Annotated in this window: 48 protein-coding genes and 5 tRNA genes; 10 read left to right on the top strand and 43 right to left on the bottom strand. The window is 65.7% G+C overall.

What is annotated here, in order from left to right:
- Nucleotides 1-368 precede the first annotated feature (368 nt).
- The 13 genes from ACOMD9_RS14050 to ACOMD9_RS13990 all read right to left on the bottom strand — a co-directional run bounded on the left by ACOMD9_RS14050 (nucleotide 369) and on the right by ACOMD9_RS13990 (nucleotide 12,953).
- On the bottom strand, nucleotides 369-1,628 hold the full coding sequence (locus ACOMD9_RS14050) for a pilus assembly protein TadG-related protein (RefSeq protein ID WP_421415995.1): 1,260 nt from the start codon (nucleotides 1,626-1,628) through the stop codon (nucleotides 369-371).
- A 2-nt stretch (nucleotides 1,629-1,630) separates the two neighbouring features.
- Entirely contained in the window at nucleotides 1,631-2,083 is a 453-nt protein-coding gene (locus ACOMD9_RS14045) for a TadE/TadG family type IV pilus assembly protein (RefSeq protein ID WP_421415992.1), read from the bottom strand.
- 46 nt (nucleotides 2,084-2,129) lie between these two features.
- A complete protein-coding gene (locus ACOMD9_RS14040) occupies nucleotides 2,130-3,074 on the bottom strand; it encodes a tetratricopeptide repeat protein (protein WP_421415990.1) in 945 nt (314 codons plus the stop codon).
- Between the two features lie 49 nt (nucleotides 3,075-3,123).
- On the bottom strand, nucleotides 3,124-4,092 hold the full coding sequence (locus ACOMD9_RS14035) for a type II secretion system F family protein (RefSeq protein ID WP_421415987.1): 969 nt from the start codon (nucleotides 4,090-4,092) through the stop codon (nucleotides 3,124-3,126).
- A 12-nt stretch (nucleotides 4,093-4,104) separates the two neighbouring features.
- Complete coding sequence (locus tag ACOMD9_RS14030; RefSeq protein WP_421415984.1) at nucleotides 4,105-5,097, bottom strand: type II secretion system F family protein; 993 nt, start codon at nucleotides 5,095-5,097, stop codon at nucleotides 4,105-4,107.
- Nucleotides 5,088-6,452, bottom strand: coding sequence for a CpaF family protein (locus tag ACOMD9_RS14025; protein ID WP_421415981.1), 1,365 nt, complete (start codon nucleotides 6,450-6,452; stop codon nucleotides 5,088-5,090). The genes ACOMD9_RS14030 and ACOMD9_RS14025 overlap by 10 nt, the downstream gene beginning before the upstream one ends.
- Nucleotides 6,453-6,552: 100 nt before the next feature.
- On the bottom strand, nucleotides 6,553-7,740 hold the full coding sequence (locus ACOMD9_RS14020; RefSeq protein WP_421415979.1) for an AAA family ATPase: 1,188 nt from the start codon (nucleotides 7,738-7,740) through the stop codon (nucleotides 6,553-6,555).
- Between the two features lie 36 nt (nucleotides 7,741-7,776).
- Nucleotides 7,777-8,052 (bottom strand): hypothetical protein, encoded by a 276-nt coding sequence (locus ACOMD9_RS14015; protein ID WP_421415976.1) that lies wholly within the window; start codon nucleotides 8,050-8,052, stop codon nucleotides 7,777-7,779.
- 34 nt (nucleotides 8,053-8,086) lie between these two features.
- A complete protein-coding gene (locus tag ACOMD9_RS14010; protein ID WP_421415973.1) occupies nucleotides 8,087-9,652 on the bottom strand; it encodes a type II and III secretion system protein family protein in 1,566 nt (521 codons plus the stop codon).
- Nucleotides 9,653-9,793: 141 nt separating this feature from the next.
- Nucleotides 9,794-10,612, bottom strand: coding sequence for a Flp pilus assembly protein CpaB (gene cpaB / locus ACOMD9_RS14005; protein WP_421415970.1), 819 nt, complete (start codon nucleotides 10,610-10,612; stop codon nucleotides 9,794-9,796).
- Nucleotides 10,609-11,973, bottom strand: coding sequence for an AAA family ATPase (locus ACOMD9_RS14000; protein WP_421415968.1), 1,365 nt, complete (start codon nucleotides 11,971-11,973; stop codon nucleotides 10,609-10,611). Before ACOMD9_RS14000 ends, cpaB begins: the two co-directional genes overlap by 4 nt.
- Before the next feature lie 156 nt (nucleotides 11,974-12,129).
- Nucleotides 12,130-12,675: an A24 family peptidase gene (locus ACOMD9_RS13995; protein ID WP_421415965.1), complete on the bottom strand. Its 546-nt coding sequence runs from the start codon at nucleotides 12,673-12,675 to the stop codon at nucleotides 12,130-12,132.
- A 71-nt stretch (nucleotides 12,676-12,746) separates the two neighbouring features.
- Entirely contained in the window at nucleotides 12,747-12,953 is a 207-nt protein-coding gene (locus ACOMD9_RS13990) for a Flp family type IVb pilin (protein WP_421415963.1), read from the bottom strand.
- Nucleotides 12,954-13,335: 382 nt separating this feature from the next.
- Between ACOMD9_RS13990 and ACOMD9_RS13985 the strand changes: the two genes are divergently transcribed.
- Nucleotides 13,336-14,445: an efflux RND transporter periplasmic adaptor subunit gene (locus ACOMD9_RS13985; protein ID WP_421415960.1), complete on the top strand. Its 1,110-nt coding sequence runs from the start codon at nucleotides 13,336-13,338 to the stop codon at nucleotides 14,443-14,445.
- A complete protein-coding gene (locus ACOMD9_RS13980) occupies nucleotides 14,445-17,558 on the top strand; it encodes an efflux RND transporter permease subunit (RefSeq protein ID WP_421415957.1) in 3,114 nt (1,037 codons plus the stop codon). Before ACOMD9_RS13985 ends, ACOMD9_RS13980 begins: the two co-directional genes overlap by 1 nt.
- Nucleotides 17,559-17,629: 71 nt before the next feature.
- On the opposite strand, the gene ACOMD9_RS13975 is transcribed toward ACOMD9_RS13980, so the two are convergent.
- The 17 genes from ACOMD9_RS13975 to ACOMD9_RS13895 all read right to left on the bottom strand — a co-directional run bounded on the left by ACOMD9_RS13975 (nucleotide 17,630) and on the right by ACOMD9_RS13895 (nucleotide 32,788).
- Nucleotides 17,630-18,055: a DUF3617 domain-containing protein gene (locus tag ACOMD9_RS13975; protein WP_421415955.1), complete on the bottom strand. Its 426-nt coding sequence runs from the start codon at nucleotides 18,053-18,055 to the stop codon at nucleotides 17,630-17,632.
- A gap of 380 nt (nucleotides 18,056-18,435) precedes the next feature.
- The gene (locus ACOMD9_RS13970) at nucleotides 18,436-19,566 is read right to left on the bottom strand and encodes an AAA family ATPase (RefSeq protein ID WP_421415953.1); all 1,131 of its coding nucleotides are present in this window, start codon (nucleotides 19,564-19,566) and stop codon (nucleotides 18,436-18,438) included.
- A gap of 64 nt (nucleotides 19,567-19,630) precedes the next feature.
- Nucleotides 19,631-20,677, bottom strand: coding sequence for an aliphatic amidase (locus ACOMD9_RS13965; RefSeq protein WP_421415950.1), 1,047 nt, complete (start codon nucleotides 20,675-20,677; stop codon nucleotides 19,631-19,633).
- A gap of 74 nt (nucleotides 20,678-20,751) precedes the next feature.
- Nucleotides 20,752-21,447 carry an urea ABC transporter ATP-binding subunit UrtE gene (gene urtE / locus ACOMD9_RS13960; protein WP_421415948.1) on the bottom strand — a complete coding sequence of 232 codons (696 nt, stop codon included), beginning with the start codon at nucleotides 21,445-21,447 and terminating at the stop codon, nucleotides 20,752-20,754.
- Nucleotides 21,440-22,186 (bottom strand): urea ABC transporter ATP-binding protein UrtD, encoded by a 747-nt coding sequence (gene urtD, locus ACOMD9_RS13955; RefSeq protein ID WP_421415945.1) that lies wholly within the window; start codon nucleotides 22,184-22,186, stop codon nucleotides 21,440-21,442. The genes urtE and urtD overlap by 8 nt, the downstream gene beginning before the upstream one ends.
- A gap of 1 nt (nucleotide 22,187) precedes the next feature.
- A complete protein-coding gene (gene urtC, locus ACOMD9_RS13950; RefSeq protein WP_421415943.1) occupies nucleotides 22,188-23,318 on the bottom strand; it encodes an urea ABC transporter permease subunit UrtC in 1,131 nt (376 codons plus the stop codon).
- Between the two features lie 11 nt (nucleotides 23,319-23,329).
- The gene (gene urtB, locus ACOMD9_RS13945; RefSeq protein WP_421415940.1) at nucleotides 23,330-24,199 is read right to left on the bottom strand and encodes an urea ABC transporter permease subunit UrtB; all 870 of its coding nucleotides are present in this window, start codon (nucleotides 24,197-24,199) and stop codon (nucleotides 23,330-23,332) included.
- 65 nt (nucleotides 24,200-24,264) lie between these two features.
- Complete coding sequence (locus tag ACOMD9_RS13940) at nucleotides 24,265-25,500, bottom strand: transporter substrate-binding protein (RefSeq protein ID WP_421415938.1); 1,236 nt, start codon at nucleotides 25,498-25,500, stop codon at nucleotides 24,265-24,267.
- Between the two features lie 478 nt (nucleotides 25,501-25,978).
- On the bottom strand, nucleotides 25,979-26,650 hold the full coding sequence (locus ACOMD9_RS13935) for an ANTAR domain-containing response regulator (protein ID WP_421415935.1): 672 nt from the start codon (nucleotides 26,648-26,650) through the stop codon (nucleotides 25,979-25,981).
- A gap of 12 nt (nucleotides 26,651-26,662) precedes the next feature.
- Nucleotides 26,663-27,835, bottom strand: coding sequence for a transporter substrate-binding domain-containing protein (locus ACOMD9_RS13930; RefSeq protein WP_421415933.1), 1,173 nt, complete (start codon nucleotides 27,833-27,835; stop codon nucleotides 26,663-26,665).
- Between the two features lie 483 nt (nucleotides 27,836-28,318).
- Nucleotides 28,319-28,406: transfer RNA gene (locus ACOMD9_RS13925), tRNA-Ser, on the bottom strand.
- Between the two features lie 118 nt (nucleotides 28,407-28,524).
- Nucleotides 28,525-29,028, bottom strand: coding sequence for a YiiD C-terminal domain-containing protein (locus tag ACOMD9_RS13920; protein WP_421415930.1), 504 nt, complete (start codon nucleotides 29,026-29,028; stop codon nucleotides 28,525-28,527).
- A gap of 14 nt (nucleotides 29,029-29,042) precedes the next feature.
- Nucleotides 29,043-29,603 (bottom strand): nitroreductase family protein, encoded by a 561-nt coding sequence (locus ACOMD9_RS13915; protein WP_421415928.1) that lies wholly within the window; start codon nucleotides 29,601-29,603, stop codon nucleotides 29,043-29,045.
- Between the two features lie 120 nt (nucleotides 29,604-29,723).
- Nucleotides 29,724-30,560 carry an NADPH-dependent 7-cyano-7-deazaguanine reductase QueF gene (queF, locus tag ACOMD9_RS13910; protein WP_421415925.1) on the bottom strand — a complete coding sequence of 279 codons (837 nt, stop codon included), beginning with the start codon at nucleotides 30,558-30,560 and terminating at the stop codon, nucleotides 29,724-29,726.
- Entirely contained in the window at nucleotides 30,557-31,330 is a 774-nt protein-coding gene (locus ACOMD9_RS13905) for an ABC transporter permease (protein WP_421415923.1), read from the bottom strand. The genes queF and ACOMD9_RS13905 overlap by 4 nt, the downstream gene beginning before the upstream one ends.
- Entirely contained in the window at nucleotides 31,327-32,289 is a 963-nt protein-coding gene (locus ACOMD9_RS13900) for an ABC transporter ATP-binding protein (RefSeq protein ID WP_421415920.1), read from the bottom strand. The genes ACOMD9_RS13905 and ACOMD9_RS13900 overlap by 4 nt, the downstream gene beginning before the upstream one ends.
- Nucleotides 32,290-32,356: 67 nt before the next feature.
- Entirely contained in the window at nucleotides 32,357-32,788 is a 432-nt protein-coding gene (locus tag ACOMD9_RS13895; RefSeq protein ID WP_421415917.1) for a MarR family winged helix-turn-helix transcriptional regulator, read from the bottom strand.
- Nucleotides 32,789-32,887: 99 nt separating this feature from the next.
- Between ACOMD9_RS13895 and ACOMD9_RS13890 the strand changes: the two genes are divergently transcribed.
- The gene (locus ACOMD9_RS13890; protein WP_421415916.1) at nucleotides 32,888-33,454 is read left to right on the top strand and encodes a YIP1 family protein; all 567 of its coding nucleotides are present in this window, start codon (nucleotides 32,888-32,890) and stop codon (nucleotides 33,452-33,454) included.
- A 34-nt stretch (nucleotides 33,455-33,488) separates the two neighbouring features.
- On the opposite strand, the gene ACOMD9_RS13885 is transcribed toward ACOMD9_RS13890, so the two are convergent.
- The 4 genes from ACOMD9_RS13885 to ACOMD9_RS13870 all read right to left on the bottom strand — a co-directional run bounded on the left by ACOMD9_RS13885 (nucleotide 33,489) and on the right by ACOMD9_RS13870 (nucleotide 34,038).
- Nucleotides 33,489-33,563 (bottom strand) — tRNA-Gly (locus ACOMD9_RS13885).
- 28 nt (nucleotides 33,564-33,591) lie between these two features.
- Nucleotides 33,592-33,667: transfer RNA gene (locus ACOMD9_RS13880), tRNA-Glu, on the bottom strand.
- A gap of 196 nt (nucleotides 33,668-33,863) precedes the next feature.
- Nucleotides 33,864-33,938, bottom strand: a tRNA-Gly gene (locus ACOMD9_RS13875).
- Between the two features lie 24 nt (nucleotides 33,939-33,962).
- Nucleotides 33,963-34,038, bottom strand: a tRNA-Glu gene (locus tag ACOMD9_RS13870).
- A 192-nt stretch (nucleotides 34,039-34,230) separates the two neighbouring features.
- Here ACOMD9_RS13870 and msrB point away from each other — a divergent pair.
- The 4 genes from msrB (at nucleotide 34,231) to htpX (ending at nucleotide 38,008) form a co-directional block, all read left to right on the top strand.
- Complete coding sequence (gene msrB, locus ACOMD9_RS13865; RefSeq protein WP_421415913.1) at nucleotides 34,231-34,632, top strand: peptide-methionine (R)-S-oxide reductase MsrB; 402 nt, start codon at nucleotides 34,231-34,233, stop codon at nucleotides 34,630-34,632.
- A gap of 79 nt (nucleotides 34,633-34,711) precedes the next feature.
- On the top strand, nucleotides 34,712-35,674 hold the full coding sequence (ylqF, locus tag ACOMD9_RS13860) for a ribosome biogenesis GTPase YlqF (RefSeq protein WP_421415911.1): 963 nt from the start codon (nucleotides 34,712-34,714) through the stop codon (nucleotides 35,672-35,674).
- A 44-nt stretch (nucleotides 35,675-35,718) separates the two neighbouring features.
- The gene (locus tag ACOMD9_RS13855) at nucleotides 35,719-36,948 is read left to right on the top strand and encodes a pyridoxal phosphate-dependent aminotransferase (protein WP_421415909.1); all 1,230 of its coding nucleotides are present in this window, start codon (nucleotides 35,719-35,721) and stop codon (nucleotides 36,946-36,948) included.
- Between the two features lie 154 nt (nucleotides 36,949-37,102).
- Nucleotides 37,103-38,008 carry a protease HtpX gene (htpX, locus tag ACOMD9_RS13850; protein ID WP_421415907.1) on the top strand — a complete coding sequence of 302 codons (906 nt, stop codon included), beginning with the start codon at nucleotides 37,103-37,105 and terminating at the stop codon, nucleotides 38,006-38,008.
- A gap of 72 nt (nucleotides 38,009-38,080) precedes the next feature.
- On the opposite strand, the gene pdxB is transcribed toward htpX, so the two are convergent.
- Entirely contained in the window at nucleotides 38,081-39,229 is a 1,149-nt protein-coding gene (gene pdxB, locus ACOMD9_RS13845) for a 4-phosphoerythronate dehydrogenase PdxB (RefSeq protein ID WP_421415904.1), read from the bottom strand.
- Nucleotides 39,230-39,320: 91 nt separating this feature from the next.
- Between pdxB and ACOMD9_RS13840 the strand changes: the two genes are divergently transcribed.
- Nucleotides 39,321-39,602, top strand: a complete 282-nt coding sequence (locus ACOMD9_RS13840; RefSeq protein WP_421415901.1) for a hypothetical protein — start codon at nucleotides 39,321-39,323, stop codon at nucleotides 39,600-39,602.
- Nucleotides 39,603-39,698: 96 nt separating this feature from the next.
- On the opposite strand, the gene ACOMD9_RS13835 is transcribed toward ACOMD9_RS13840, so the two are convergent.
- The gene (locus ACOMD9_RS13835; protein ID WP_421415899.1) at nucleotides 39,699-40,046 is read right to left on the bottom strand and encodes a glutaredoxin family protein; all 348 of its coding nucleotides are present in this window, start codon (nucleotides 40,044-40,046) and stop codon (nucleotides 39,699-39,701) included.
- Between the two features lie 187 nt (nucleotides 40,047-40,233).
- Nucleotides 40,234-42,432: a bifunctional 23S rRNA (guanine(2069)-N(7))-methyltransferase RlmK/23S rRNA (guanine(2445)-N(2))-methyltransferase RlmL gene (rlmKL, locus tag ACOMD9_RS13830; protein ID WP_421415896.1), complete on the bottom strand. Its 2,199-nt coding sequence runs from the start codon at nucleotides 42,430-42,432 to the stop codon at nucleotides 40,234-40,236.
- Nucleotides 42,433-42,709: 277 nt separating this feature from the next.
- Here rlmKL and rmf point away from each other — a divergent pair, with 277 nt between their 5' ends.
- Complete coding sequence (gene rmf, locus ACOMD9_RS13825) at nucleotides 42,710-42,916, top strand: ribosome modulation factor (RefSeq protein ID WP_110283657.1); 207 nt, start codon at nucleotides 42,710-42,712, stop codon at nucleotides 42,914-42,916.
- Between the two features lie 93 nt (nucleotides 42,917-43,009).
- Here rmf and ACOMD9_RS13820 read toward each other — a convergent pair whose 3' ends face one another.
- The 5 genes from ACOMD9_RS13820 to ACOMD9_RS13800 form a co-directional block, all read right to left on the bottom strand.
- A complete protein-coding gene (locus ACOMD9_RS13820; protein WP_421415894.1) occupies nucleotides 43,010-44,038 on the bottom strand; it encodes a quinone-dependent dihydroorotate dehydrogenase in 1,029 nt (342 codons plus the stop codon).
- A gap of 115 nt (nucleotides 44,039-44,153) precedes the next feature.
- Nucleotides 44,154-48,995, bottom strand: a complete 4,842-nt coding sequence (locus tag ACOMD9_RS13815) for an NAD-glutamate dehydrogenase (RefSeq protein ID WP_421415892.1) — start codon at nucleotides 48,993-48,995, stop codon at nucleotides 44,154-44,156.
- Between the two features lie 189 nt (nucleotides 48,996-49,184).
- Nucleotides 49,185-50,291 (bottom strand): tRNA (uridine(54)-C5)-methyltransferase TrmA, encoded by a 1,107-nt coding sequence (gene trmA / locus ACOMD9_RS13810; protein ID WP_421415890.1) that lies wholly within the window; start codon nucleotides 50,289-50,291, stop codon nucleotides 49,185-49,187.
- A gap of 46 nt (nucleotides 50,292-50,337) precedes the next feature.
- Nucleotides 50,338-51,114: a glutamate racemase gene (gene murI / locus ACOMD9_RS13805; protein WP_421415888.1), complete on the bottom strand. Its 777-nt coding sequence runs from the start codon at nucleotides 51,112-51,114 to the stop codon at nucleotides 50,338-50,340.
- A gap of 176 nt (nucleotides 51,115-51,290) precedes the next feature.
- Nucleotides 51,291-51,836, bottom strand: coding sequence for a hemerythrin domain-containing protein (locus ACOMD9_RS13800; protein WP_421416005.1), 546 nt, complete (start codon nucleotides 51,834-51,836; stop codon nucleotides 51,291-51,293).
- A 220-nt stretch (nucleotides 51,837-52,056) separates the two neighbouring features.
- Between ACOMD9_RS13800 and ACOMD9_RS13795 the strand changes: the two genes are divergently transcribed.
- On the top strand, nucleotides 52,057-53,406 hold the full coding sequence (locus ACOMD9_RS13795; protein WP_421415885.1) for a replication-associated recombination protein A: 1,350 nt from the start codon (nucleotides 52,057-52,059) through the stop codon (nucleotides 53,404-53,406).
- A gap of 281 nt (nucleotides 53,407-53,687) precedes the next feature.
- On the opposite strand, the gene lolA is transcribed toward ACOMD9_RS13795, so the two are convergent.
- Nucleotides 53,688-54,317, bottom strand: coding sequence for an outer membrane lipoprotein periplasmic chaperone LolA (gene lolA / locus ACOMD9_RS13790; RefSeq protein WP_421415882.1), 630 nt, complete (start codon nucleotides 54,315-54,317; stop codon nucleotides 53,688-53,690).
- Between the last annotated feature and the right edge of the window lie 98 nt (nucleotides 54,318-54,415).

The raw sequence follows: 54,415 nt of genomic DNA, 5'->3' as shown, positions 1-54,415 counted from the left end.
AGAGCAGTAGGATATGTCATGGAAGCGGGCGATGGGTCTGCGGTTTGTGTGTGGTTTCGCGACTTACACAATACCGCATTCCATCGTCCGTTTTCTTGTAAATCAACCGATTATCGTCGGTCAGCGTCTTAAGTAAGTGCCATTCGGGTCTGACCCCATAGGGGCGGTCTCGGCGCCTTTGTCCGGCGAACAAGCTGCCAACGTCGAGATAACATGGGGATTCCCAAGGGACGAATCCCCGCCCTTGCCTGGTCACTTCCAACAGACAAGCCGAGCTTTCTCGCGGCTCGACGCCAGTTTGCAAAGCACGGAATAAAAAGGGCGCTGGCTGCAAGGCAGTCGGCCAGCGCCAAGGGGGGCTCGGGCTGCTAGTCCACCAGGACGGGTATTCGCGCCAGGATGCCGAAGTTCTCGCCCCCCGTCTGGCCCTTGGGTTCGTGATAGTCGCAACTGGGCAGGAAGTAGATACTCATCTTGCGCCAGTCGGCGGGATCGCCGTTCTGGAACTGCAGGCCGAAATGGTCGACGAAGTCTCCCCAGCGCGCCTCGCCATCGGTACTGGTGTTCTCCCAGTCGCCCGGCCACTCCACGTCTTCGGAATCCGGCGCCAGGCTCATCCGCTCGGGAGCGAACTCGTCGATCTTGTTCTCCTGGGCATTGCTCACCATCCACACGATATGCACGGTGACCGCCCCCACCAGGGCGTTGCTGGGAGAGACACCGTCCTCGCAGTCGATCACCGGCAGGGTCAGGGTCCAGGTGATCTCGCGATCCGTCGCCTCCACCCAGCAGTCGTAGAGGTCACTGAAGGCCGACTGCACCTGGCCGTTGTTGGTGGCGATATCCTCGCCGTAGTACATCTCGTTCTCGTTGCCGTCGCCACACACCAGGTTCCTGAGCTCGTTGGCATTGGTGGCGCCGCTCTGGTCATGCTCGAAGTTGGTCCAGCCGCCGGTCTGGTCGCCCTCGGGAATGAAGCGCCCCACATCGCAGGAGTAGTTGCCGTCCGGATCCTGGAGCGCCTGCTGGCACAAGGCAATCGGTTGGTCCACGTCCTCGGGCCGCAGCGTGCCGGCGAAGCCGATATAGGCCACAGAGCGTGCAACGACGTCATAGCCCTCGAAACCCAGCACCCGGCCGAAGAAGGCCTCCACCTGGGTCTGCTCCCGGGCCGTGACCACTTCCACGGCGTTGATGAAAGGATCGAAGGGATCATATTGATCCAGCTCTTCGGTGGTCTTGGTCGTCAGGTTCACCGGCTCCAGGGAGTCGTCGGGCGTGAAGGTTCGGTTGGCGAAGCTCCAGTGGCCGCGCAGCGCACTGATCACTTCCGACGGGGTGTTCTGGCTGTCGTTGGCCTGGGCCGCATCGGTGGCGATCTGGTTGGCGCCGGGATTCACCGAGCTGCCATCCGCCGTATAGAGGAAGCGGGCACCGGCAAGGGAACCGGCATCGGCGGCGTTGTGCAGCTCGTTTCTGGCCACGAAGAGGTTGCCGCCGTCCACCGAGAGGGCGGTGAAGGCCAGCAGCATGAACAGCGCCAGGGTGACCAGCACGATGGAGACGCCGCCCTGCCGGCCGGGGGCGCCATGGCGCCAGCCGGCGCGTCGGGATGTGTGCATGTTCATGGCTATTCCGCTCGCATGGTGGTGGTGGCAGAGAGCTCCAGGATCCCGCCCAGGGTACCGATGAAGCTGGGCAGCAGCAGGAACTGGTAGGGGTAGTCGACGATGACGGTGACATCGCTGCCCGGCGGCATGGTGTCGTCGGAGCGCTGGATGTCGATCGCCATCTCCGCAGGACCACCCAACGAGATCAGGTACTGCTCGGCATAGTCGCGAATCGCCTGTTCGATGGCGGCGTTCTCGGTGGCCAGGTCCCGTGGCTGTGGCTTGAACAGAATCCCCGTCCTGGCCCCTTCCCGGCTGGCATTGGTCAACGTTGCCTTGTCGTACAGGGCGACGCTGAACTCGATGATGCCGAACAATAGAAGGAACAGCAGCGTGGCCGAGATGGCGAACTCGACGGTTTCTGTCCCCCGCTGTCTGTGCAGCGACGCTCGCTGCCGTTTCCGACCTGTCATGTTCCGTTCCTCCGCTTCTGGCCACCCTTACCGAGACTCATTGCCCTCACTCTTCGCGGCTGCCACCGCCATTGCGCCGCAACAGGCTGTCGAGGTTGCGGGCATTCTGGCTGGCGGTGAGGTAATAGGCCGGCGACAGCCGCATGGCTTCGTGGAAGAAGCCCATGGCATCCTGATAGCGGCCCTCGAGCATCGAGATATAGCCGATGTCGTTGTAGGCCTTGGCCCGGTCGCCGTTGCGGGCCACGGCCTCGATGGCCGTCTCGTGGTCGCCTTCCCGGGCATAGACCAGCCCCAGGTTGCGCCAGGCCAGCTCGTAGCTGGGGTTGGCGCTCACCGCGCGGCGCAGCGACTGGCGCGCCCCCGGCCAGTCGCCGGCCAGGTAGCGCGAGTAGCCCAGGTTGTTGAGCACCAGTGGCGTGCCGGGGGCGATCTCCAGCGCCTTCTCGAAGTGCTGCCGGGCCTGGGCATGCTCGCCGCTCATGTCGGCGATCACCCCCAGGGCGTTGTAGGCCTGCCAGGGGGCCCTGCCCCGCGCGACCAGCGGCTCGAGGTGCTGCCTGGCCGTCTCGAAGTCCCGCTGCTCGAGCAGCACGATCCCCAGGGCGGTGTTGGCCCCCAGGTGGCCGGCATCGATCTCCAGTGCCCAGCGATAGGCCTTCTCGGCCAGGTCATGGTTGCCGCGGCCATGGTGGATGATACCGACGCTGTAGAGCGGGTCGGGCTGCGGGCGCTTCTCCATGCGCAGCCCGCGCAGGTACTCGAACAACGCCCGGTCGGGATCGCCGGCCCGCATGGCGGCGTTGCCGTTGCGGTAGGCCTCCTCCGGGGAGGCGACCGGGAAGGCCGTGCTGTACTCCACCGAGGAGCCCCCTCCCCCCAGCGATGCATAGGGATCCGCGCCGCCCTGTTGCTGGGCGGTGCTGGCACAGCCGCCCAGGGTCAGGGCGAGCGCCACACAGGCGATGCGAAGGTGATGTTGGGTTGTCATGACAGCTTCCCCCGAATACTGGTTATCGTCGTTATCGCGTGGTGCCGGCTCAGCGACCGGCCAGGGCCGCCATGGCCCCCAGCAGTGGCGGCCCCAGGGCCACCACGAAGAAACTGGGAAAGACGCAGAAGATCAGCGGGAAGAGCATCTTGGTGCTGACCTTGGCGGCCTTCTCCTCGGCCTCCTGGGTGCGCTTGTCGCGCAGTTCCACGGCGTAGATACGCAGGGTCATGGCAATGCTGGTGCCGAAGCGCATGCTCTGCAGCAGGGTGGTGACCAGGCCGCGAATGTCGTCGACGCCGGTGCGCTCCTCCAGGTCGCGCAGGGCGGCCTTGTTGTCCATGCCGGCCCGGGTCTGCAGGCCGAACAGGTGCAGCTCCTCGGCCAGCTCCGGGTGGCTCACCTCCAGGTCGCGGGCGACCCGCTGGATGGCCGCCCCCAGGCCCAGCCCCGCCTCGCTGCACACCACCAGCAGGTCGAGGGCATCGGGCAGGCCGCGGCGCAGCAGCAGGCCACGGCGTTTGATGGTGCGCTCCAGCCAGAAGCGTGGCAGCAGGTAGCCAACGATGGCGGAGATCACCACCAGGATCACGCTGATCGCCGGGTCTATACGCACGAAGGGCACCACCAGGATCAGCAACAGCAGCGGCGGCACCACGGTGAACAGCAGGCGCACCCCGAAGAAGAGGTTGACCGCCCCCGGCGAGCGCTTGCCGGCGCGGCGCAGGTCCCGGGCGATACGGCTCCTGGCCTCCTCCTCGGTGGGCACCAGGCGCTCGCCCATGGGGCCCAGCCACTGCCCCAGCCCCGACTCCCCGGCGTTGCCGGTGGCGGCGCTGGCCTCCAGGTGGCGCAGGCGCCGGCGCAGGGGATCGGACATGCCCATCACCACCAGCATCACCGCAATCATCAGGGCGAAGATCGCCAGGCCGAGCATGGCGGCAAAGCCCAGCTGTATCGCCTGGGGGTCATCGAGCCGTTCACTCAACGGTTCCAGCCACATCATCACGCTTTCCATGTCATGCCCTCCTCACACCTCGATGCGCACGATCTTGCGCATCCACAGGATCCCGATGACGATCATCACGAAGGCCGCCACCACCAGCTGCCGCCCGGTCGGGTCCTGGGTCAGCATGGGCAGGAACTTCGGCGAGGTCAGGGTCAATACCCCCGCCAGCACGAAGGGCAGCAGCGAGAGGATCCAGGCCGCCATGCGCCCCTGGGCCGAGAGGGTGCGCACCTTGCGGTGGAAGCGGAAGCGGTCGCGCACCACCGCGGCCAGGCCGTCGAGCAGCTCGGCGAGGTTGCCGCCGGTCTCCTTCTGGATCAGCACCGAGGTGACGAAGATCATCACCGTCACGCTCTGCACCCGCCGCAGCAGGCCGAGCATGGCGCCGCGCACGTCGCCGCCGTAGTTGATCTCCATGAAGGTGGTGCGGAACTCGCCGGCGATGGGCTCGGCCATCTCCTCGGCCACCAGGTGCATGGCATCGCTGAAGGGGTGGCCGGCGCGCAGCGCCCGGGCCATGATGATCAGGGCGTCGGGCAGCTGCTCTTCAAAGCGGGCCAGGCGCCGGCTGCGGGCCAGGGTCAGGCGCAGGAAGGGCAAGGCGCCGGCCGCGAGCCCCAGCAGCACCGCCAGGGGCAGCGGCAGCAGGAAGAACCCCGCCACACCGGCGCCGACGCCCAGTACCAGCGCCAGCAGTACCACCCGATAGGCGGGTGTCTCGCGGCCGGCCTGCTCGACGAGCTGCTCCACCCGCTCCATGCCGGGCAGGGCCTCCAGCGCCCGCTCCAGGGGCGAGAGTTCTCGCAGGTACTTGCGCCGCACCAGCGAGATCTCGCTGCGCTCCGACTCGGCGGAGATCGCCCGCAGGCGCTTCTTGAGGCGCTTCTGCGCCTGGCGGTTCTCGCCGAAGGCGGGTACCAGGAAGCTCTGCACCAGCAGGAAGGCGGCGATGAAGACCATGCCGATGACGATCGTCCGATCGGAGAGCTGGATGTCCAGGCTGATCAGATCCATGACCGCTGCCCTCCGGTGTTCTGGAAGATCTCCAGGCCCGGATCGAGCCCGCGGCGCTTGAGGTGGTCGTGGAAGCCGGGCACCACCCCGGTGGCCAGGTAGCGGCCGGCCACCCTGCCCTCGGCGTCCATGCCCTCGCGCTCGAAGCGGAAGATCTCCGACATGGTGATGATCTCGCCCTCCTGGCCGTTGACCTCCTGCACGCTGACCAGGCGGCGCACGCCGTCCTCCTGGCGCTCGATCTGCACCACCACGTCGATGGCCGAGGCGATCTGCGAGCGCAGCGCCTGGGGCGGCAGCTGGTAGCCGCTCATGGCCACCATGTTCTCGATGCGCGTCAGGGCATCGCGGGGGGTGTTGGCGTGGATGGTGGTCAACGAGCCGTCGTGGCCGGTGTTCATGGCCTGCAGCATGTCGAAGGCCTCGCCGCCGCGCACCTCGCCGACCACGATGCGGTCGGGGCGCATGCGCAGGCTGTTGCGTACCAGGTCGCGCTGGCTCACCTCACCCTTGCCCTCGATGTTGGGCGGCCGGGTCTCCAGGCGTCCCACGTGGGGCTGCTGGAGCTGCAGCTCCGCCGAGTCCTCGATGGTGACGATGCGCTCGTCGTGGGGAATGAACCCCGAAAGCACGTTGAGCAGGGTGGTCTTGCCGGCGCCGGTGCCGCCGGAGACCAGCACGTTGAGCCGGCCCTTGACCACCTTCTCCAGCAGCCGGGCGATCTCCGGCGAAATGCTGCCGTACTCCACCAGGCTGTCGACGCCGAGGCGCTCCACCGCGAAGCGGCGGATCGACAGCATGGGGCCGTCGATGGCCAGCGGCGGGATCACCGCATTGACCCGCGAGCCATCCTTGAGGCGGGCGTCCACCATCGGCGAGGACTCGTCGATGCGTCGCCCCACGCTGGAGACGATGCGGTCGATGATGGTCATCAGGTGGGCGTCGCTGTCGAAGCGCAGCTCGGTCTGCTCCAGCTTGCCGCGGCGCTCCACGTAGATGGGCGTGGTGCTGTTGACCAGGATGTCCGATACGCTCCTGTCGGCGAGCAGCGTCTCCAGCGGCCCCAGCCCCAGTACCTCGTCCTGCAGCTCGGTGACGATGCGCTGGCGCAGGGCGGCGTTGAAGGGCAGGGTCTCCTTGCTCATCAGCGACTCGCACACCTGCTGCACCTGCGACCGGGCCTCGCGCTCCTCCAGGGTGCTGAGCAGAGTCAGGTCCATCACCTTGACCAGCTGGCGGAACAGTTTCTGCTTGTACTCCTGCTCGGCCTGGGAGAGCCGGCCGGGCCCGCGCCCTCCCCAGCTCGAACGCGGGTCGACATCCACGGCAGGGGTCATTCGATCTCGCAGGTTCATCGCCACTCTCCTTGATGTCCGCCTTGCGCTATGTCCGGATGCCACCACTCGAGGTGTGGCTTTTCGTTGGATGTTTTTCCTACCTTGCCCTGTCCGTCGCTCAATGCCGTCCCGGCAGGGCCCAACCCAGCAGCGAGCGCCTGCGGGGCTGGCCGGCGCCGGGCGGCGGCGCATCCAGGGCCTCGGCCAGCGCCTTGAACTGGCGGGTCAGGGGCGACCTGGGGGCGATATCACGCAGCGGGCTGCCCACGTTGATGCTGTGGCAGGCCCGCTTGAAGTCGTTGGGCAGGGTGTGCAGCGTCAGGCCCGGCAGGGCATCGCCGATGGCCTCGAGGTCGATGTCGCTGCGCTTGTCGTAGCGGTTGACCACCACGCTGACGCGTGACGACAGCAGGCCGAGCTCGTGGAGGAGGATGTCGCGCAGGCGCTGGGCATCGTGCAGGTGCGCCACGCCCTGCTGCATCACCACCAGCACATGGTCGGCGCGCTCCAGCACGCAGGCGGTGGCGCCGTTGATCCAGCGCGGCAGGTCCACCACCACCTCGTCGTGGGCCTGGGCGAGCACCTGCAGCAGCTGCTCGACGCGGCCTTCCGGCACCTCGCCCAGGCTCAGGCGATCCCCCGGCGAGGAGGCCAGCAGGCCCAGCCCGCTCTCGTGGCGCCGCAGGTAGGCCTCCAGCGCCAGGGAGTCCAGGCTGTCGGCCGACTCCAGGGCTCGCACCAGGCCATGGTCGGGCACCAGGTTGAAATAGAGCGGCAGCGAGCCGAACTGCACGTCGAGGTCGACCAGCACCGTACTGCGCCCCTGCCTCGCCAGGCGATGGGCCAGGTTGGCCGCCACCAGGCTGGCCCCGGAACCGCCCTTGGCGTTGATCACCGCGGTGGTGCGCGCCACCCGGCCGGTTTCCTGGCGACGGTCGCGATCCAGTTCCCGCAGGAACTGCAGGATCTCGCCATCGTCGATGGGCGGCGTGAAGAAGTCCCGCGCCCCGGCGCGCATGGCCAGGCGAATCAGCTCCACGTTCCCCCTGGGCCCCACCACCAGCAGCGGCGGACGCTCGCTCGCCGGCCGCTCGCACAGTGCGGTGAGTTCGGCCTCCCAGTGATCGCCGACCAGCAGTATCAGGGCATCGGGCAGGGGCGAGACGCCCTGCAGGGGATCGACGCTGCCATTGACCATCAGCCGGGAACTCGCCTGGATGTCCGCCTGGCTGCAGAGCAGCGTCTCCAGGGCCTGCAACTCCTCCCTGGCCCGTCCCGCCAGCAGTATCTCGAGCCGTTTACGCATTGCATCACCTGCTTGTCATCGAAGTTGTCGGCAGCCTCACTGCGCGGAGCCGGGTGCCTGACCGCCCCCGGCCGGCGCCAGGCGATAGGTGCGCATCGCCTCCGCCGCCTTGGCGCCGTGCAGTGGCGTCACCTGGTCGCCGGGCTCCCAGGTCTGTATCGACTTGGTGTGGCGTACGCTGTCGCCGAAGGGCGGCAGGTCGGCGCCGGGCTTCGGCGCCACGCAGCCGGCCAGCAAGAGGGTGACGACGATGGCCGGCAGCCAGGCGTGTCGCGGCAGGCGGGACGACAGGACGGTATGTGAACGAAACATGGTGCGTTCTCCCGAATGGTTGCAGCGACGGCGATCAGAGGTCATGGCCGAACCGGCCTTCGGTTCCGCCCTCCGGGCGGCTCGACATCAGCTCCAGGTCGAAGCTGGTGGGACGCGGAAGGGGGTTGTCGCGCTCCTCCAGCGACCGGAAGCTGCCCAGCAGGTAGAACTCCAGGTCGTTGGGAGGCACGAAGGAACCGGTGGGCAGCCGCACCTGCTCCGGCGCGAAGGAGCGGGCCAGCCGCGGGGTGACGAAGATCACCAGCTCGGTCTGCTCCTTGATGAACTCCTGGCTGCGGAACAGGGCCCCCAGCACCGGCACCTCGCCCAGGCCCGGCAGCTTGGAGACGTTCTCGCGCAGGGTCTCGTTGAGCATGCCGGCGATGGCGATGGTCTGGCCGGTGGCCAGTTCCACCGTGGAGCTGGCGCTGCGCTTGGCCAGGGCCGGCACGAAGAACTGGGCGCTTACCCCGCTACCCACGCCGACCTGCAGGCTGTTGACCGGCACCAGGTCGGAGACCGAGACGTCCACCTTGAGGTTGATGGTGCCGGAGTCCAGCACCACCGGCAGGAAGCCGAGCCCCACGCCGAACTCCTTGTGCTCGATGGCCACCTGGCCGTCGCCCTGGGGCACGGGGATGGGGAACTCGCCCCCGGCGAGGAACTGGGCCGGCTGGCCGGTCAGGGTGGTGAGGTTGGGCTCGGCGAGGATCTTGGCCACCCCCTCGCGGCTGGCCGCATCCAGCACCAGGTTGAGCAGGTAGTCGCTGCGCTGGTAGCTGGCGAAGATACCGGTGTCCTCGATGGTGGCGGTGGCCGGAGAGAACTCGGACACGGCGGGGCCAACGGGTGTCTGCCCCGGGAAAAAAGGCAATGCTGACAAGCGATCTCCACCCATTCCGGAGAATGTGGCATCCGGGAAGCTGGCCCCGCCGCTGACGCCGCCGATGCGCAGCGCCGAGGAGCCGACATTGAAGACGTTGAAGTTGGCCTCCAGGCGCTTGACCAGCGAGCGCGACACCTCCGCCACCTTGACGTCGAGCATCACCTGCTGGGCGCCGCCCACCTGCATCAGGTTGAGCACGGCCCCCTCGCCGCCACCGGCGAAGCGGTTGGCCAGGCGCAGCGCGGTCTCCAGCCGCTCGGCGCTGGAGACCTCGCCGCTGAGCACGATGCCCTCCTGGGCCGAGCGCACCTGGACGTTCTCGCCGGGCAGCAGCTCGTGCAGGTTGCTCTTCAGCGTCTCCAGGTCGTGGGTCACGGTGACGTTGAGGGTGCCCTCGACGTTCTCCGAGCGGTCCCAGAGCACCACGTTGGTGGTGCCGGTGGACTTGCCCAGCACATAGATCTGGCGGGAGCCCATCACCACGATATCGGCGATCTCGGGGTTGCCCACCGAGACCACCCCGACCGCCCGGGGAAACTGCAGCACCTGCCCCTTGTTGATCGCCACGGCCACCGATACCGCCCGCCCCTCCTGGGGCATGGCGACGCTACGCTGCTCGCCGACCTGTGCCGAGAGCTGGGATGCCCAGCTCGCCGCCAGGAGTGCCAGCAGTGCCAGTGCCAGCCATTTCAGCCATTCGCCTTGCCTGATCATGTCGATTCTCCCCGGTTGCCTGTTCTTCTTCTGCGTCTTCTGTTGTTCCTTCCCTTCTTGTTCCCTTCCCATTCCCTTCTCATGCCCGGTTTGCCGTGATCGCCCCTGCCCCGGCGGTCGACCTTCGTGTTCCCTGGCGAGTCAGTTGCGCACGTTGACCGTGCTGCTCTGGGTGCCGCGTATTACCTGCACCTGGCGCTGCACCGGTGCCGCTCGCCGCCGCGGTGGCGGCGAGGCCCGCTCCTCGGGCTCGTCGACATTGAGCACCGTGCGCTGGGCCGCCAGCAGGCCGGAGTCCTCCTCCTTCTCCAGGGGGTTGCGCAGGGTGAGCTGCACCTTGCCCTCCTGGGTGGCCTTGACCAGGGTCTCGGCCTCCTGGGTGGTTACCTCCAGGGTCACCGCGCGCACGATCACCGGGCCGTCGCGCTCCTGGCTGGCGATCTGGTCCACCGCCAGCACCTTGAGGTTGTGCAGCACGGTCTTCGACTCGACATCGCTGCGGCTACCGTTGCGCCTGGAAGAGACCACGTCGACCCGGTTGCCCGGCAGCAGGAAGCCCGCCACCCCCACCACGTCGTCGACCCGCACGCTCATGGCGCGCTTGCCGGGGTCGAGCAGCGCGGCCAGGGCGCTGCCGCCCAGGTGCTCGGAGACCCGCCCCTCGAGCACCACCTCGCCGGGGTAGATCACCTGGTTGCTGACCCGCCCCACCACGTTCTCGACATCGTTGAAGCTGTTGGGCGGCACCACGTCCTTGGGCATGGTCACCACCTTGAGGTCGGAGGCCTGCACGGTGGTGCCGAAGGGCACCTGCAGGGCCGCCACCACCACCTGGGTGGCATCGGCCAGGGCGTCGCCCTCGCCGCCCTGCTCCTGCATCCAGTTCATGGCCACCACAGCCGCCCCCAGCGCCATCATCAGCGAGAGCGCGAACATGGCGAAGATCCCCTTGCGTTTCATGATGCATCCCTCCGGTTGGCGGCGACGTCGCCGTTCGCTGAATCAGAGAAGTCGCCGAAGTAGGTCTGCCAGGCCCAGGCCAGGGTCTCGCGATCGAGTGCCTGGCCGCCCCGGTAGTCGAGCTGGTCCCCGGCGAGGCTCAGCAGGTCGCGGGGGTGGCAGGCGAGCAGCGGCACGCCGAAGCGTGCGTGGAGCTCGTCGATCACGAACTCGCCGAGCGCCGGCTCGAAGGGCAGCCCCTGGCCCTCGCACTGCTGCCGCCAGATCGCCAGGTAGGCGTCGCGGGACAGCGGCGAGAAGCGGATCTTGTAGCCGATGCGGCGCAGGAAGGCGGCATCGGCCAGGGTGAGCGGGTCCAGGTTGGTGGAGAACACCAGGGCCACGTCGAAGGGCACGCTGAAGTGGTAGCCATTGGAGAGCGCCAGGAAGTCGCGACGCTCCTCCAGCGGCACGATCCAGCGATTGAACAGCTCGGTGGGGGTCATGCGCTGGCGGCCCAGGTCGTCGATCACCAGCATGCCGTTGTTGGACAGCAGCTGGACCGGCGCCTGGTGGATATGAGTCGCCGCGTCGTACTGGATCTCGAGCCGCTCCATGGTCAGCTCGCCGCCGGTGACCACGCAGGGGCGGTGGCAGCGCACGTAGCGCGGGTCGTGCCCCTCCTCGAGATAGAGCTGGGCGGCGGACGGCGCCTCGGCCGGGTCCTCCAGCGCCTGGTGTACGGCGGGGTCGTAGCAGCGCACCGCCTTGCCCCCCACCAGGATGGCGTGGGGGATGAGCACCTCGCCCTCCAGCAGCCGCACCAGGCGCCGGGCGATATAGCTCTTGCCGGTGCCCGCCTCGCCGTGGATGAACATGGCGCGGCCGGAGTGCAGCCCCGGGCCCAGCTGGTCGAGCAGTGCCGGATCGATCACCGTGTCGGCGAAGGCGTCCATCACCGTGTCGCGGCGAATGGCCACGTCGCTGAGCGCCTGGCGGCGCACCCGGGCGTTATAGGCCTCGAGGGTGACCGGCGCCACGCCGCTGTAGCCGTCACGGTTGAGTGCCTCCAGCGCCGAGGCGCGGCCGCGGTCGGTCAGCCCGAAGCGCAGCACCCCGCCGTTGCCCTGGCCACGCACCTCAAGGCGCCCCTCGTCGCGCAGGAAACGGCAGGTCTCCTCCACCACGCTACCGGCCAGCGCCGTGCCGCGGCTCAGCTGGTGCAGGTCGAGCACGCCCTGCTCGAAGAGCTGCTTGACCAGCAGGTCGCCCAGATAGAGCACCGAGAGCCCGGTCTCCGCCACTGTGCCGGGGCGCGGCGCCTGCCGGGCCGCCGCGCGGCTGGCGGTGACGTTGTGGAAGATTGGCGCTTCCTGGCTCATGGACCACCTCACATTAGGTTACAAACTGCTTTATCGTTATCGAATGGCCTGGCAATGGCCGCTGGTAACTTCCCGGAATTCTCTGCCCTCTTCCCTCTTCCCTCTTCCCTCTTCCTCTCCCTCTTCCATCTTCCTTCTTTTTTCTTCCGTCTTCTTTTAGCCCAGCGGCCATTGCCAGATCATCCAACCCGTCGTACCAATCGCGATCGACACCGCAAAGGGAAACTTCCTGCCCATCACCTCCCCTTCCTGGGGCGCGATATAGAGCGGCTTCCCTGTCACGGTCAGTGTCTTCAGCATCAGCCCATAGCGGCGCCAGGGAGAGATCGATTGACGGGAAACCAGTGCACTGAAAGCAAACCCCAGGGCGATCACGCCGCCGACGAAGATGCTGGCCAGTGCCGCCTGCAAGACGCCCCATGGGCCAATAAAGGTGCCCACCGCGGCCATCAGCTTGGCATCTCCGGCGCCGGTAAAGCCCATCAGGTAACCGGGCATCAGGATCGCCAGCCCCACCAGCAGACCCGTGATGGCGGCCAGGACACCGCCGGGACCTGCTGTGATCACCTGCAGCAGGATGCCCAGTGCGGCCCCGGCCATAACGAGCAGGTTGGGGATACGCCGTGACCGCAGATCCCAGGCTACCGCGCTCCAGATCAGCAGCAGTATCAGGCCGAGAATCAGCAGGTGCTCATAGCGCATGATGCCCCCTTAATAATAATGTAGGTGGTATCGCCAACATCCATGTCAGCGACTTTTCCTGGGAAATCACCTTACTCCGCAGGCGTTGCTGAATCTCCACCACCTGCAACAAGAGCATCATTGATACTTGCAAGAAACTGCCTTGCGTTCTCACCAATCACTACAAATATTGCAGCACCAACGGCCACGATCAGTCCCCCTACCAGGGCCCACTCCACCACCTCGGTGCCCTCTTCCTCGCGCCAGAAGCGCTCGATACCCTGCATCAGCTTGCTCATGGTTGCTTCTCCCGTCTGTTTGTCTTTCAAGCTTGCTGTTGTCGGGAACCGGCGCCTCTGGCCCCGGCTCACGTGACTGAGCATCGCTGTTACAATACAGTTACGCTTGGAGTATCTTGCAGCGCCCTAGGAGTATCTTGCGCTGCCCTGGCGCGGGGGCCGCCGGGCGGGAGGGAGCGGCCGTATCGAATCGATTGCCCTATCATGTACAGGCCTTGTACATTGAAAGCCTCGGATAGCGGCCTTATCTTGTGCATTGTTGTCACACTCCGTAAGCGCCGGATGGCTAGGCTATTGTCATGCGCCCAGGCAGGCTCCCAGGGATGGGCGGCCCGCCCGTCGCCTCGCCACATCGCTTGCCTGCATCACACCAAGAGCCCCCATGACCCCGACATCACGCTCCGCCCCCTCCTCGCCGGCCCGCTGGCTGCCGGCACTCGCCCTGCTGCTCTGCCTGGCCCTGAGCCCGCCACTGGCCGCCCAGGAGCGAACCGCCGTGATCGCTGCCCGGGCCAGCCTCGAGCCCTGGAGCGACCCCCTGGAGGCGCTGGGCAGCCTGCGCGCCGACGAGAGCGTGACCATCTCCTCCACCGTCACCGAGATCGTCGCCGAGGTGAATTTCCGCGATGGCGAGGAGGTGGAGGCCGGCCAGCTGCTGGTACGGCTGGAGGATGGCGAGGAGCAGGCCCAGCTGCGGGTGGCCCAGGCGCTGCGCGACGAGCGCCGCAATGCCGTGGAACGCCTGACCCAGCTGCAGAGCCGCAACATGGCGCCGCGGGCCGATGTGGAGGACGCCCAGGCGCGGCTGCGCCAGGTGCAGGCCGAGATCCAGGCGCTGGAGGCACGGCTCGGCAACTACCGGCTGCGCGCTCCCTTCGACGGCGTGGTGGGCTTTCGCAACGTCAGCATCGGCGCCCTGGTCACCCCGGGCACCGAGCTGGTGACCCTGGACAAGCTGGACGTGATGAAGCTCGACTTCAGCGTGCCCGAGGTCTACCTGGCGCTGCTCGAGCCGGGCCTGCCCCTGACCGCCCATAGCGTGGCCTTCCCCGACGAGACCTTCGAGGGCAAGGTGGCCAGCGTCGGCTCGCGGGTCGACCCGGTCAGCCGCAGCGTCACCGTGCGCGCCGAGCTTGCCAACCCCGAGCTGCGCCTGCGGCCCGGCATGCTGATGGAGGTGGTGCTGCGGCGCAGCCCCCGGGAGGCGGTGGTGGTGCCGGAGTCGGTGCTGATCCCCAGCGGCGATCGCCAGTACGTGCTGGTGATCGACGAGGACGACGACAACCGGCTCGAGCGCCGCGAGGTGCGGGTGGGCGAGCGTCGCATCGGCCAGGCCGAGATCCTCGAGGGGCTCGAGGCGGGTGAACTGGTGGTGGCCCATGGCGTGCAGCGCGCCCGGGAGGGAGACAGGGTGGCATTGCTGGGCATCGCCGATGACGAGACCTCGATCCGCGAGATCCTCGAGGCCAGCCGCGGCGAGGGAGACGCCTGATGCGCCTGTCCGATCTCTCGGTACAGCGCCCGGTGCTGGCCACCGTCCTGGCGCTGCTGATCGTCGCCTTCGGCCTGCTCTCGTTGCAGCGCCTGGCACTGCAGGAGTACCCTTCGATCGACCCGCCGGTGGTCAGCATCGACACCCGTTATCCCGGTGCCTCGGCGAGTGTCGTCGAGACACGCATCACCCAGGTGCTCGAGGACCGCATCGCCGGGGTCGAGGGCATCGAGATCATCACCTCGTCCAGCGAGGATGGCCGCTCGCGGATCAACATCGAGTTCGGCCTGGACAAGGACATCGATGCCGCGGCCAACGACATCCGCGACCGCATCTCCGGTGCGCTGCGCAACCTGCCCGACGACGCCTCCCCGCCCGAGGTGCAGAAGGCCGACTCCAGCGAGGAGATCGTGGTGTGGCTGAGCCTCTCCGGCGAGGGCTACACCATCCCCGAGCTCACCGACTACGCCAACCGCTTCCTGGTCGACCGCTTCTCGGTACAGCCCGGCGTGGCCCGGGTACGGGTGGGCGGTGGCAGCGACTACGCCATGCGCGTGTGGCTCGACCGCAATGCCCTGGCGGCACGCAACCTCACCGTGAGCGACGTGGAGAGCGCCCTGCGCGCCGAGAACGTCGAGCTGCCGGGGGGCTCCATCGAGTCCCGCGACCGCCAGTTCATCGTGCGCCTGCCCCGCGGCTTCAACGAGCCGGACGACTTCGCGCGCCTGTCGCTGGCCCGCGGCGAAGACGGCTACCTGGTGCGCCTGGGGGACGTGGCCCGGGTCGAGATCGGTTCGGTGGAGGACCGCACCTTGTTCCGTGCCAACGGCACCCCCCTGGTGGGCCTGGGCATGATGAAGCAGTCCACCGCCAACGTGCTGGAGCTCTCTCGCGGGGTGCAGGCCGAGATGGAGCGCCTGCAGGGCACCCTCCCCGAGGGCATGACACTGAGCATGAACTTCGACGCCTCGGTGTTCGTCTCCGGTGCCATCCGGCAGGTGGTGATGACGCTGTTCATCGCCATGGGCCTGGTGGTGGTGGTGATCTTCATGTTCCTGGGCAACGTGCGCACCACCCTGGTGCCGGCGGTGACGGTGCCCATCGCGCTGATCGGCGCCTTCATCGCCCTGGCCGCCCTGGGCTTCTCCATCAACCTGCTGACGCTGCTGGCGCTGGTGCTGGCCATCGGCCTGATCGTCGATGACGCCATCGTGGTGCTGGAGAACATCAACCGACGCATGCACGACTACGGCGAGACGCCGCTGGTCGCCGCCTTCCGCGGCACCCGCCAGATCGCCTTCGCGGTGATCGCTACCACCCTGGTGCTGATCGCCGTGTTCGTGCCGCTGAGCTTCCTGCAGGGTACCGTGGGCCGGCTGTTCTCGGAGTTCGCCCTGACCATGGCCGCGGCCGTGGCGATCTCCAGCCTGCTGGCGCTGACGCTGACGCCGATGATGGCCTCGAAGATCCTCAGGCCGGCGATGTACGACAGCCCCGTGGCGCGTGCCGTGCAGTGGCTGCTCGAGCTCTCCCAGCGCCTCTACCGCACCCTGCTGGGCTGGGTGCTCAAGGCACGCCTGGCGGTGCTGGCGGTGTTCGTGGCGCTGGTCGCCGCGACGGCGTGGATGGCCGACCTGCTGCCCAACGAGTACACCCCCCAGGAGGACCGCGGCAACTTCTTCATCCTGGTGAACGGCCCCGAAGGCGCCACCTTCGACTACATGCTGGACTACATGGACGAGATCGAGACGCGGCTGATGCCGCTGGTCGAGTCCGGCGACGCCGAGCGCGTGGTGGTGCGTGCCCCCCGGGGCTTCGGCAACATCGAGACCTTCAACGGCGGCTTCGTCATCATGGGCCTCACCGACTGGGGCAGCCGCCGCAGCGCCTGGGAGATCATGGCCGAGGTGCGCGACCGCCTCGCCGACCTGCCCGGCGTGCAGGCCTTCCCGGTGATGCGCTCGGGATTCGGCCAGCGCACCGTGAAGCCGGTGCAGTTCGTGCTCGGTGGCGGCACCTTCGAGCAGCTCGCCGACTGGCGCGACCGGATGTTCGCGCAAATCCGCGAGCACAACCCCGACCTGATCGGTCTCGACAGCGACTACCGGGAGACCCAGCCACAGCTGCGGGTCGACATCGACTACGAGCGCGCCGCGGACCTCGGCGTCACGGTCACCGAGATCGGCCGCACCCTGGAGGTGCTGCTGGGTGGGCGCAACGTCACCCGCTACGTGAACGACGGCGAGGAGTATGACGTCATCCTGGAGGGCGACCGCGCCAGCCAGAACAGCCCCCGGGCGCTGGACAACATCCAGGTGCGCTCGTCGCGCACGGGCGAGCTGATCCCGCTGGCCAGCCTGGTGCAGCTCACCGACTTCGCCGGCCCCGGCACGCTGAACCGCTTCAACCGCATCCGCGCCATCACCCTGGAGGCCAACCTGGCCAACGGCTATCCGCTGGGCGAGGCACTGGCGTACCTGGAGCAAACCGCCGCCGAGATCCTGCCACCGGAGGCCTACACCGACGTGGCCGGCCCCTCGCGGGACTACCGCGAGGCCAGTGGCGCCACCACCTTCCTGCTGGTGCTCGGTGCCCTGGTGGTGTTCCTGGTGCTGGCCGCCCAGTTCGAGAGCTTCGTGCACCCCTTCGTGATCATGCTCACCGTGCCCCTGGCGATGAGCGGCGCCCTGCTGGGGCTGCTGGTCACCGGCCAGTCGCTCAACATCTACAGCCAGGTGGGGCTGGTGATGCTGATCGGCCTGGCCACCAAGAACGGCATCCTGATCGTGGAGTTCGCCAACCAGCTGCGCGACCAGGGCATGGCCTTCCGCGATGCCCTGGTCGACGCCTCGGTGACCCGCCTGCGGCCGATCCTGATGACCGCCGTGACCACCATGGCCGGGTCCATCCCGCTGATCGTCTCGGGCGGTGCCGGTTCCGAGGCGCGCATGGTGATCGGCACGGTGATCATGGCCGGGGTCGCCGCCGCCACCCTCTTCACCCTGTTCGTGGTACCGGTGGCCTACGACCTGCTGGCCCGCCGCACCGGGTCACCCGGCGAAGTGAAGCGCCGGCTGGAATCGGAAATGGAGGACAGCCTCGCCGAGTACTGATCCCCGGGCGGGTCATGACAACGAAGAAGGCCACCGAGCGGTGGCCTTCTTCGTCGAGGGAGAGCCGGGGATCAGCAGTCGCCGATACGCTCGCCCTGGATGTCGGTATGCATCTGCATCTCGCCCATGGGCGAATCGGTCAGGATGTCCACACCGCCCTCGACCCGCTCGCCGAGAAACGCCATGTGACCATCGATGTTGGCCTCACCACCCTCGGCGCGGCACACCATGCGGTAGTCGACACCATCGGCGCTGACGTTATGCTCGAGCAGCTCGCAACCCTCTTCCTCCTCGATGAGGTGGAACTCCGCGTCATCCAGGTCCCCCTGGACGATGCACTCCTGATGGGTCTCGGTCTGGTCGGGGATCGGCATGTCGCCCTTCACCGAGGTGGTGCTGGTGAACTGCCACTGGCCCGGCACGATGTTGGGGGTGTCGGCCACGGCGGCCAGCGGCAGGGCCAGCACGGCAGCGGCCAGCAGGGAACGTAACGGCATGGGGTGTCTCCCGGTCTGTGAATGGCATGCCTCTCCTTCGGCACGGGGGTCAGCTTACCCGAATCGGGGCGCTTGCCCAATTTTCGACGAGAAACCTGCTTCCAACGCCCTGCCGACGGATCTCCCGAACCCGGTGGCTGCGAAGAGAGCGGAGCAGTGGGGGTATCATCTGATCCCTTTCAAGGCGGCGAGGGCTGCCTTTGCCTTTAAGTCACTGCTGTACTAGCGACGTTTCTATCACGATCAGGCCTCTCGGTCAGTTCGAGCAAGGCTTAGCCCCTGGTCCGATTCTCGAGGAGCACTTCTCATAACAAGGGGAGATGACTAGGGTGAGATACGATAGTCAGTGACACCCACCCGGTTGGAAATCATACGCTACTTTATTCGCAGCCAGGTTTCCCCATGCCGCTGTGCCGAAACTTCACCGTACCCGCCTCCAGAATCGCCTCTAACAACTTACGCTCATCATCCCGCTGAAGATCGTTCAGCAGGAAGACAGCAAGTGGCGCCTCCACGTGCTGACGTATCGCACGGCGCAGCGACCGTGCACCATACTTCCGATCGAATCCGATGCTGCCGATATGGCGCTTCACGGCGTGATCCAGCTTAAGTGTGACCCCGTGCTTTGCCAGGCGGCGGTTGACCCGCTGAATTTCCATGTCGATCAGTGATTCCAGGATGTCATTGTTCAGCCAGTTGAAGACGGTGATCGTATCGATTCGGTTGACGAATTCCGGGGTGAAGCGGCGCAGCAATTCGTGCTCTGCCAGCTTCGTGAGGACCTTCTTGTCTCGCAGCGGTGATGGCGGCAGCAGCCTCCTCGGCCAACGGCTCTTGGCACGTTCATGTGCCTGGATGCGCTTGGCTCCCAGGTTGCTGGTCATGAATACAAGAGAATTTCGGAAGCTGTAGGTGCGCTCCCCTGAGGCGACCGTCAGGCGTCCATTGTCGAATACGTTTAACAGGGCCTGCACCACCTCATCCGAGGCCTTTTCCAACTCGTCGAAGAGCACGATGCCTGGCTTGCCAATGGAGCCTTCGATCAGGCTCTGGTCGAACAGGGTGGTGCCTTCCTTGCTACCCACGTAACCCGGCGGAGCGCCGGTCAGCGCGGCAGCATAGTGCTCCTGTGCCAGAGTATTCATGTCGATGCGACAGAACGCGTCGGCGTCGCCGTGCAGGGCTCGGGCCAGGGCGCGTACCATCTCGGTCTTCCCCACGCCTGTAGGCCCGAGGAACAAAGCGGTATGCAGCGGGCGCCGAGGGTCGGCAATGTCCGCCCGTACGATTCGCAGAGCACGTTCTAGTGCCATCAAGGCGTCGTCCTGTCCGAGTATCTCGCTACGCACGGCGGCCATGATGCCGTCCACGTCGAAGCGATAGCGACTTTCGATCGCCGTGGCATCCAACGGCTGCGCCGGCACGGCGACTCCCTCGTTTTCCGCCGCAAGACGCTCGAGCTCCAACCGCTTGCGGCTGCTTTCATCCAGCATTTCATTGAGAAAAGGCATATCGCTCCCCCTGCATGGGTCCGGTCCGGCCTTCTCGGCCGGACCAGGTCAGCACAACGGCAGGTCAGCCGCCGTGTTCCTCTTCCTTGGCGTCGTACGGAAGTGTTCCGACCGGAGCGCAGGCGACACCGACCTTCGAACGGGTGAAGCCCTCGACCTGTTCGCGCGTCTTTTCCGCGTCATTCACCCAGTTGCGGTAGAATTCGAACGGGCAGTCCGCGACCCCCTTGTCCCCGTCGCCCGCTGCGTGCAGGGCGGAGTAGCCGCGGTGAAGGATCTTGAACAGGTGGTTCTGCGACTGGTCGTTGGCGCGCGCATCGCGGATGCTGCTGACCGACAGCTGGGCATACTGAATCCCGTTCTCCTCGGTGCCGCACTCCCCCAGGGTGCGACCGTCGAAGCCGATGATCGAGGAGTGGCCGAAGTAGCTGTAGACGCCATCGAAGCCGCTGGCGTTGGCTACCGCCACGTAGCAATTGTTGGCCCAGGCCATGCACTTGGCCATGTTGATCTGCTGCTCCTTGGCGGGATACATGTAGCCCTGGCAGCGAACGATCAGCTCGGCACCGCGCATGGCGCAGTCGCGCCAGATCTCGGGGTAGTTGCCGTCATCGCAGATGATCAGGCTGATCTTCATGCCCTTGGGACCGTCGCTGACGAAAGTCTGGTTGCCGGGGTACCAGCCTTCGATCGGACACCAGGGAATGATCTTCCTGTAAGTCTGCACGATCTCACCCTGGTTGTTCATGAGGATCAGGGTGTTGTAGGGGTTGCGCTTGGGATGATCCTCATGGCGCTCCCCGGTGAGGGAGAACACCCCCCAGGTATTGGCCTTCCGGCAGGCGCGGGCGAGAATCTCGGTTTCCTCGCCCGGAATGGTGACCGCAGTCTCCATCATCTCGTCGGGGTCGTACATGATCCCCTGCAGGCTGTACTCCGGGAAGATCACCAGATCCAGGCCTGGCAGGCCCTGTTTCATGCCGACGATCATGTCGGCAATCTTCTGGGCGTTTTCATGGACCTCCTGGCGAGTATGCAAGCGTGGCATCTTGTAGTTGACGACGGCCACGCCTACCGTATCGCTGCTGCTCGAAATATCACCGTGTCTCATGATTCAACTCCTGTTATTTTACGTCTCAAGATCGCCGCCTCTACGCGGCAAACACTGCTGACACGAGGCCAGCCCTAGAACGCGAGAAACTCATGTGCGACTTCGTCGGTGAGATCCTCGGCACTGCCCGCCACCGCTACCCGGCCTTTGTCGAGTACGATGAACTTGTCGGAAACCCGGCGTGCGAACGGGATGTTCTGCTCCACCAGCATGACGGTTATTCCCATCTTCTTGTTGAGATGGAGGATCACCTCCTCGATCTGCTGAACGATATTGGGCTGGATGCCTTCGGTGGGCTCGTCCAGCAACAGCACCTCAGGGCCAAGCGCCAGGGCGCGAGCAATGGCGAGCTGCTGCTGCTGGCCGCCGGACAGATCGCCACCGCGACGGTTCATGAATTCCTTGAGGATGGGGAAGAGCTCCAGAACCCCTTCTGGCATCTCGCGCCGACCGTCTTCACGGCCGAAGGCACCCATGAGGATATTCTCCTTAACAGTGAAGCGGGGGATAATGGCTCGGCCCTGGGGGATGTAGCCGATCCGACGACGGGCACGTTCCGGGGTCGGCAGCTGTCCGATGTCCTCTTCCTTGAACCGCAGTGAGCCCTTGATGCCGTCCGTCAGCCCCATGATGCTCTTCAAGAGCGTGGTCTTCCCGACGCCGTTGCGGCCCAGAATGCTGAACAGCTCGCCTTTTCCCGCCTGGAAGTTGACACCCTGGAGTACCGGGCTCTTGCCGTAGAAAGAATAAAGGTCGAGTGCTTCAAGCATGATTGGCCACCTCGTTGCCCAGATAGGCCGCCCGGACCTTCGGGTCGCTCTCTATTTCCTCGATCGAGCCTTGTGCCAGCAGGGCACCCAACTCCATCACCGTTACCGTCTCGGCGATCTGCCGCACGAAGGTCATGTCGTGCTCGACCACGATCATGGTGTGGTGTCCCTTCAGCGAGTTGAATATCTCGCCGGTACGCCGGGTCTCCTGGATCGTCATGCCTGCCGTCGGCTCGTCCATGAGAATCAGCTTGGCGTCCTGAATGAGCAGCATCGCGATTTCGAGCCACTGGGTCTGACCGTGAGAGAGATTTCCCGCCTTGGTGTGGATGTGATCTTTCAGCTCAACCAGTTCCAGGATCTCCTTCATCCGTCCCCGAACGTGGGTGCGAAAAACGAATCCCGAAGCCAGAATCCCGGGGTTCTGGGAGCGCGCTATTTCCATGTTTTCCAACACCGTCAGCTCCTTGAAGACAGAGGGTGTCTGGAACTTGCGTCCAATTCCCGCACGTGCACGCCGGTGCTCACTCAGTCCGGTAATGTCACGCCCTTCGAACAGGATCTGGCCCGAGGTGGCGGCGGTCTTTCCGCAGATGAGGTCCAGCGTGGTCGACTTGCCCGCACCGTTGGGACCGAGCAGGCAGCGCAGTTCGCCTTGCGCCACGCTCAGGTCGAGATTGTTGACCGCCTTCAAGCCACCGAACTGGACCGACAGGTTCTTGAGTTCCAAATGCGCCACGTCAGCGTCCTCCGTTGTCGATTCGCCGCGCGCCCACGCCGGTCGCCAGCCACCTGCCGCGTGCGTCGCCACGCTCCGAGCGAAGCGCCTTGCCGGTGTGACGAACAGCGCTCTGCACCAGGCCGAACAGACCCTTGGGAGCGACCAGAACCACGAGGATGAAGAGTGCGCCGATGAAGAAGGTCCAGCCGTCGACGAACATGTCGGACAGTCTGCCCTCCAGCAGGTTGACGATGATTCCCCCCAAGGCGGCGGCAACCAGCGACTCCCGGCCGCCCACCGCGCACCAGATCACGATGGCCAGGCTGAAGGCGACGCCCATGTAGGTGGGAGAGGCGAACTCGAGGACCAGGACGTAGAGCATGCCCGCCCAGCCCGCAATCGCCGCGGAGGTGCAGAACGCCAGGGTTTCGTAGCGAGCGACGTCGTAACCGAAGAAGCGCACCCGGCTTGCGTCCTCACGAATGGCCTTGAGGACCAGGCCCACCTTGCTGCGTACCAGGGCGAGTCCGATCGCCAGGGAAGCCATGAGGCAGACGGCCACCAGGTAGTAGAACTGGGTGCTGTAGTTGTCCACGCGCCAACCGAATAGCTGCAACGGCGCGAGCCCCGTCAGGCCGTTCTGGCCGCCGGTGTAGCGTTGTTCTTCGATGAACACCAGTTGGACCGCCACCAGGAACGCCAGCGTGATGATGGCAACGAACACGCCGGTGATACGTCCGCGGAACATGAACGCCGCCAGCAGCGCCGCCAGCGCGACAGGCACCGCGATGCCGGCGATCAGGGTGACCGGCAACGAGTGGAATGGCTGCCAGAACCAGGGCAATGCCTCGACGTTGGTCCAGCCCATGAAGTCCGGCAGGCCACCGGGCATGTGGGCGCTGGCCTGAAGTTTCAGGTGCATCGCCATGATGTAGGCGCCCAGGGAAAACGGCACGGCCTGGCCGAGATTGAGGATGCCCGCATAGCCCCAGGACAACGCCAGCGCCATCGCCACCATGCCCAGGGCGAGATAGCGCGCGTAGGTGTTGAGGGCGAAGCCATCGAAGCTCACGGCCCAGGGGATGACGACGAGCAGCAGAATCGCAAACAAGGCGTAGCCGATGCAGTCGGTCTTGAAGGTTCTGTTCATGGGTAGACTCCTCAACGGCGTACCTTGTCCGGGAACAGCCCCTGGGGCTTGAACCGAATCAGGAAGATGATGGCGAGCAGGACCGCGATACGACCGATGGTGTCGTTCATCAACATCGAGAACATGGCCGTTGCCTCGCCGACCAGGCCGGCGGCGGCAACCGTGCCCAGCAGGCTGCCGACGCCACCGACAATCACCACCAGGAAGGCATCGACGACCAGATAGGTGCCCATGGTGGGTGTGACGCTGACCAGGGGCGTGATCAGCGCGCCGGCCATACCAGCAAGACCCGCGCCATAGGCGAACGCCAGTGCATAGACCCGGTCCGCGCGGATGCCGTAGCACTCCGAGATTTCCTTGTTCTGGATCACCGCCCGTAGCTTGGTGCCGAATTCGCTGCGCTTTAACAAAAACCAGGTGGCGGCAACCACGGCAAGCGAGAAAAAGATCAGAAAAATTCGATAGTTGGACATGACCACGCCACCAAAGACGAGGTTACCGTCCAGAATTGAAGGCCGGGCCACGTAGCGGGACTCGGTGCCGATAACGGTCCTGACCACCTGCTGCAGAAGAATCGCCACTCCCCAGGTCGCCAGGATCGTGTCCAGAGGGCGGTGATACAGCCAACGCACGACGCCCCGCTCCACCAGCAGCCCCACCAGAGCGACCATCAGGAAGACGACAGGCAACGCCACAAGGATGCCCAGCCCCAGGTAGGTCTGCAGCAGCCAGGCACTATAGGCACCGAGCATGACGAACTCGCCATGTGCCAAGTTGATCACCCCCATGGCGCCGTAGATGATGGCCAGGCCGAGTGCCACCATGAGCAGGATCGATGCCATGCTGAGTCCGGCGAAGGCTTGATTCAAGAAAGCATCCATTGAGACACCTCTGATTCAGCTGGTGCACCCGGCAATACATATTGCCGGGTGCACCATTGTTTTGTTCACGACGTGACAAGACCTTCGCCAGTACACCCCTGCCCTTCATAAGCCCAGTAGGGTTCCGGGGAGATGCGCTCCTGCGACTGCATGACGATGTTCGCCTGACCGTTCCGTTGCCACTGGGCGACCTTGGGCCAGAGGTGCGTATGCAGGTTCTCGTCGATGAGGATCTCGCCTTGCGGCGCGATGATGGTTAGGCCAGCGGCAGCATTCCGAATGCTTTGTGGATTGATGTCACTGGGAGCGAGACGCTCAACCGCTGCCTTGAACTGATAAACCTGAAAGTAAGCAGCCTCGCTGACGAAATGAGTGACCTGATCGGCGCCATACTTGCGTTGATAGGCCTCGACGAAGCGCTGGTTTTCGGGTGATTCGTGACCCATGAAGTATGGAGCGGAGCTGAAGTGACCTGCAGCTGCTTCACCGCCCATCGCCTTAACCTCGACTTCAGAACGGGTCAGACTGGCCACTGGCAGCTGCGCCGGATCGAAGCCTGCGGCATGGAACTGCCGCTGGAAGGCTACATCGGAATCCCCTACCAGAGTGCAGAAGATGACATCAGGGGTGGTCTGGCGGATCCGGTTGATCACCGAGCTGAAATCGGAGTGCCCCATGGGGACGTACTCCTCGTGCACAGCCTCGCCGCCAATTTGGCCCAGGATCATCTTGCAGACATTATTTTCTTCCCTGGGGTAAACATAGTTATTGCCGATCAAGTAAAAACGGCCGCCGAAGTTTTCAGCCAGCCAAGGCACGAACTCCTGCTGCTGCTGGTTAGGCACTGCTCCGCCGTACATGACGTTACGTGAACACTCACGCCCCTCGTACAGGGTGGGATACCAGTAGAGATTATCCCTGCCCTCTACCACCGGCAGGACCGCCTGGCGACTCGCCGAAGTGTAGGAACCGAATACGCTGACGCAGTTGTCACGCAGGACCAGTCGGCGAGCACGATCGGCATAGGTCGCCGGATCCGAGGCTGGGTCTTCGATGTAGGGACGCAGGCGCATACCGTGTATGCCACCGTTGTCGTTGATCTCCTCAATCGCCATCAGTGCTGCGTCGTGCAATGTGCGTTCCACGACCGCAACGGCTCCAGTGAGCGAGAAGAGAATCCCGACAGGGATCTCGCCATTCGATGCCCAAGCACCCTTCCGTTGTGTCCAGATCCCGGGGAAACCGACCACGCCGGCCGCACCCGTCACAGCTACACCTTTCAAGAAATCACGTCTTTTCATTTGTTGTGTCTCCTTCACCTCTGTGCCCGCTACACCAGCCAGGCGCTTTTTTATTCTTGGAAAAACAAAAAAGCCCCTCAGCTGCGACTGATCATCGCTAACCAAGGGGCTTCTCTGCCTGTTGTAGGCCCTGTGACATTGTCGGCACCGGGCCTCACTTCACTCTAATAACAAAACCATCACTCTTGCAAGTATATTTTTTGTCTCACACCTAACAAAACAACTGGACGAAGCATGTCATCCCGCTTAATCAAGCAGGCACGGTTTTATATTCAACAGGCAATACCAAACCAGCCTCCGCTGTTCGCCATCACTTGCTTACAAGCTTAAAGCGGCTCCGTTGCCGCCCGCTCTGCGCGAAGAGATTCGCGACCAAGCAAAACGTGAACAAGCGCGAAACAGAAGCGCAGTGCACCTGGAAACTATATGTCTTTGTTTTGAGTTATCATGACCATGTGTGATTCTCGCCGGGTTTAACCTACGAATCGACTTTTCCAAAGCCGGTAGATTTTTCATCGTCCTCGTTATTTTCGTAGATGATCCTTTTTGTGCTTATGTTTCCGAGTATGCCATCGGCATTGATAATTGCCTGGGCAATTTCGGCGGTGGTCGTTCGCTTGGCCATCGCCTGCGACCGAATGGTCTTGTATGCCTCCTCTTCCGTTATCTGGTGCAGCCGCATGAGAATGAACTTGGCTTGGCTGACCTTCTGGATGTTCTGCACCTTGTCCTTCAACTGGGCTATCTGTTTATCGACCGCACGAAACTCCTGCCATATCCGACGTGCCATGACGATGCTGCTCAATACGCCGTATGGGCGAAGGGGCTTGGTCACCACTGCATCAACTTTAAGATCAAGCAGGTTTTGCAACACTGAAGGGTTCTCGTAGCCGGCCACCCCGATCAGCGTAGGCCGGCCCGGGGTTTCACTGCCAAACAGGGTATCAAGCCCTTTCGGCGTGGTTTCCTTGACCTCCACAAAAACTACATCCACGCCCGCTGGCAGCCGACCTGGTAGTGGCCAACTTGCCTCGGCCCTGCAGCCGATGCGTCTGATCTGCTGCAGTAACTCTTCGGCGTGAGTATCCTGAGGATGCAGTACCAGCACCCTCAGGGCACGCACGTCACGGATGATGTTGCTCGTTGCCATCGAGTCTCCCGGTTAGTTGCCCAAACCCTGCTTCAGTGGCATGAGCCTGAAGTTCCAGTCGTTGAGCGCTGGCACCACCAGGTAGGGATCAGGCTTGATCGGACGTCTGACCTCCAGCTCAACGGCGAATTCCCCTTGCTCATCCAGCTTCGCGATTCGTGAATGCAGGTAGGTATGGTTATTATCAGGATCGATCTTCACTCGTCCCTGCGGGGCGTCGAACTCGGCTTCGCGCAGGGCCTCACGCAAATGATCGGTATCCATGCAGCCGGTCAAGCGTAGCGCATTGGCGAAAAGGTGCATCTGGAAGTAGGCCGCTTCACAGCAGCTAGTTACTGTATCGACGGTCCCGAAGCGCTTGTAGTAGCGCTCGAGAAAGCGGCTATTGGCCTCAGATTTGATGTTCCGGAAATAAGGCGCGGCAGTGATGTGACCAGCCGCTGCCTCTGCCCCCATCTCCGCCACCTCGGCCTCATTGGTGGTGAGACTTGCAATGGGAGCATGCTTGTTCCCATTGGTCGCTTTCAGATAAGCGCGATAGAAGTTCACCGTGCCAGTACCGACCACAGTGGAAAAGATAGCGTCGGGAGCCAGGGACGCGATCTCATCCAGCACGTTGGAAAAATCATCTTCTCCAGCTTCCAGCGAGACATAGCGCTCGCCCACGACTTCTCCGCCTCCCTGACGCAGGATATTGCGCATGACACGATTGGACTCTCGGGGGTAGATATAATCCGAGCCGACGAAGTAGAAACGGCTCCCGTAGTTTTCCAGGAGGTAGCTTGCCAAGGGGACGCTGTTCTGATTGGGAACGGCACCGCTGTAAATGACATTGGATGAATACTCGAACCCTTCATACAGGGTCGGATAGAAGAAAAGTGCATTGCGCCGCTCGATGATGGGCAGCACTTCTTTCCGGGTCGAAGACATATAACAGCCGAAAATGACATTGACGCCATCTTCCGCGAGGAGACGCTCTGCCAGCTCTCCATAGCGACTTACCACTGACGCGGGATCGTAGCAGATCGGCTCGATTCGACGTCCATGAATTCCGCCGGATTCATTGATCTCCTCAATCGCCAGCAGCGCGCCGTTGAACTGGGAATTCTCGATGACTGAAGTCACTCCAGTCCGAGAGAAGAGGATTCCCACGACCCATGCGTCGGCGGAACGCAATCGTCCCATGATTAACCGTGCCTCCAAAAAAAAAGGCCCCTGCCTCCGGCTCATCAAGCGAGCCGCTGGTCAGGGAGCCTCTGTGCTCCTGTGATAGTGGACTCATCAGCGAGTCCATGGGCGAAAATCACGGACTTAAATCGAAGCGCCTCCGCCCTTTGACTTCATGTTTAGCCTTAAGTCTCCGGCTTGTCAACACCACGGCACCGCGACACGCTTCAGCACCATCGGTTTCCCCATTTCTCGGGTTCGCCGTGCCTCACCAGGAAACGGTGCCTTTATCTTCTGGAAGAAGGAGTCGGCGCCCCGTTAGGTGTATGAGCCGTGCCGTTACGGAAAGCGGATTCACGCCGACAACAGGGGGCGCCTCCCCCATGGTCGAGAAGCTCCTGGAGCTCTGGCCGTTCCCAGGCTTGTTCCCAAAACCGCTCCCAAGCACCAAAAACGAAGAAGGCGAATCAACGTAAGTGTTGATTCGCCTTCATAATCTCGTGGCGGAGGGGGAGGGATTCGAACCCTCGAAGCCTTTCGACTTACACACTTTCCAGGCGTGCTCCTTCGACCACTCGGACACCCCTCCGCATTGTGGTTCTCGATTCGAAATGACCGCTCGGCACTGTGCGTGGCGTCGCCGTCTTCTCCTCTAGAACGGCGCATATGCTAACGGCTTAAGTGCGCGATTGCAAGCCGGTTTTTCGTCACGCGCCGGGCAGCACGGCATAGTCGCCGCTGGCTTCGAGACAGAGGGTGTCGTCGCACCAGAGCTGCTGCAGCAGGGTGATGCGCCCCTTGCCACGGCCGGTGAGCCCTTCGGCCAGCTTGACGGAGCCATCCTCGCGCTCGGGCATGCAGACCATCCGATAGTCGCCGGTGACCGGGGCCAGAAAGCGCTGGCTTGCCTCGGCCACCACCACGTCACGGGCCATGCTGTGCCGGCGCAGCCAGAGGGTCGTCCAGCACCAGCCCAGCAGCGTGGCCTGGGCGGCGAGTGCCCCACCGAAGCCGGTGCCCTTGTCGTTGAGGCTGGGGGCCAGGTCCAGCTCCCAGATCAACTTCTCCTCGTCGCGCCGCATCTCGCGGATACCCAGGTGCTCGACCAGCGGGATGGCCTCGCCGAGCCATTCCAGGAACAGTGCGGGGTTGTCCTCGCGCCCGGGAGCCGGCAGCGGCAGGCGGGGGTGGGAAATACCGATCTCACGCATCTTCAGTTCCTCGTTCAGGTCCAGCGCTCGACGAAATCGTCGATCGCATGCTCTGCCACAGGCTTGTGCCGCCCGGCGAGATGCCCCAGGTAGACGAAGGCCACCACCTCGTCATCCTCGTCCAGCCCCAGGCCCTTGCGCACGGTGGGGTCGAAGGCGTACTTGCCGCTGCGCCACATGGCGCCGAGCCCCTGGGCATGGGCCGCCAGCAGGATGCCGTGAGCGGCGCAGCCGGCGGAGATCACCTGTTCGATCTTCGGCACCTTGGGATTATCGGGAGTGACCCTGGCGATCACGGCGATGATCATGGGGGCACGCAGCGGTTTCTTGCGTGCGGCATCCAGGGCCGAGTCCTCGCTGTGTGGATTCTCGCGGAATTCGGCTTCCGCGAACAGCTCGCCAAGTCGCGAGAGCCCCTCCCCGGAGAACTCGATGAAGCGCCAGGGACGCAGTTCCTTGTGGTCGGGGGCACGCAGCGCCGCTCGGTAGATGGCCTCGAGCTGTTCCGGGCCGGGAGGCGGGCCCGTCAGCTTGCCCATGGAGCTGCGTTCGTGCAGCAACGTCATCGCGTCCATGTCGCTCTCCTTTGAGGTGTTGTCGGCACTTTACCCCAGCAGCCCGCGGACTTGACACCGCCCTGCTGCAAAATCCCGGCACTCGTGCCACGACCGGTCGGGCGCGGCGGGCCCGTGGCGCTACTGTCGCGCCAGGCGCAGCGGTGCCGGGGGGTGTTCACCGGGGGTGCCGCGCCAGGGGCTGATATCGAGACCGCCACGCCGGACATAGCGTGCCAGCACCAGCAGTCGCTCGGGCCGGGCCCGGGTCATCAGGTCGGTGAAGATGTGCTCGACGCAGTGTTCGTGGAAGTCCTGATGCTGACGATAGCCGATCAGGTAGCGCAGCAATCCCTCGCGGTCGAGCCTGGGCCCGCGATAGCGGATCAACACGCTGCCCCAGTCGGGCTGGCCGGTGACCGGGCAGTTGGACTTGAGCAGGTGGGAATGGAGCGTCTCCTCGACGATCTCGTCACCCACCCGCAGGTGCTCGGGGCTGGGCGTGTAGTCGCTGACCTCGATGTCCAGGTCGTCCAGGCACTCACCGGGCAGCCGGCGCGGGGCGAGTGCCGCGTCGTCCACGTCGAGCAGCTCGACGGCGACGGGTGCCCCGGCGGCTGCCGCCAGGTCGCGTTCCAGCACCTCGATCACCCGCTCACGGCTCTCGAAACGGGTCTGGTTGAAGCCGTTGAGATAGAGCTTCCAGGACTTGGACTCGATCAGGTTGGGCGAATCCGCCGGCAGGCGGAACCTCGCCACGGCCACCAGCGGCTTGCCGCGGGTATTGAGCCAGGAGACCTCGAAGGCATGCCACTCATCCTCGCCGACGAAGGGCAGCGCGCCCTCCTCGATGCCCAGCGGCACGCGGTTGGCGGCGCGGGCAATGGGATAGAGCAGTCCGGCATCGTAGTGTTCCGGATAGGCGGACTCGCGCCCCAGGGGGGCATGCTCGAGGGTGTCGGGACGGTGATGGCTCATGAGCGGATCCCCTTGCCATGCTCCAGCATCCACAGGGCGATGGTGAACAGCACGGCGATGAAGGCGAGGATGGCGGCCAGCGCCCAGCCCACCGGGATGTCGGAGACGCCGAGGAAGCCGTAGCGGAAGACGTTGACCATGTAGAGGATGGGGTTGAGCATCGACACGCCCTGCCAGAGGGCCGGCAGCAGCGAGATCGAGTAGAAGACCCCGCCCAGGTAGGTCAGCGGCGTGAGGATGAAGGTAGGCACGATGGAGATGTCGTCGAACTTCTTGCCCAGCAGCGCGTTGATGAAGCCGCCGATGGAGAACAGCGCCGAGGTGAGCACCACCACGCCGATGGTCAGCAGGGGATGCGCCACGCTGATGCGGGTGAAGAACAGCGAGACGACGGTGACGATCAGGCCGACGCCCAGGCCGCGAGCCATGCCGCCCAGCACGAAGCCGAGCAGGATTACCCAGTTGGGCATCGGCGAGACCATCATCTCCTCGATGGAGCGCTGGAACTTGTTGGAGAAGAAGGACGATGCCACGTTGGAGTAGCTGTTGGTGATCACCGCCATCATGATCAGCCCGGGGACGATGAAGTCCATGTAGCTGAAGCCGTCCATCTGGCCGATGCGCGAGCCGATCAGGTTGCCGAAGATGATGAAGTACATGGTCATGGTGATCGAGGGCGGCAGCAGGGTCTGCGGCCAGATCCGCGTGAAACGCTTGATCTCCTTGTGCACCAGGGTCCAGAGGGCGATGGCGATCTGGGTGGGGGTCATGTGCGCGCCTCCGCTGCCTCGGCAGTGGCCCTGTCGCTGTTGCCCTGCTCCACCATGGAGACGAACATCTCCTCGAGCCGGTTGGCACGGTTACGCATGGAAACCACCTGGATGCCCTGCTCGCCCAGGGCGGTGAAGATGTCGTTCATGCGCTGGCCACGGTGCACCACCACCGCCAGCTGGGCGTTGTCCACCTGCCGGACCTCGAAGCCCTCGATCACCGGCACCTCCGTCACCGGGTGTGCCAGGTCGAGCAGGAAGGTCTCGGTATCCAGCTCGGCCAGCAGCTCGCGCACGCTGGTGTTCCGGATGATCTCGCCATGGTTGATGATCGCCACGTTGCGACAGAGGCTCTCGGCCTCCTCGAGGTAGTGGGTGGTGAGGATGATGGTGGTGCCCTCCTCGCGGTTGATGCGGCGCATGTACTCCCACATGCTGCGGCGCAGTTCGATGTCGACGCCGGCGGTGGGCTCGTCGAGGATCAACAGCCTCGGCCGGTGCATCAGGGCCCGGGCGATCATCAGCCGGCGCTTCATGCCGCCGGAGAGCATGCGCGCGCTGCCGTTGCGCTTGTCCCACAGCCCCAGGTCGCGCAGCAACTGCTCGGCCCGCGGCAGGGCCTCGCGCCGGGGCATGCCGTAGTAGCCGGCCTGGGCCAGCACGATGTCGATGACCTTCTCGAACTGGTTGAAGTTGAACTCCTGGGGGACCACGCCCAGATGGTACTTGGCGCGAGCAAAGTCGCGGTCGATGTCGATACCGAAGATCGATACCCGGCCCTCGGACTTCTGCACCAGCGAGCAGACCACCCCCAGGGTGGTGGACTTGCCGGCGCCATTGGGCCCCAGCAGGGCGAAGAAGTCGCCCTCGGCGACGTCGAGGTCGATGCCCTTGAGGGCCTGGAAGCCATTGGCGTAGACCTTGGTCAGGCCACGAATGGACAGTGCCGGTTCGGCCATGAGCGATCCCGTCGGTTGAGCAATATCATCGAAAGAGCCCCATGACATTGGGGTGGAGGCGGAAACTTCAAGGTTCGCCCTCCCAGCCCGGCAGGTGGAACTCCTCCTGGAGATGGCGAAGTTCCGGCTGGTGCAGGGCGGCGACGCGCTCCACCAGGCGCGCCCCCTTCTCGAGCAGATGCACCTCCATGCGCCGGCGGTCCGCCCGGCCGGGGCGGCGCTCGACCAGTCCCGCCTCCTCGCAGCGGCCGACCAGCGCCACGGTGCCGTGGTGCTTGGCCTGCAGCCGTTCGGCCAGCTCCCCCACCGTGGCCCACTCACTCCTCGCGAACCCCCTGAGATGCAGCAGCAACTGGTACTGCAACGAGGTGAGCCCATGTTCGCGACAGATATCCTCACTATGGCGCTGGAAGCAGCGAAGCCGATAGCGGAAATGGGAAAGCCGCTCGAAATCCTGCTTGGTCAGGACATCGGGGCACGGGTCACCAGAACTGGACATGGCGGCCTCCTTGACAGATACGAGTACGGGAACTAGTAAATATCATAACATGATATAAATGATCACAGGCCACGAATGGCATGCCACGGGAGGTACCCCATGAATGTCTCCACCATCCTCGGCCTGCCCTTCTCCAGGGTCGCCGGCTGGAAGCAGCTCCAGCAGAGGCCACTATCGACTCCCGCCCTCGCCTGGCTGATCGTGGTGCCCATGTCCCTGCTGCCGCCACTGATGCTCTACTACGCCGGCACCCACTACGGCGACGACTTCGCCCCGGGCTTTGCCGATCGCCCCTGGCGGCATATCACCACCATCCTGTTCCTGGCGGAACTGCTGACCTTCTTCGTCATGGGCTGGCTGATTCATTCGGTCGTCAACGCCCAGGCCGAGATGTCGATCAACTATCACGATGCCTACCTGATTGCGGCCCTGGCCCCGCTGCCACTGTGGTCGTCCGCCCTGGTGCTGGCCATTCCCAGCCTGCTGCTCAATGCGCTGGCCGTACTGGTGGCGCTGGGCATCTCGTGCAGCCTGATCTACCACGGGCTGCAGGCCCTGTGTCAGCGGCGGGACAACGACGTGGCAGCGATGTCGGCGACCTATACCATCATGGCAGCCGGCGTTCTCGCCTGGGGGCTGCTGATGGCGATCGTCTGGGCATACTGAGAGGAAGGCGGATACCGGGGGGGGGAGGCGCGACTGGAGCGGGAAACGAGATTCGAACTCGCGACCCTCGCCTTGGCAAGGCGATGCTCTACCACTGAGCTATTCCCGCTTGTCTGGTGCCGCAAATGCGAGCGAAGTGGCGTCCCATAGGGGGTTCGAACCCCTGTTCCCGCCGTGAAAGGGCGGTGTCCTGGGCCACTAGACGAATGGGACACATTGGAGCGGGAAACGAGATCGATGGGGCTGCCATCAGCCGGGCTGGCGCACCAGCTCGCGACCCTCTCTTTCCTACCCCTCCACCGTAGTGGAAGTACCGAAACTGGGTGGGATAACGTGATTCGATCGGACCGGCGCACCGGCTCGCGACCCTCGTTCTCCTACCCCTCCACCGTAGTGGAAGTACCGAAACTGGAGCGGGAAACGAGATTCGAACTCGCGACCCTCGCCTTGGCAAGGCGATGCTCTACCACTGAGCTATTCCCGCACTCCGGCACCTTGATGAGTCGAGTGGCGTCCCATAGGGGGTTCGAACCCCTGTTCCCGCCGTGAAAGGGCGGTGTCCTGGACCACTAGACGAATGGGACGCATGTCTCGGCTCGTCGAGGTGGCGCGTATGTTACTGAGGCGCCATAAAGCTGTCAAGCATGCTGCCGGGCACGTTGACCCGGCGTGACGAGCGACGGAAATCCCCTGGCATGACAGGGGGTGGATGGTGCCACAATGAAGGCATCGGCCCGATGGCCGATGACGCCCCTGACCAGACCAGGAGAGACGCCATGCGAAGGAAGATCGAGAGAAGCGACACCGAGTGGCGCGAGCAGTTGACCCCTGAGCAGTATCACGTGACCCGCGAGAAAGGCACCGAGCGTCCCTTCAGTGGCGACCATCGGGTCAGTGACGAGCACGGCATCTATCACTGCGTATGCTGCAATGCCCCGCTGTTCGAGAACGAGCACAAGTTCGATGCCGGCTGTGGCTGGCCCAGCTTCGACCGCCCGCTGGTATCCAGCTGCATCGCGGAACAGCCGGACACCTCCCACGGCATGCAGCGCACCGAGGTCACCTGCGCCCGCTGCGATGCCCACCTGGGCCATGTCTTCCCGGACGGCCCACCCGACACTACCGGCCTGCGCTACTGCATCAACTCGGTGGCCATCCAGTTTCATGCCGGCGAGTAGTCGAGCGCCCCGGAGCTGAAACGGGCGACCGTCTGGTATGATGGTCGCCTTTTTCATTCAGGCTCGCAGGAGAGGCTCGATGCTCGGCTGGTACCCGGGACACATGAACAAGGCGCGCCGCCAGATCACGGAGGCGCTACCGGAGATCGACGTGGTGATCGAGGTGCTCGACGCCCGACTCCCCTACTCCAGCGCCAACCCCATGCTCGCCGAGCTGACCCGGCACAAGCCGGTGCTCAAGATCCTCTCGCGGGCCGACCTGGCCGACCCGGAGCGCACCCAGGAGTGGGTTGCCCACTTCGACGCCCAGCCGGACATGCGCGCCCTGGCCGTGACCACCACCAATGCCCGGGAGCTGAAGCGCATCCCCAGGCTGTGCCACGAGCTGGCCGGCCAGGTGCGCGCCGATCGCGACGTACGGGTGATGGTCATGGGCATCCCCAACGTGGGCAAGTCGACCCTGATCAACGGCCTGGCCGGGCGCACCATCGCCAAGACCGGCAACGAGCCCGCGGTGACCAAGCGCCAGCAGAAGGTGCGCATCGGCGGACGCGTGGCGCTGACCGACACCCCCGGGGTGCTGTGGCCCAAGATCGAGGACCAGGCCAGCGCCTACCGCCTGGCCGCCAGCGGCGCCATCCGCGACACAGCCATCGACTATGTCGACGTGGCGGTGGTCACCGCCGCCGAGCTGGCCCGTCGCTACCCCGAGGCGCTCAAGGCGCGCTACAAGCTCAAGGCGCTGCCGGCCTATGCGCCGAACCCCGAGGCGGAGCGCGTCGAGGCCGACGGCCCGGCGCGGGTCGACCTGCTGGCCCGGTCCGGCTTCGACGGCCACGCGATACTCGCCGAGATCGCCGGCAAGCGCGGTGGCCTGCGCCCGGGCGGCGAGGTCGACCTGCACCGCGGGTCCGAGGTGCTGCTTCACGAACTGCGCGACGGCAAGCTCGGCCGCCTGACCCTGGAGACCCCGGCGGACATTCCCGAGCCCGAGCCGACCGTGGCCGATGAGGATGGCCCCCGACCCGGCGACCCCGCATAATCACACGCACGTATCCGCAAACGCCTGCCTGGACACTGGAACACATGGACACCACCCCGATCCGGAAATCGCACAAGCTCCACAACGTCTGCTACGACATCCGCGGCCCGGTGCTCGAACACGCCAAGCGCCTGGAAGAGGAAGGCCAGCGCATCCTCAAGCTGAACATCGGCAACCCGGCGCCGTTCGGCTTCGAGGCGCCCGAGGAGATCCTCCAGGACGTGATGCGCAACCTGCCCACCGCCCAGGGCTACTGCGACTCCAAGGGGCTCTACTCGGCGCGCAAGGCGATCATGCAGGAGTGCCAGCGCAAGGACATACCCAACGTCGGCATCGAGGACATCTACATCGGCAACGGCGTGTCGGAGCTGATCGTGATGGCCATGCAGGCGCTGCTCAACGACGGCGACGAGGTGCTGATCCCCGCGCCCGACTACCCGCTGTGGACCGCCGCCGCCAACCTCTCCGGCGGCCATGCCGTCCACTACCTGTGCGACGAGCAGGCCGACTGGGCGCCGGACCTGGACGATATCCGCGCCAAGGTGACCGGCCATACTCGCGCCATCGTGATCATCAACCCCAACAACCCCACCGGGGCCGTCTACCCGCCGGAGGTGGTCCGGGAACTCCTCGACATCGCCCGCGAGCACGACCTGGTGGTGTTCTCCGACGAGATCTACGACAAGATCCTCTACGACGGCGTCGAGCACGTCTCCACCGGGGCGCTGGCTTCCGAGGACCAGCTGGTGGTGACCATGAACGGGCTCTCCAAGAGCTACCGCTGTGCCGGCTTCCGCTCCGGCTGGATGATCCTCTCGGGCCAGATCGCCAAGCAGCGTGCCGACGACTTCATCCAGGGCCTGACCATGCTGGCCTCGATGCGCCTGTGCGCCAACGTGCCGGCCCAGCACGCCATCCAGACCGCACTCGGCGGCTACCAGTCGATCAACGACCTGATCCTGCCCGGCGGGCGCCTGCTCGCCCAACGCGACATCACCTTCGACAAGCTCAACGCCATCCCCGGGGTCTCCTGCGTCAAGCCGAAGGGCGCGCTCTACGCCTTTCCGAAGCTGGACCCGAAGGTCTTCAACATCCAGGACGACCAGCAGCTGGTGCTCGACCTGCTGCTGCAGGAGAAGATCCTGCTGGTCCAGGGCACCGCCTTCAACTGGCCGGACCCCGACCACGTGCGCATCGTCACCCTGCCCTGGGCCGATCAGCTCGAGGACGCCCTGGACCGCTTCGCCCGCTTCCTGTCGCGCTATCGCCAATGATCCGGCGGCCGTGAACCGCGCCATTGCGTCGCAGCGGCCATGATCTGCCGACCGCTTGAAACCCGGCCGCTCAGGCCGTATCTAAGCAACAGCTTCTACAGGCCGCCCGAGGGGCGGCCCACCCCATACCGATGACCACTGGAGAACCCGCAACATGATGAGAATCCTGCTCTTCCTGGGCACCAACCTGGCGGTGATCATCGTCGCCAGCATCACCCTGCGACTGCTGGGGGTCGAGGGCTACCTGCGCGGCCAGGGCATGAACTTCAATGCCCTGCTGATCTTCTGCTTCGTGTTCGGCATGGCCGGGTCGATGATCTCGCTGTTCATCTCCAAGTGGATGGCCAAGCGCGGCACCGGCACCGTGGTGATCGAACAGCCGTCCAATGCCACCGAGAAGTGGCTGCTCGATACCGTCGAGGAGCTCGCCCGCGACGCCGGCATCAAGACCCCCGAGGTGGGGATCTTCCCGGCCCAGCAGTCCAACGCCTTCGCCACCGGCTGGAACAAGGACGACGCCCTGGTGGCGGTCTCCGCCGGCCTGCTCAATCGCATGCGCCCGGAGGAGGTGCGCGCGGTGCTGGCCCACGAGATCGGCCACGTGGCCAACGGCGACATGGTGACCCTGGCGCTGATCCAGGGCGTGGTGAACACCTTCGTGATGTTCTTCGCCCGGGTGGTGGCCCACCTGGTCGACCAGTTCCTCAGGAGCCGCAGCGACGGCGCCGGGGGCCTGGGCTTCATGGGCTACTTCGCGGTGGTGATCGTCGCCGAGATCGTGTTCGGCATCATCGCCTCGGCGATCGTCGCCTGGTTCTCGCGCTTCCGCGAGTACCGTGCCGATGCCGCCGGCGCCCAGCTCGCCGGCTCCGGGGCCATGATCAACGCCCTGGCCCGGCTCAAGGCCGAGACCGAGATGCCCGACCAGATGCCGGACACCCTGCGCGCCATGGCCATCACCAAGGGCCAGACCCGCTCGCTGATGGAGCGCCTGTTCGCCAGCCACCCCCCGCTGGACGATCGCATCCGCGCCCTGAAGGAGGCCGCCTACCGGCAGTGATGCCCACTCCCCAACGCAAGCGGGCCCGCCAATGGCGGGCCCGCTTGCGTTGGTGCATCGGGTGAAGCGAAATCAGCCCCGACTCACTCGGAAACCCGCCCCGGCCAGCAGTGTCCCCGGTTCGGCCCCTTCTGCGCCAAGCACCACCTCCAGGGTGGCGAACTCGCGGCGCAGGGGGTAACCGGCCCGGCAGGCATCGAATCCCTTCGCCATGCCCTGGCGGCGTGATTCCCGCAGCAGGCTATCGTGGTCACGGCGAACATCGTAGACCGTGCGGGCACAGAGTCGCAGCGTCTCCTCGCGCTCGAGTCCGCCCTGCAGCACCAGTCGCGACACGGGGGGCGGCGGCAGCAGGTCGGCGAGGCCCACTCGCGTCGGCAGGCCGAGATGCCGGGACAGCGCCCGATAGACCTGATGGGTCCCGCGCAGCTTGCCGTCGAGGCTGTAGCCGGCGACATGGGGGGTGGCGATCGCCGCCAGGTCGTGCAGGGCGGCGTCGATGCCGGGCTCGTTCTCCCAGACATCGAGTACCGCGGTGATATCACCCTGCCCCGCCAGCCGCTGACGCAGCGCCTGGCCGTCGATGCAGTCGCCCCGTCCGGCGTTGAGCAATACCGTGCCCGGCGCCAGCTCGGCGATCCGCTCGGCATCGAGCAGGTGGTGGGTGGCATGGGGGCCCTCGGCGACCAGGGGAGTGTGCAGGCAGACCACATCGCACTCGCCGATCAGCGTCGCCAGGTCGACGAAGCCCTGCGGCCCTTCCCGTTCCGCACGGGGCGGGTCACAGGCCAGGCAGTCGATCCCCAGCCCCTGGAGCCGGCCGAGCAGGCGGCCGCCGACGTTACCCGCCCCGACGACGCCGACACGCCGCTCGGCCAGCTGCCAGCCCTGGCGCTCCGCGAGGGTCAGCAGGCTGCCGAGCACGTAGTCGACCACCGCCTCGGCATTGCAGCCGGGGGCACTGGCGAAGGCGATGCCCCTGGCCTCCAGCGCGGACCGGTCGACATGGTCGGTGCCGATGGTGCAGGTGCCCACGAAACGCAGCCGCGAAGCCTCTGCCAGCAGCGCCTCGTCGACCCGGGTGATGGAGCGCACCACCAGGGCATCGACGTCGTGCAGGGCGGCGGCATCGATCTCGCGCCCCGGCAGGCGGACCACCTCGCCCAGCGTCCCGAGACTGGCATCCGCGGCGGGCACGTTGGCATCGACAAGAATCTTCATGACGGCTTGTTCGGCTCCGGCAAGGAATTACAATACGCCACACCATACCACTCTGCCGCCATGCCCGGCACAGAGCACTGCGGGAGCTTCGATGATCGTTCGCTGGGAAACCGACCATGACTATGTGCTGGTACATGTCCATCAGGACATGTTCGGTGACTGGATCTTCAGCCGTGCCTGGGGGCAGATCGGCACCCAGTTCGGGGGGCTCAAGCACCGCCTGGCCGATGACCACGCCCAGGCGATGATGTGGCTCGGCGACGAGGCCACCATCCAGGCCTCACGGGGCTTTCGCAAGGTGCTGGAAGTGGAGGCCGAGTCCGCCGAGGGACGCGACGCCATCAGCCAGCTGTCGCTGCTGGATACGCCGTGAAGCCGTAAGACGAGACGTTGCCACCCACCTGGCCAGTGGCGATGGTGTTCTCCTACAGCTTCAAGCTTGGGGCTTCAGGCTCCCGGCGCAGCCGGGTCACCCCAGGTAACGCCTTCCGCCGCGCATCACCGCCCCCTTCGCCTCGCCGGGCCCAGTGCCTCCATCGAGCTGCCGCTGCAGGGCCTGCCAGGCGGCGTCATCCAGCCAGCCCCTCTCGGCCAGCCACGCGGCCAGCCGCGGCGCCTCGAAGCCGCGGTCGAGCTCCTCGCCGACCTCGTCCACCAGCACCGGGATGCGCACCCCGTAGCGCTCGACCAGGGTATCGTCCTCGCTGATCTCGACCCGCTCGAGACGGTACTCGCATGAGCACAGCGTCACCAGCAGCGCCTCCAGCTGCGTGCAGAGATGGCAGCCCAGGGTGGTATAGAGCCTCAACCGGATCATGACGCCTCCCGGTGGCGAATCAGCGTCGCCCGTGGTGACCAGTCAGCGGCATCGATGGAGCCTGTGGGGTCTGACCCCGTGCCCCACAGGCGTCGGCAGCCTGGACACGCCACGCCAACCTCGAAATCCCGGGGGTCAGACCCCACAGGCGTGACCTTGACGCAAGATCCCGACTCGCGATCGCCTGTCATGACGCCTCCCGATGACGGATCAGGAAGACATGATGCAGACCGGGGCGTCTCTGGAAGTCCGGGTCGAAGGTGCGCTTCGAGATGTCCTTCACCTCGTAGTGTTCGGCGAGGTCGGCATCGAGCTGGAAGCGCCGCTGGTTGTTGGAGAACACCAGGGTGCCGTCCGGGGCCAGGCGTGCCATGGCCAGGCGCACCAGGCGGCCGTGATCACGCTGAACGTCCAGGGTGGCCTCCATCTTCTTGGAGTTGGAGAAGGTCGGCGGATCCAGAAAGATCAGGTCGAACTGCCCCCGGGCCGTCTCCAGCCAGCGCAGGCAATCGTCGCGCACCACCCGGTGGCGACCCGGGTCGAGGCCATTGAGGGTGAAGTTGTCCCGCGCCCACTCCAGATAGGTATTGGAGAGGTCGACGCTGACGCTGTCGCTCGCGCCTCCTGCTTCCCCGGTGCCGAGTGCCGCCTGGACCGTGGCGGTACCCGTGTAGCAGAAGAGGTTGAGGAAGCGCTTGCCGGGTGCCATCTCGCCCAGCATCCGCCGCACCGGGCGATGGTCGAGAAACAGGCCGGTATCGAGATAATCGCGGAGGTTGACCCACAGCCGCGCCCGCCCCTCGCGCACCTCGAAGCGCTCGCCGCTGGCCGCCTGTTTCTGGTACTGCCCCTTGCCGCTCTGGCGCTCGCGGCGCTTGACCACCACATCCGCCGGGGCCACCCCGAGCACTTCGGGGATCACCGTGAGGGCATCGAACAGCCGCTTCTGGGCCTGGTCGGCGTCGATGGTCTTCGGTGGCGCATACTCCTGGACATGCACCCGGTGACCATAGACGTCGATGGCCAGGGCGTACTCGGGCATGTCGGCGTCATACAGCCGGTAGCAGCTCTCGCCGGATTGCTTGAGCCACTTCTTCAGCCGCTTGCGGTTCTTCTCCAGGCGATTGGCGAACATCTCCGCCCCCTTCGAGAGCCGGGGTTGCGGGGCCGGCTCCGCCCCGGCCTGCGCGTCGTCGGCCGCGGGAATCGCCAGCAGCAGCAGGCGGGCATCCAGCGGGCCATTCTTCAGCGAGTACTGCTTGTAGGCGCGAAGGCCGGTGCGGTGGCACAGGTCCGGGTTGGCAGTGAACACCGCCAGCCGCCAGCCGGGAAAGGCTTCCCGTATCCGCTCACCGAGCAGGCCATAGAGGCTGACCAGTTCCGGCAGCTCGCCCAGCCGCTCGCCATAGGGCGGGTTGGTGATCACCAGGCCATGGGGCTCGGCGGGCAGGCCCTCGGGGCGTGCCAGCTCGGCCAGCGAGGCACCGCGGAAATCGATCAGCGCGGGAATCCCGGCGCGCATGGCATTGGCACGAGCCGCGGCCAGTGCCGGGGGACTCTCGTCGAAGCCGAACAGGCGCGAGCGACAGCGCTTTCGCCCGATGCTGGCCCGGGCCTCGGCCTCGCGCTTCAGCTCGCGCCAGGTCGCCTCGTCGTGGCCCGCCCAGCCGTGGAAGCCGAAACGCTCCCGCGCCAGGTTGGGTGCCATGTCGGCCGCCATCATGGCCGCCTCGATCGCCAGGGTGCCGGCACCACAGAGCGGGTCGACCAGCGGCGCCCCCTGCCGGGCCAGCTCCGGCCAGCCGGCCCGCACCAGCAGCGCCGCGGCCAGGTTCTCCTTGAGCGGCGCGTGCCCCACGTCGCGGCGATAGCCCCGGCGGTGCAGGCTGTCGCCCGAGAAGTCCACCCCCAGGGTCAGCCGGCCGCGATGCAGGCTGGCATGGAGGCGCAGGTCGGGATGTCGCAGTTCGACATCGGGCCGCGGCCGGCCCTCGGCCAGGAGTCGCTCCACTACGCCATCCTTGACGGTCTGGGCACCGAAGCGGGTATGGCGGATCGCCTCGGAACGGCCGTGAAAATCCACCGCCAGGGTCCCGCCGGGCCCCAGATGATCCCGCCAGTCCACCGCAGCGACGGCCTGGCGCAGTTGCTCCGGCGTCTCGATGCCCTCCTCGCGCACCAGGCAGAGCACCACCCGGTTGGCCAGGCGCGACCAGAGGCAGATGCGGTAGGCCTCCGCGACGCTGGCCCGGAAGTGCACCCCGGCCACCGTGGTCTTGCCCGGGTCGGCACCGAGCCCGGCGAGCTCGTCCGCGAGCAGGAGTTCGATGCCCTTCGGGCAGGTGGCAATGAATGCCAGCGAATCAGTCGCTTGTGTCTCAGTCATGAAAGGTCCATCGGGCCCTCGAGGGGGCGGATCGCGGCCATGTCGACCGGGTGAACGGGATGTTACAAATCAACGGTCGACAACGTCGACCCCGTTGCGCTATCAATGAGTCAGTAGCTACTGAATAACGCATGCGTTTGCTGTCAACGGGTCCCATCCGTCGCACAGCCGGCTCACTTCGGCCGGTTGGTTGGCAGGATAGCCCGGGGATCGAAACGGGTCAGTCGTCCCTGCGTGACGGTCGGCCCACTCCGGTACCTTTTCAAGAGGTAGTCCAATGAAACGACAGAAACGTGATCGCTTCCAGCGCGCCTATATTCATGGCTACAAGGCAGGTATCTCAGGTCGTTCCCGTGATGATTGTCCGAGCCAGGACATCAATCTTCGCGAATACTGGATGAGCGGTTGGCGTGAAGGTCGTGGGGATCATTGGTCCGGCATGACAGGTGTCTCCGGCATACACAAGAACCCCATGGTGATGTGAACCCGTCTCACACGTTTACGGTTCCCTCACCGGCCGTCGATGACGGTCAACCGATAGAGCCCGTGGTCCTGCCACGGGCTTCTTGGTTCCTGGCTACCCGTGTTGTTCGGCATTGGCCTTGAGCGCCCGTGCACACTCCCCCACCAGCCGCGGGCCACGGTAGATGAAGCCCGAGTAGAGCTGCACCAGGTCGGCGCCCGCCGCCACCTTCGCGACCGCCGACTCGCCGCTGTCGATGCCACCCACGCCGATGATCGGCAACGTCGGCAGGTGGCGGCGCAGCTCGCAAATCACCGCATTCGACGGCTCGAAGACCGGCCGGCCGGAGAGCCCGCCCTGCTCCTCACCATGCTCGAGACCCGCCACTGCCTCGCGGGACACCGTGGTGTTGGTGGCGATCACCCCATCGATGGCATTGGCCTCGAGCGCCCGAGCCACCAGGGCTACCTCCTCGGCGCTCATGTCCGGGGCGATCTTCACCGCCAGCGGCACGCGACGACCGGACTCGTGGTCGAGTGCCCGGCCCGTCTCGCGCAGTGCGCCGAGCAGGGCATCCAGGTGCTCGCCGAACTGCAGGTTGCGCAGCCCCGGGGTGTTGGGCGAGGAGATGTTCACGGTCACGTAGTGGGCGTGGGCGTGCACCTTGCGCAGGCAGGCCAGGTAGTCGTCGACGGCCTGCTCCACCGGGGTGGTCAGGTTCTTGCCGATGTTGATGCCGATCACCCCGTCATAGCGGCTCTTCCGGACCCGTGCGACCAGGTGGTCCACCCCGGCATTGTTGAACCCCATGCGATTGATGATCGCGCCGGCTTCCGGCAGGCGAAACAGCCGCGGACGGGGATTGCCGTCCTGGGGCCTGGGCGTGACGGTGCCCACCTCGACGAAGCCGAAGCCCAGCGCTCCCAGGGCATCCAGGTGGTCGGCGTTCTTGTCGAGCCCCGCCGCCAGGCCCACGCGGTTGGGGAAGCGCAGCCCCATCAGCTCCACCGGGTCGTCGACCCGGGGCCCCGCCAGGCGCCCGGCGAGTCCCAGCCGGCCGGCCAGATCCAGCCCCGACAGCGCGAGCCCGTGGGCGGTCTCGGCATCGAGGCGGAACAGCAACGAGCGGGCGAGCGAATACATGGGCATCTCCTGAGGCGAGGGGGGCACAGCGAGGCGCGATTATAGCAGCCCGCTCGCCCGGAGACGACGAACCCCGCCGCAGCGGGGTTCTTGTTCACGGCCGGGTCCTCGGGCGTCAGGCCTCGCGGCTGCTCTCGGCCAGGTCGACCAGTTCGCGTACCGCCACGGCGAACAGCGGGAAACCGCCCTGGCTGCCGCTGCCCACCTGCTCGAGCAGGCGGCACCAGCGCTGGTACATGGCCTCGTGGAGCTGCAGCCACTGGCCGACGCGCTCCACGGGGTCCCGGGGCCCGCCTTCCATGCCCAGCACGCTCACCGTCAGGGCCAGCTGCTGGCGGTCGATGTCGTCGCGGAAGGTCTCGCGGGCCTGGGCCTGCCAGCTGTCGCGTACCTTGAGCTCGGTGATCTTCTGGATCATCCACGGCAGCTCCAGGCGATCGCCGATCTCGTAGAACGCCTCGGCCACCCGCTGGGGCTTCTCGTCGGTCTGGCGTGCCGCCTGGATGATACCGAGGGCCGCATAGAGGCTGCCGGACGCCGCCAGGGTGGATGCCAGGGCCTCGGGCACGCCGGCCTCCACCAGCTCCGTGCGGCGGGCCTCCCAGGCCTCGCGCTCCTCACCACGCAGTCGCTTGCCGATGCTCTCCCGCAGCTGGGCCAGGCGGGGGGCGAAGTAGGCGATCGCCTCCTGGGTGGTCATGCCATGGCGCTGGCGCAGGAACCAGCGGGTCGCCCGACGCAGCATGCGCATCAGATCGAGCATCACCGAGTACTGCACCCGGCTCGGCACCTGGTTGTCCAGCGCCTCGATCTGCTCCCACAGGGCGGAAAGCTGGAAGCTGTCGCGGGCGATGACATAGGCCCGGGCGATGTCGGCGCGGCTGGCGCCGGTGGAGTCGATCAGCCGGCGCACGAAGACGATGCCCATGTGGTCGACCAGGTCGTTGGCCACCTGGGTGGCCACGATCTCGCGCTTCAGCCGGTGCTCGTACATCTCGCCATGGAAGCGCTCCGCCAGCGCCCTGGGAAAGATGCGCTCGACATGCTGCGCGATGGTCGGATCATCCGGGACATCGGAGGCGATCAGGTCACCCTTGAGGACACTCTTGGCGTAGGAAATCAGCACCGAGAGCTCGGGCAGCAGCATGCCCTGCTCATTCGCGGCCCGCTCCTGCAGTTCCTCGTCGGAAGGCAGGAACTCGAGTTCCCTGTCGATCTGGCCGACGGCCTCGAGTTCGCTGATGAAGCGACGGAAGGGGCCGATACCCTGACGCGAGAGGATCTCGGAGAGGTCGAGCGCCTGGGTCTGGCGGTAGTTGTCGAGGATCACCAGGTCGGCGACCTCGTCGGTCATGTCGGCGAGCAGCTGGTTGCGCTGCTTTCCGGTCATGTCACCACGCTTGACCACCTCGTCGATGAGGATCTTGATGTTGACCTCGTGGTCGGAGCAATTCACCCCACCGGCGTTGTCGATGAAGTCGGTATTGACCCGCACCCCCTTGGCGGCGGCTTCCATGCGGCCGAGCTGGGTGAGCCCCAGGTTGCCGCCCTCGCCGACCACCCGGCAGTTGAGGTCGCAGCCATTGATGCGCAACGCGTCGTTGGCCTTGTCGCCCACATCGGCGTCGGTCTCGCCGCTGCCCTTGACGTAGGTACCGATCCCGCCGTTCCAGAGCAGGTCGACCGGGGCCTTGAGCATCGCCCGGATCAGCTCGTTGGGCGGTAGCCGGTCCGACTTGATACCGAACACCGACTTCATCTGCTTCGAGATCGGGATCGACTTGGCGCTGCGCTTGAACACCCCGCCGCCCTCGGAGATCAGGCCGGCATCGAAGTCCTCCCAGCTCGAGCGGGGCAGCTCGAACAGCCGCTTGCGCTCGGCGAAGGTCGCCGCGGCATCCGGGTCGGGGTCGACGAAGATGTGCAGGTGGTTGAAGGCGCCCACCAGGCGGATCGTCTCCGAGAGCAGCATGCCGTTGCCGAAGACGTCACCGCCCATGTCGCCGATGCCCACCACGGTGAACGCCTCGCGCTGGGTGTCCAGGTCCAGGCAGCGGAAGTGACGCTTCGTCGACTCCCAGGCCCCCTTGGCAGTGATCCCCATCTTCTTGTGGTCGTAGCCGTTGGCGCCGCCGGAGGCGAAGGCGTCGCCCAGCCAGTGGCCGTACTCGGTGGAGATCTCGTTGGCGATGTCGGAGAAGGTAGCCGTGCCCTTGTCGGCCGCCACCACCAGGTAGGGGTCGTCGTCGTCGTGGCGCACCACCTCGCGCGGCGGCACGACGCCCCCTCCCTCCAGGTTGTCGGTGACGTCGAGCAGGGCGCGGATGAAGGTCTTGTAGCAGGCGATGCCCTCCTGCTGCAGGGCGTCACGGTCACCGCCCTCGGGCAGGCGCTTGCAGACGAAGCCCCCCTTGGCCCCCACCGGCACGATCACCGCATTCTTGACCTGCTGCGCCTTGACCAGGCCGAGGATCTCGGTACGGAAATCCTCGTGGCGGTCGGACCAGCGCAGCCCGCCGCGGGCCACCTTGCCCCCCCGCAGGTGGGTCCCCTCGACCCGCGGCGAGCAGACGAAGATCTCGTAGGCCGGTCGCGGCTTGGGCATGCCGGTGACCTGCGACGGGTCCAGCTTGTAGGCGATGTAGTCCTTGTGACGGCCGTCGGCACCCTTCTGGTAGTAGTTGGTGCGCAGGGTCGCCATCATCAGTTCCATGTAGCGGCGCAGCAACTGGTCGTCATTGAGGCTGGCCACGTCGTCGAGCAGGCGCACGATGCGCTGCTGGCAAGCCTCGATCTCGCTCTCGTCGGGACGCTCGTCGGGGTCGAAACGCAGCTCGAAGAGCGCCACCAGCTCGCGGGTGATCTCGGGGTGGTTGGCCAGGGTGGTGGCCATGTAATCCTGGGAGACCCCGAAGCGGATCTGCTTCAGGTAGCGGGCATAGGCGCGCAGCATCGCGACCTCGCGCCAGTCGAGGTTGGCCCCGATGATCAGGCGGTTGAAGGCGTCGTTGTCCGCCTCGCCGACCCACAGGCGCTGGAAGGCCTCGATGAAGGGGCCCCGCATCTCCTGCAGGTTGACCTCGGTCCTGGTGTGGTGCTCCAGGTCGAAGTCATGGATCCAGTAGGTCGCATCACTGGCCTGTATCTCGTAGGGGCGCTCGCCGATCACCCTCAGGCCCAGGTTCTCCATCATCGGCAGCACATCGGAGAGCGGGATAGGGTGATCGCGGTGGAAGAGCTTGAGATTGACGCCACTGCCCTCCTCCTCGACCAGGCGATAGAGGGAGAGGGCCAGCGGGAGGCCGTCATCGAGCTCGTTGATATGGTGCAGGTCGTAGACCGCCGTCCGGGCACTGAAGTCGTCGCGGTAGCTGGCGGGGAAGGCATCGCGGAAGCGATCCATCAGCAGGTTGGCCTGCTCCTCGCCGAAGCCCTCGATGGCGGCACTCTGCAGGTCGTCACGCCAGTTCCGGGCCAGCTGGGCGACCTTGCCCTCCAGGCGCCTGAGGTCGTACTCGACGGGCCGGTCACCCTCGAAGCGCAGGATGAACTGGATGCGCGCCAGCACCGACTCGGAGAGGTAGGTGTTGAAGTCGCCGAAGGTGGCGCCGAGCTCCTCGCAGAGCAGCTTCTGGATGCGCAGCCGCAGTTCGGTGGAGAACACATCCCGCGGCACGAAGACCAGGCAGGAGTAGAACTTGCCGAAGTGGTCCTCGCGCACGAACAGCCGGACCCGGCGCCGCTCGCGGATGTCGAGGATGCCCAGTGCCGTCTGGACCAGCTCGTCGGTGTCGATCTGGAACAGGTCGTCGCGGGGGTAGACCTCGAGGATCTGCAGCAGCTGCTTGCCGTTGTGCCCCTTGGGGTTGAAGCCGGAGATGTCCATCACCGCCTTGAGCTTGCGGCGCAGGATCGGCACGTTGCGCGGCGACTCGTTGTAGACCGTGGCAGTGAACAGGCCGAGGAAGCGATGCTCGCCGATCACCCGACCCTGCTCGTCATAGCGGTCGATGGAGATGTAGTCGGGATAGGTGGGGCGATGCACCCGGGCATGGTGGGCGCTCTTGGCGAACGACAGCAGCTGGGGCACCAGCACGTAACGGTCGCCGTCGACCCCGAGATTGGTGCGGATACGCTCGCGATAGCGCGGCTGGTCCAGCCGGAAGACCCCCAACTCGCTGCCCTCGACCTTCTCCAGCCGTTCGTGGCCGCCCTTCTCGACAATCTCGTAGGCGTCGTAGCCGAGGAAGGTGAAGTTGTCGCGAAGCAGCCATTCGAGAAAGGCGATGGCCTCGCGGTGATCCTGGGGGTCGATCGAGGCCGGGCAGACGGACTTCAGCTCCTCGAGCGCCCGGGTGACCTGATCCAGCATCGGCTCGAAATCTTCCACCGCGGTGCGCACATCGACCAGCACGTCGTACAGGCTGGCCTGGATGTCGGCGAGGACGGCGGGATCGGTATGCCGGTCGATCTCGACGGCGATCAATGACTCGCGGGATGCCGGCGCCCCCGACTCGCGGGGCGAGGCCACCCGCTCGAGGTGGTGTTCCCCGTCCCGCTCCACCGCCAGCACGGCGTTGTGGATCGCATGCACGGTGATCCCCCGCCGGTTGAGCTCGATGCGCACCGAGTCGACCAGGAACGGCATGTCCTCGTGCAGTACCGCCACGAAGGTATGTGTCGACTGCCAGCCGTGCTCCTCGAAGTCGGGGTTGAAGACCCGGACCTTGGGCGAGGCGGGATCGAAATGCTGGAGGAAATGCCATACCGACAGGGTGGCACCATAGATGTCATCCAGTCGCCGGTCGGCGAGGTCATCGTGTGGCACCGTGGCGTAGAAGTAACGGGCGAATGACTCCACCGCGCGGGCCTTGTCATCATCCAGTCGACTGGCCAGTCGCTCGGTGAGCTGCTTGAAGAAATCCTGCTTGAGTTCGTCGTTCGCTGCATGCTGCATCCATCACCTCGGCTGCCAACGGCCGCCATCCGGCGGCCGGGAATGGTTCGCGGCGGCCTCCTGGCCACCCTGCCCTGATCTTACGCCACTCCCCGGGCGGTCCCCAGCGACTTGCCGGCTTGCTCATGGTGCATGTCGGTTGCGCATCAGCGCTTGACTTCCCTCGCGCCTCCCGGGCCTGGAAGGCGATCAGGCGCACCTCTCGAGCAGCACCCCGCACTCGCAGTGATGGGTCCAGGGAAACTGGTCGAACAGGGCGAAGCGCCGGATGTCATGCGTTCGGCTCAGGGTCTCCAGGTTGTCCGCCAGTGTCTCCGGGTTGCATGAAATATAGACGATACGCGAATAGCCGCTGAGCTGCCGGCAACTCGCGTCGTCGAGCCCGGCGCGTGGCGGGTCCACCAGCACGGTGGTGAAGTCATAGTCGTCCAGCGCCCATTCGGCCACCCGTCTCCCGCCCTTTTCGCCCTTCAGGGCCTGCGAGAACTCCTCGGCTGACATGCGCCCCACCACCGCATTGCCCAGGCCGTTGGCCGCGAGATTCTGCCGCGCGCTGGCGACCGAGGTGCGCGAGATCTCGGTCGCGAGCACGCGACGGAAGTTCTCGGCCAGCGCCACGGTGAAGTTGCCGTTGCCGCAGTAGAGCTCCACCAGGTCGCCATCCTGGCTGTCGCGGGTCACGTCACGCGCCCAGGCGAGCATCGAGCAGCAGACCTCGGCATTGGGCTGGGTGAAGCTGTTCTCCACCTGCTGGTAGACGAACTCGCGCCCCTCCACCTCGAGGCGCTCCCAGACATGGTCCCGTTCGAGCACCAGGCGCTGCTTGCGCGCGCGGCCGATGATCATCGCCCCCAGGGTCGCCTGCAGCCGGCGCGCCTCGGCTTCCCACTCCGCATCCAGCGGACGGTGGTAGATCAGAGTGATCAGCGCCTCGCCCGACAGGGTGACGAGGTACTCGACCTGGAACAGCCTGCGCCGCAGCGGCGGGACGTCGCGGATGGCGTCCAGCAGTCGCGGCATCAGCTCGTTGATCCGCCGACTGGCCACCGGGTAGTCGTCCAGGCGAATCACGGTCTTCTGCCTGGGGTCCTCGGGGTCCACTTCGAACATGGCGTGGAAGAGGTCGTCGCCCTCGTGCCAGATCCGGAATTCGCAGCGCTGGCGGTAGTGGCTGGGTGGCGAGGGGAATACCTCCAGCGCCGGCGGGGAGAAGCGGGCGAAATCGCGCCTGATACGCTGACACTTGGCCTCGAGTTGCTGGTCGTAGCGGGCGGGGTCGACGACGGGAACGGCCACGGGGCCTCCTGTAGTGATGAAAGGGTGATGAAGCGAATGAGGCGGCTCAATCGAGGTGCAGCAGGTGCGGCTCGGCGAAGCCGAATGCCGCCAGGCCGGCCCTCAGCCGGGGGTCCGGCGCCGTCACGAAGCTGGGCCCCGGGCCCTCTCGCGGCGCCACGCCGGCTACCACCTGGGCGGTGCGGCGGGCGATGGCCTCGCTGGAGTCGATCCAGGTGACCCGCCGCGGCGCGACCTCGGCCAGCACCTCCCGCAGCAGAGGAAAGTGGGTACAGCCCAGCACCACGGTATCCAGCTCTGGATCGGCCCACAGCGGCGCCAGGGCCGCGCGGATCACGTCACGATCCGGCGGTTCGCCGGCCAGCCAGCGCTCGGCCTCGCGTACCAGGGCATCGGCGGCGACCCGGGTCACCCGGCAGTCGGCGGCAAACTCGCGGATCAGCTGCAGGGTATAGGGGCGTGATACCGTGGCGCTGGTGGCCAGCAAGCCGACATGGCGGGTGGTGCTCAGCCGTGCCGCCGGCTTGATCGCCGGCACGGTACCGACCACCGGCACCGCAAGCCTCGCCCGCAGGGCATCCAGCGCCAGGGTGCTGGCGGTATTGCAGGCCACCACCAGCGCACAACAGCCGCTGGCCGCCACCGCCGCCTCGCATACCGCCAGGATGCGCTGAACCAGCCAGCTGTCCTCGCGGAGGCCGTAGGGCAGCATGGCGTTGTCGCAGGCATAGGCCAGGGCCGCGCCAGGCAAGCGCTCGCGCAGGGCGGCGACCACCGAGAGGCCGCCGACGCCGGAGTCGAATACCAGGATCGGCCCCGCCATCAGCCGTCCCCACGACGCGCGACCCTCGTCCGTTCAGGGACGAGGGTCGGGAGAGAGGATGGCGTGGCATGGCGCAGGCTGGCTGGCATCGTACAGGGTCCCGGCGATACGTTCTCGGCTAGGCATTCTACCCCAGGGAGACGATGACCCGAAGCGACGACCCGTACACGACAGGCTCAGGCCATGGGGGCGGGCGCCTCGCGCAGTTCGGCATAGAGCTCGGGGTAGGCCTCCTGCAGCCGCTCCAGCTGGGCAGTGGCCCCCTCCGGGAGCAACTCGGCGAAATGCAGCAGTTCCTGTTCGTCGAAGTGCTGCTGGATCAGCGGAAAGAGCAGCTCGCGCTCGTCGCGCAGGTAGGCGCGATGGCTCTCGAGGTAGGCCCTGAGGTCGTCGGAGAAGCGATCCATCGGTACGATCGCATCCATGAGGATCATGTCGATGTCACCGGAGAGCCGCTTGAGGCGTTCACGCAGGCCCCGATAGTCCTTGGCCAGCTGTTCGGTGACCTCACCGCTCTCGGGCGCCTTCTCCTGCAGCCGCTCGGTGCAGATTCGCTCGAGCGGCAGGGTGAACCCCTCCATGTAGTCCAGGATATAGTCGACGACCTCCCGCACCAGCTGGAAGTTGGGCCGCTCGCCGGTCGACAGGGTCTTCTGCTTGAGCTGCAGAACGTGCAACATGCGCGCCATATTGGCATGATCCCGACGCAGCTGGGTCAGCATGGTCATGTCGTGGCCTCCTCTCCTGTCAGCGATGTGTGGAAGGCATTCCTCGTTGGATTCGCCATCCTGGCTTGGGTTCAGCTGCCCGCGCAATACCCGGGGCACGCCAAACGACGTTGTATCAAGCTAGTGCCTCTCGGCGGGGCTGTCTATCGACCAAGGTCGCATTGCCGATGACACCCGCCCGGACTTTCTCTAGCCGCTCACCAGGGAGACCGACATGGATCTGTTCCAGCAGGACGCCAGCGACGATGCCGCCCCACTGGCCTTCCGCATGCGGCCGCGGCGGCTGGCCGACTATGTGGGCCAGCAGGCGCTGGTGGGCCCCGACAAGCCGCTGAGACGCATGGCCGAGACCGGTGTGGTGCGCTCGATGATCCTGTGGGGCCCGCCCGGCACCGGCAAGACCACCCTGGCCGAGATTCTCGCCGCGGAGTCCGGCGCCCACCTCGAGCACCTCTCGGCGGTGATGGCAGGCGTCAAGGAGATCCGCGCCGCGGTGGATCGCGCCCGGGCCGCTCAGGGCCAGGGCCGGCACACCCTGCTGTTCCTCGACGAGATCCACCGCCTCAACAAGAGCCAGCAGGACGCCCTGCTGCCCCATGTGGAGTCCGGCCTGCTGACCCTGATCGGCGCCACCACCGAGAATCCCTCCTTCGAGGTCAACTCGGCGCTGCTCTCCCGCGCCCGGGTCCATGTGCTCAAGTCGCTCACCGAGGAAGAGCTGGTGGAGGTGATGCGACGGGCCCTGGCCGACGAGTCACGCGGCCTGGGCAGCCGCTCCATCGTCGTCGACGACGGGGTGCTGGCGCTGCTGGCCCGTGCCGCGGCCGGCGATGCCCGCCGCGCCCTGGGGCTGCTGGAGACCGCCTGCGACTTCGCCGAACCCACCGAGGACGGCGGCGAGGTCCTGCATCGCGAGGCGCTGGAGGACGTACTCGGCCACCAGGCCAGCGCCTTCGACAAGCAGGGCGACCACTTCTACGACCTGCTCTCGGCGATCCACAAGTCGGTACGCTCCTCGCGTCCCGACGCCGCCCTGCTCTACATCGCCCGCTTCATGCAGGGCGGCGGCGACCCGCTGGACGTGATCCGGCGGCTGGCGGCCATCGCCTCCGAGGACGTGGGCAATGCCGACCCGCGCGCCCTGCCACTGGTAATGTCCGCCTGGGACGCCTACCTGCGCCTGGGCGACCACGAGGGCCAGCGGGCCATCGCCCATGCCGCTATCCACCTCGCCGTGGCGCCCAAGAGCAACGCCATCGACCAGGCCTGGAAGCAGGCCAAGACCTTCGTCGCCGCCCAGCCGAGCCTCGAGGTGCCTACCTACCTGCGCAACGCGCCGACGAAGCTGATGGAGTCACTGGGCCACGGCGAGGGCTATCGCTATGCCCACCAGGAGCCCCACGGCTATCCCGCCGGCAGCGCCCACGACTGCTGGCCCGAGGAGATCCCGCGCCAGCGTTTCTACCAGCCGACGGAATACGGCCAGGAGAAGCGCTACGGCCAGCTCATGGCCTGGCGGGAGGAGCTGGATGCCCGGGCGGACGAGGGAGATCCGGGAGAGTAACCACCGAGACCGAACTGTGCCGATCGCCACGGATATCACGACGATGGCAGCACGTTCGCCGAAAAAGGCGCCGAGGCCGCCCCTATGGGGTCAGACCCCAGCCAAGTCGCGAAGCCCGTCATGGTGCGTCTTGCGAGCGGATTCGACACCGCCGGGGTCTGCCCCCCTAGGGGCCATAAACCGTCAACAGCCTGAAACGGATCGCCCCCGTGGCAGGACCACGGGGGCGATTCTCTTACAGCTTAAAGCTTATAGCTTACAGCTCCGGGCGAAGCCCGGGTTCAGTGCGTATCGCGGATCACGTCGGTGCCGTCGGGAATCTCGAAGGCGAAGATGCCGTCGTCGATGGCCCCGTTCATCTGCACGTCGCGGAACTCGATGGCGGTCTCCTGGCCGGTGCTGTCGACCATCTGCAGGGTGGTCAGGCGCTCGCCTCGGAAGGTCATCTTCAGTTCCTCGAACAGGGTATCGGCGGACTTCGGCAACAGGGTGAAGGTCTCGGCGCTGCCCTGCTGCTGGCGGCTGACGTCGTAGCTGTCGGTCAACTCGCTGGCACTGCCCGAGAGCAGCAGGGCCGGCGTATGGGTCACCCGCTGGTCCAGTGCCTGCACCGTGACCTGCTCCAGGTCGGGGTCGTACAGAGTGACCTCCTGGCCATCGGAGACCACCTCCTGCTGGTAGGGCGCATCGACCTCCCAGCGGAACTTGCCGGGACGCGACAGCCACATGCGGCCGCTGGCCTCCTGCAGGCGCTCGCCGCTGCCGTCGAGGATCTGCTGCTCGAAGGCGGCCTCGTAGGTCTGCAGCGGCTCGAGAATGCGGGTCAGGCGCTCGGCGCCCTCGCTGGCGAGAGCCGACACCGGCACGGCAAACGTCAGGGCCAAGGCGGCAAGGGTCTTCTTCATGGTCATCGTCTCTGTCTCCCTGGACGGGTCCATCATGGAATCCTGTCACTCGGACCAAGGGAGCCTCGGCGGGTTGCATGCCCGCCGACGCTTTCATCATTGCT

Origin of the sequence: Halomonas terrestris, assembly GCF_049166755.1 — a bacterium.
GTDB lineage: Bacteria > Pseudomonadota > Gammaproteobacteria > Pseudomonadales > Halomonadaceae > Halomonas.
This window is presented reverse-complemented; position numbering and strand designations above follow the sequence as displayed.

Coding starts and splice junctions, on each gene's coding strand:
- ACOMD9_RS14040 (WP_421415990.1), bottom strand. CDS start 3,074: ATGACAACCCAACATCACCTTCGCATCGCCTGTGTGGCGCTCGCCCTG.
- ACOMD9_RS13895 (WP_421415917.1), bottom strand. CDS start 32,788: ATGTCCAGTTCTGGTGACCCGTGCCCCGATGTCCTGACCAAGCAGGAT.
- ACOMD9_RS14050 (WP_421415995.1), bottom strand. CDS start 1,628: ATGAACATGCACACATCCCGACGCGCCGGCTGGCGCCATGGCGCCCCC.
- msrB (WP_421415913.1), top strand. CDS start 34,231: ATGCGAAGGAAGATCGAGAGAAGCGACACCGAGTGGCGCGAGCAGTTG.
- ACOMD9_RS14000 (WP_421415968.1), bottom strand. CDS start 11,973: ATGAGCCAGGAAGCGCCAATCTTCCACAACGTCACCGCCAGCCGCGCG.
- ACOMD9_RS13905 (WP_421415923.1), bottom strand. CDS start 31,330: ATGACCCCCACCCAGATCGCCATCGCCCTCTGGACCCTGGTGCACAAG.
- ACOMD9_RS13890 (WP_421415916.1), top strand. CDS start 32,888: ATGAATGTCTCCACCATCCTCGGCCTGCCCTTCTCCAGGGTCGCCGGC.
- cpaB (WP_421415970.1), bottom strand. CDS start 10,612: ATGAAACGCAAGGGGATCTTCGCCATGTTCGCGCTCTCGCTGATGATG.
- ACOMD9_RS13800 (WP_421416005.1), bottom strand. CDS start 51,836: ATGCTGACCCAGCTGCGTCGGGATCATGCCAATATGGCGCGCATGTTG.
- ACOMD9_RS13835 (WP_421415899.1), bottom strand. CDS start 40,046: ATGATCCGGTTGAGGCTCTATACCACCCTGGGCTGCCATCTCTGCACG.
- ACOMD9_RS13935 (WP_421415935.1), bottom strand. CDS start 26,650: ATGGCAACGAGCAACATCATCCGTGACGTGCGTGCCCTGAGGGTGCTG.
- urtC (WP_421415943.1), bottom strand. CDS start 23,318: ATGAACAGAACCTTCAAGACCGACTGCATCGGCTACGCCTTGTTTGCG.
- ACOMD9_RS13965 (WP_421415950.1), bottom strand. CDS start 20,677: ATGAGACACGGTGATATTTCGAGCAGCAGCGATACGGTAGGCGTGGCC.
- pdxB (WP_421415904.1), bottom strand. CDS start 39,229: ATGAAGATTCTTGTCGATGCCAACGTGCCCGCCGCGGATGCCAGTCTC.
- ACOMD9_RS13920 (WP_421415930.1), bottom strand. CDS start 29,028: ATGCGTGAGATCGGTATTTCCCACCCCCGCCTGCCGCTGCCGGCTCCC.
- ACOMD9_RS13795 (WP_421415885.1), top strand. CDS start 52,057: ATGGATCTGTTCCAGCAGGACGCCAGCGACGATGCCGCCCCACTGGCC.
- ACOMD9_RS13990 (WP_421415963.1), bottom strand. CDS start 12,953: ATGAGCAAGCTGATGCAGGGTATCGAGCGCTTCTGGCGCGAGGAAGAG.
- ACOMD9_RS13995 (WP_421415965.1), bottom strand. CDS start 12,675: ATGCGCTATGAGCACCTGCTGATTCTCGGCCTGATACTGCTGCTGATC.
- ACOMD9_RS14045 (WP_421415992.1), bottom strand. CDS start 2,083: ATGACAGGTCGGAAACGGCAGCGAGCGTCGCTGCACAGACAGCGGGGG.
- ACOMD9_RS14020 (WP_421415979.1), bottom strand. CDS start 7,740: ATGCGTAAACGGCTCGAGATACTGCTGGCGGGACGGGCCAGGGAGGAG.
- murI (WP_421415888.1), bottom strand. CDS start 51,114: ATGGCGGGGCCGATCCTGGTATTCGACTCCGGCGTCGGCGGCCTCTCG.
- ACOMD9_RS14030 (WP_421415984.1), bottom strand. CDS start 5,097: ATGGATCTGATCAGCCTGGACATCCAGCTCTCCGATCGGACGATCGTC.
- ACOMD9_RS13855 (WP_421415909.1), top strand. CDS start 35,719: ATGGACACCACCCCGATCCGGAAATCGCACAAGCTCCACAACGTCTGC.
- ACOMD9_RS13930 (WP_421415933.1), bottom strand. CDS start 27,835: ATGGGACGATTGCGTTCCGCCGACGCATGGGTCGTGGGAATCCTCTTC.
- urtB (WP_421415940.1), bottom strand. CDS start 24,199: ATGGATGCTTTCTTGAATCAAGCCTTCGCCGGACTCAGCATGGCATCG.
- ACOMD9_RS14025 (WP_421415981.1), bottom strand. CDS start 6,452: ATGAACCTGCGAGATCGAATGACCCCTGCCGTGGATGTCGACCCGCGT.
- ACOMD9_RS14010 (WP_421415973.1), bottom strand. CDS start 9,652: ATGATCAGGCAAGGCGAATGGCTGAAATGGCTGGCACTGGCACTGCTG.
- rlmKL (WP_421415896.1), bottom strand. CDS start 42,432: ATGACTGAGACACAAGCGACTGATTCGCTGGCATTCATTGCCACCTGC.
- lolA (WP_421415882.1), bottom strand. CDS start 54,317: ATGACCATGAAGAAGACCCTTGCCGCCTTGGCCCTGACGTTTGCCGTG.
- ACOMD9_RS14015 (WP_421415976.1), bottom strand. CDS start 8,052: ATGTTTCGTTCACATACCGTCCTGTCGTCCCGCCTGCCGCGACACGCC.
- ylqF (WP_421415911.1), top strand. CDS start 34,712: ATGCTCGGCTGGTACCCGGGACACATGAACAAGGCGCGCCGCCAGATC.
- ACOMD9_RS13820 (WP_421415894.1), bottom strand. CDS start 44,038: ATGTATTCGCTCGCCCGCTCGTTGCTGTTCCGCCTCGATGCCGAGACC.
- ACOMD9_RS13840 (WP_421415901.1), top strand. CDS start 39,321: ATGATCGTTCGCTGGGAAACCGACCATGACTATGTGCTGGTACATGTC.
- ACOMD9_RS13975 (WP_421415955.1), bottom strand. CDS start 18,055: ATGCCGTTACGTTCCCTGCTGGCCGCTGCCGTGCTGGCCCTGCCGCTG.
- ACOMD9_RS14035 (WP_421415987.1), bottom strand. CDS start 4,092: ATGGAAAGCGTGATGATGTGGCTGGAACCGTTGAGTGAACGGCTCGAT.
- ACOMD9_RS13980 (WP_421415957.1), top strand. CDS start 14,445: ATGCGCCTGTCCGATCTCTCGGTACAGCGCCCGGTGCTGGCCACCGTC.
- ACOMD9_RS13970 (WP_421415953.1), bottom strand. CDS start 19,566: ATGCCTTTTCTCAATGAAATGCTGGATGAAAGCAGCCGCAAGCGGTTG.
- ACOMD9_RS13900 (WP_421415920.1), bottom strand. CDS start 32,289: ATGGCCGAACCGGCACTGTCCATTCGTGGCCTGACCAAGGTCTACGCC.
- htpX (WP_421415907.1), top strand. CDS start 37,103: ATGATGAGAATCCTGCTCTTCCTGGGCACCAACCTGGCGGTGATCATC.
- ACOMD9_RS13940 (WP_421415938.1), bottom strand. CDS start 25,500: ATGAAAAGACGTGATTTCTTGAAAGGTGTAGCTGTGACGGGTGCGGCC.
- ACOMD9_RS13915 (WP_421415928.1), bottom strand. CDS start 29,603: ATGGACGCGATGACGTTGCTGCACGAACGCAGCTCCATGGGCAAGCTG.
- urtE (WP_421415948.1), bottom strand. CDS start 21,447: ATGCTTGAAGCACTCGACCTTTATTCTTTCTACGGCAAGAGCCCGGTA.
- queF (WP_421415925.1), bottom strand. CDS start 30,560: ATGAGCCATCACCGTCCCGACACCCTCGAGCATGCCCCCCTGGGGCGC.
- ACOMD9_RS13815 (WP_421415892.1), bottom strand. CDS start 48,995: ATGCAGCATGCAGCGAACGACGAACTCAAGCAGGATTTCTTCAAGCAG.
- ACOMD9_RS13985 (WP_421415960.1), top strand. CDS start 13,336: ATGACCCCGACATCACGCTCCGCCCCCTCCTCGCCGGCCCGCTGGCTG.
- rmf (WP_110283657.1), top strand. CDS start 42,710: ATGAAACGACAGAAACGTGATCGCTTCCAGCGCGCCTATATTCATGGC.